Genomic DNA, 57,671 nt, shown 5'->3' on the forward strand with positions numbered 1-57,671 from the left:
AAGCCCCAATACATCGCCGCTGAAAATCTCACCGTTGTCTTTCAGTGAGAAAAATGCCAGCCAGATGAGAGGATAAATCTGTATGATCGCTACAATAATTAAAAAGGCTTGCAACAGTATTTTACCAATGAAATTAGGTCTTTTTTGAATAGTTGCTTCTGCTGTACTCATTTTTCTCACCTCCTATTCGGTTTTAACAAATTTGTTGATAACGACTGTAAATACTAAACATTCCAATATAATAAAGACGGATAATGCACTACCATAACCATATCTGTAGGTATCAAAAATAGTCGTGTACATCAGCGTACTCGGTACTTCAGTGGAAAAGAATGGGCCGCCGCCTGTCAACACATACACCAGATCGAATACCTTAAGCGCACCGATCATGGAAAAGACGAGACACACTTTGAGAATCGGCTTCATTAGCGGAATAGTAATCGAGATGGCCGTCCGCACGGGAGAAGCTCCATCGATTTTTGCAGCTTCAAAAATATCCTGCGAAATCGACTTCGCTCCTGCATACATTAACAGCATATGATAACCGACATACTGCCACAGGGTCGGAATAAAGGAAGAAATCAGCGCTGTACTTTTCTGTCCAAGCCAATCTTGCGCCAAGCTTGAAAGACCGATGTCTTTGAGCAGCGTGTTCAAAAGGCCATAGTCCGCGTTGTAGATTTTAGACCAAAGCTGTGCGATCACGACGGTAGAAATCAAAACTGGGATAAAATATACGGTACGATAAAACCCTTCTCCCTTGATAGTGGATGCCAAAATGAGGGCAAGAATAAGAGAAACGGGCAACTGAATGAAAATGGACGCTGCTGCGAACAGCAAAGAATTTTTCATAGAACTTAAAGCTCGGTGACTGGTAAACATTTCAACATAATTCTGCAGACCGATAAAAGTGCCTTTTCCAACGCCATTCCAATCGAGCAAACTATAATAACTTGAGACGAAAATCGGAACCAAAACAATTGCGAAAAATATGATGAGTGTCGGAAGAACAAATATACATATGGCCGTCTTATTCGAAAATACGGAATTCATAATCGTCTCCTATCAAAGATGTGGCCAGGGGTTTCCCTAACCACATCTTTATTTCTGTTTATTTTTCTATCACAAGCTGAGTTCCGTAGCTTTAAGCTGTGCCATCTGTTTACAGAAATCCTGAGGAGTCATGTCGCCGGCTAAAAGCTGCGCGATCAAGTTTTTGTGCGTTTCTGCCGAATCTGCCGGGAGAATATTGTCCCACCAAGTAATAAACGAGGTCGCTGTGTTCATCAGATCTGCCGAAGATTTGTCAAGTTCTGACAGTTTCGAAGTATCAAGCCCCTCTGTTTTCCAGCAAGGAAGTCCTGCACCGGCGAGAAAACCCTGCGTACCGAGCTGCTCGCTTAAATACGTAAGAAATTCAACAGCTTCTTTCGGATGCTTGGTGGTGTTGCTGACATAGAAACCGTCCTGACCTCCACCGAAAAATTCGGTGTTCGTGCCTTTACCGTCTTCAAAAATTGGGAAAGGAATGACCTTAACCTTACCTTTGGTTTTCGATGACGGATCGTCGATGCCGGCATTTACCCAGTTCGCCTGGAACATCATGGCTGCATTTCCCGCATTGAATGCACCAAGCATTTCATCATAGCTCATACTGAACATACTGGAGTTGAAAGCGCCCGCTTTTGCCATTTCTTGCATTTTAGTGGCTGCAGCGACGAAGTCAGGCGAATCCCATTTGGATGGATCTTTAAATGCTGCCATTACCGCTTCATTACCAGCCTGACGCATCGCAACGATGTCATACCAGTACATACCAGGCCAGCGGTCCTTCTCTCCGATAACAGCTGGAGTAATGTTCGCTGCCTTCAACTTCGTTACTGCGTCAAGCAGTTCTGTATAGTTCGTCGGTAATTTGGCTCCCGCCTTATCGAACAGTTCCGTATTCACATAAAGGCTCGCAATATGTGTATAGACGGGCAATGTGTAAATTTTCCCATTTGTAGTGATGCCTTTCTCCATACCCGGGGCCATCTTCGCCTTGAGGTCGTCTGTTACATAGCTGGTGATATCAAGGACATTACCGGAATCGATATACGGTTGCATAAAGCTGCCGCCGCCCATGCCGTAAAATAAATCAGGTGCTTCATTTGCTGCAAGCGCTGTCTTAATTTTGGTTTTAAACTGCTCACCGGTCGTCCCTGTCCGTTCGACTTGGATGTTCGGATGATCGCTGTTCCATTTCTTGATGATTTCCGGCAATATTTTTGCCGATGGGTCCGTGTTGCCAACGGACTGATCCCAAAGCGTCAATTTAACCGTTCCGCCATCTCCTGATTTTTTTTCCCCAGATGAGGATGAATTGGAAGAGCATGCGGCCATGCTACCAACAAGGCCCAAGGCTAAAACTATACTAGCTGTCTTTTTTAGCAACGCTTTCATTTTCTAACCTCCCAATTGAATTGTTATTTTATTTCTACTCACATTGTAGGGTGAAAGCCCTTTCGGTTCCATTCAAAATACGTACATGCAATTTCAAAATTCGAACATCTCACTTCGATCATTTACTGCTTCTGTACTCGTTCACGGATCTGCCGATCGTTTTTTTGAAAAGAATGCTGAAATAGTGCGGATCGGCTATTCCTACTTTTTCACCGACCTGATACCCTTTTAAATCCGTCGTTTTCAGCAGAGTTTCCGCTCTTTTCATGCGTAAATTCGTAACATACTCCACAAAGGTCTGCCCGATTTCTTTCTTCATAAGCCTTCCTAAATGGCCCGGACTGACAAAGAACGCCGCTGCGGTGCTCGCGAGTCCCAACTCCGGATCACTCATATTATTTTCAAGATATTCTTTCACCTGACTGATCAGGTTGCCTTCTTTCGCCTGGTTTTTCGAACAGATCGCTCCCGAAAGAGATAGAACATAATTTTCCAATGTTTTCTTTAATTCCGGTAGATTATCTGCGGTAAGAATGGAAACCAGCGTTTCTTTATCAAAAATGAACTCATTTTCGATTTGCTGTTCGATCGCCGCATGCTGGCATTCGGTAATCACATCCATTGCCGCGATACGGAACTGTGACACACTGGAAAACGAAACGTCAAAGATACTGCTCACAATCTGAGACGCGCCCTCGGACGAACCGACACTGATATAGAATTGTAATTTCTGAAGAAGGTCTGAGCTTGAATGATATTGTTCCCCCTTGTTGTCAATAACATCTTCAAAGAACACGACCTGATTTTTTCCAACGAAGGCTTTGTATTGAAGTGCACGAGATGCTTCCTGATATCCCAGGTGTACCTCTTGTATATGTTCATGCTTCCGCCCGATACCGATGTTAATAAAGCAAGGGTAGGCGTTAATCAGATTTGCTTTCAGCAGCTCGCAATCGCTTACAAAATCTGAATCCTGGTTAAAGGAAATGATCACAATTTGGTTTCTGGTATCCAGCAAAACAATAACCTTCGAATCGGCTTGATAAAATGCTTCTATTTTATTCTTGCATTTCATTTTCAGTAAAATCATCTGCTCCTCTGTCTGCTCCGCGGAGGCCGAGGAAATCTCCATCACGGCGATTTGAAACAGGCCCACACCGAAGCACACCGGGATTTTGAAGTAATTCGCCTTTTCATGAATTTCTTCCATCGAAAGGGCACCCATTAACCATTGATTTAAAAATTTTTCCTTAAGAAATGGAAAGTTTCGCTCCAGCTCTTCCTTCAGCTTCTCCATTTCCTGATCGCGCGAACGTTCCTCGTAAATTTTACTCTTCACTTTGTCAGTCACACTGAGCAGCTCAGAGGCACGAATCGGTTTTAAAATAAAATCAATAACCCCCAGCTTTAAACTTCTACGTGCATACTCAAACTCATCATGACCGGTCACGACCACGATTTTGATATCCGGATGCTTTTCCAGAACCATACCGCTAAACTCAATGCCGTCCATAAACGGCATGCATATATCCGTAAAAATGATGTCCGGCTTTTCTTTATCGACCAATTCAAGCGCTTCCCCTGCATTGGAAGCTTCGCCTATAATCGTCATGCCTTGCTGTTCCCAGTCAATACGCAATCTGAGCAGATTCCGTATCAAATATTCATCATCAACAATTAAAACCTTAAGTTTTTCCATGATGCATCTTCTCCATTTGGTATAGTCAAGGTGATCGTCGTTCCCTTGCCCGGTTCGCTATCTATTTTGAAACGGTTTTTATCTTCATAAAAAATACGCATACGTTCCATAGTTCCCCATAAACCAACACTCTTGTTTTGACCTTTTTCTTCGGTAGACAGAATTTGCTGAATTTCTTCTTCCGACATACCGACACCGTCATCCGAAATGGATATTTGGACCCCGCCTTCTGTATGGTGCACACCGATCCATATCGTTCCACTAGTTCCTTTTTTGCGTATCCCATGGTAAAGCGAGTTCTCAACTAGCGGCTGCAATACTAACTTCATTATTGGGTAGTGACAACAGCTCTCGTCCACATCATACTGAACCTCGAACAGATCCTGGTAGCGCACTTTCTGGATTTTCAAATAATTTCTTACCATCTCTATTTCTTCACCGACGGTGATTACGTCTCGGCCTTTACTCACGCTCATGCGATAATAACTTCCCAATGCCTCGACCAGGTCGCATACCTGATCGTTTAAGCCGGACAAGGCTAACGATGTAATGGAGTCCAGCGTGTTATATAAAAAATGCGGTTTGATTTGTGCCTGCAGCGTACTCAGTTCCGCTTTGCGAATCGTATTCTGCTCTTCAATAATTCGCTTCAGCAGCTGATCGATTTGTTCGATCATATTGTTGTATCCAATAAACAGCTGTTCAAATTCAAAACTATTCGGTTCAACGCGAACCTTTTGCAAACTACCACTTTGCGTTTTTTTCATAGAGCGCAAGAGTTGAAGAATGGGATTAATAATACTGCGTGAAATAATAAATGAACTCACAAAGAAAACGGTTCCGATAATAATGAGCAGAATAAGTGCTAAAAGCATAAGCGACTTATTTTCGGAGTGGATGATATTGTACGGCGTTATACTCACAAATTTCCAATTCGATTTTCCGCCTGAAAGATAGGTTGCCGTATATTTCTGGGAGCCGGATTTCATGGTCAGGAAGCCTGAGCTGCTCTGCTGGAATTGTTGCTTCACCATATCTTTGTTATTTGTCAGCATCTGTTTAAACAACGCAACGCTTTTATCTTGTGTTGAACTGGCGGATATGATTTGATTATTTTCATCCAAAATAACAATTTGCAGCGAGTTTTGATTGGGCAGATTGGAATACGCTTGCGAGAGAGCGCTTTCCTTTATGTTAACGGCCATTACCCCCAGTGGGGATGTGTCGTCAATGTCCCGAATCATTCGGATCAACGATACGAAATTTTCTTTGGAGCCGTCTGAAAACGCGCCGCTTCCATTCAGCTTCAGAATGTACTTTCCTTTGTTGGATACCACTTGTTCATACCATGGAGCTTCCTCAACGTCCGCCTTCGTAAAGATGGGCGATTGCTGCGTTCCAACGGAAAAGCTATGACCGGAATTGTCGAAAATATAAACGGAATCGATCACCGGAACCGTCTGTATGAGGTTGTACAAATATTTGCTGACCTTCGACTGGGTTTGCAGGTTGGAATACACATTTCCTTGTCTTAGCAAGCTTTGCAGATTGTTATCCGAAAAAATCATTTTAGAATAGTTGTTTACGTTTTCCACCATTAAATCGACGTTTGTCTGTATGGAAGTAACCGTTTGAAGCGATACCTCATTGATTTTTTTCTGCGCCGAGTTCGTGGATATTTTATTCAACACCAAATAGCTGAAGCCCACCGTAAGCAAGATGACCAAAAAATAGGCAAACGGTATTTTTATAGACAATTTTTTCGGTTTGCTGTGAAAAAAGGATTTCATGCTTCTCATCGTTCGTACGATCATCGTCGCCCCTCCATTATTTGCCGAATCCATGATATAGTGTTACGACCGATAGCAAATTTGATTATACCATCTACTCAGGTTAGGTATCGTTGCATTCATCATAACCCAAATCATACCGTATAGCTTGGCCACTTGTGCTTGCGAGAACATAAAGTCGCCGAGCCTAACGAAAATGAAAAAGCCGCAAAAGATCGGGTGATCTTCTACGGCCTACCATATCATAAAAACATTAGTGTTATCGTGCCACACCCCGTTATATTAAGTCATCGAAATTGAATCGCTATTCGCTTTTGTACTCTTTGCTAGAAGCTTCTTCGTAAAATTCACATCAAAAAAATGAATGATGGGTCCCAGACCGAATGCGGACACGAGAGTTCCTAAACCGATAATGCCTCCTGACAGGAAGCAGATCAGCGCACAAAGAGCATCTGTAAACATTCGATGCCAAAAATAAGAGATTTTCGGGAAGTTATTTTTCATAATCAAAGACAGACTGTCATAGGGAGCTATTCCCACATTAGATGTCTGATACAAGGATACTCCAAAACTGCATACCACCACGCCGATCACCACGATGACCACCCGCTGCCAAAACAGCTGAGGTTCACCTAACAGATTTAGCCAGGTATTATGGAAGAAAGTAGCAATGTAGCCCAGAAGAATCGCATTGACGAAAGTCCCGGCTCCGATATACTTCCGTCCCATGAAAAATTCGATCACAAACAATACCAGGTTCAGCAAGATTAGAAAATTTGCATATGCGATGCCAGTGACCTCTGCAAGTGCCATCACCATGCCGCTGAAGGGATCATTCCCCATGCCAGACAGCTTAAAAATACTGATCCCCATACCCAGAAATACATTGCCGAAAACCATAATGATCAATCTTTTTGCATCTACTCTATGAATATATTTCTTCATATGGTCCATCCTATTTTCATATTTAGTTCTGCTTTTCATAAACAATTGACGTCATTATATCATAATTTCAATGGGTGGGGCGGTGCCTTCCTGGTCGGTTTCCGTGCCGAGGACATCAATCATCGTAATCTCGTTGACTTCCTTATCTGTTCCTATTGGGACGTGCAAATACACGTCCTTGCTGGTTTTCTTAAGCGAACGAAGGTGCATGAGAATTTCATTTTCAATACAACGAGCCGCAAATGTCACCAGCTTCGTGCCTTTGTTCGGCCGTTAGCTCTCGATAGCTTTGATTAATCCGATCGTCCCGATGGAGATCAAATCCTCTAAGTCCCACGCCGATGTTATCGAATCTTTTGACAATATGAACACGAAGCGATGTTAGACAGACAAAGAAAAAAGCCTCGAAAGCGAGACCTCGGGGGAATATTCCCAAAACTATCGTTCCCACGAAATATATGTTTACTGGAAATCATCTAATGTAATAGTCTAGCATAACCAGCTCGTATTGGCACGCACCCTCCCGAAAGGAAGTGATGCGTATGGATACATTCCATACGATCTGTTGTTTATTGCTTTCGAACTTTTACCATTTTGTTCCTTTCATTTCAACACTTCACCTTATAAAAACTCATGATACAACTTCATGAGCGTCCGCTCATTCCCCGCAAGTGTCGAGGCCGAATCTTCCGCGGATGACCTCCTGCTCCCGTTTCCTCGTGTGGTACCGTGAAAGCTACTACATCATGACGCATCGACTGAATACCCAACCGTTGAAGGAGATCCACATGTGTTTTTAACCGCTCGACTTCAGCCTTAAATTCGCTTAGGCCCGGTTGGTAGAAGTTGGCCGGCAATGAATAGTTGGACAGCACGAGACCGAGCTCAGTCGTCTTGTCTCTGACCTGGTCGGCCAACGCCGGATCGTCAACTAAAGAATATCCATAGGGAACAAGCTCCACATGCTCGCATTCATTCTCTTTAGCCCATTGCAGCACGTCGAGCACATTCATTCGGCCATCCCGCAGTTCGTTCACCATGCAATAGGTACTGATGCCAAGCTTCATGGCATTCACCTTCCATTCGTAGATTTGTGATCAGCCTTTTACAGCGCCGCCTACGATGCCCTTAATAATGAACCGCTGAACGAACACGTACAACAACGTAATCGGGAAGGCGATCATTACGGAGGCGGCAAACAACTGCTGCCAATCGGTTTGATATTGCATCCGGAAAGCCATCAGTCCTGTCGGCAAGGTGCGCATATCAGGTGATGGCAAATAGACAAGCGGATTGAAAAAGTCATTCCAGGAGTTGAGCGCAATGATTATGAAACAGGTCGACGTCACCGGAAGCGTAATCGGAAATACTACTGTCCAGAACAATCTAAATGATGAGCATCCATCTATGACTGCTGCCTCTTCTATCTCAAGCGGCACCGTTCGGAAAAATTGCAAATACAAAAAAATCGGCAGCGCCAAGCCGCCCGAAATTTGAATGATAGCCAGCCCGGCGTGTGTATTGAGCAAGGATAGCTCCCTAAGGACTAGAAAGGATTGGATGGTGCCGGCGAAACCGGGCAATATCAAACCCAGAAGAAAAAAGAGAAAAATCCAATCCGCTTTCCACGCCTTGCCATGGCGTAGCGCGTATCCAGCCAACATGCTTGCCAATAGCGTGACGGACGTCGTCATGACGAGCACCGTCAAGCTGTTTCCAAAATAATGGACGAGATTTCCCGTTTTGATCGCATCGACATAATTGTGCCAATGGTAGGTGTCGGGGAGCGCCAGCGGATTCAACGAGCCCGATGGATCCTGCAAGGATACGGTCGCAAGGACGAACAAGGGAGTCAGAACGAATACCAGCGCGCCAATGCCCACGAGGTAGGAGGCGGACAGCTTGATTATTTTCTTAGACGTCGCGTTCATCACTTAACCTCCAACCGGCTGAGCAGCCTGATCTGTACAAAGGTAACCATTAATATGAATATGGAAAGGACCATCGCCATCGCTGTCCCGTAGCCGGGCTGGGAGGTTTTGAACGCGAATTGGAAAATCAGCGTACCGAACACTTGTGTAGAGTTCGCCGGCCCCCCCTGCGTCATGACCCAAATATGTTCGAACTGTTTCAAATTGCCAATGACGGACAACACGGTATTAACCGTGATGGACGGAATCAGCAGTGGAAGCGTGATACGGAAGAAGCGCTGTCTTGCACCGGCACCGTCAATGCTGGCCGACTCGTAGATTTCCTGTGGGATGCTCTGCAGACCGGCCATATAGATCATCATGGAGTAACCGATGTATTGCCAAACGATGACGAATGCAATGGAGTAGATAGCCAGGTCGGTATGGCCAAGCCAATCCACGGCAGCCAACTGATCCAACCCAAGAAGATCGAAGAGCTTTGGTAGGAACCCGACGAAAGGAGAATACATGTAGCTCCAGATATAGCCGATAACGACTGTATTCAAAATGGCCGGGTAGAAGATAACCGCCCGCATCCAGTTGACGCCCTTCAGTTTCTGATCAAGCACGACGGCTAGCAGAATCGCCACAACGTGCTGGATGACCAAGACGAACACGGATAGAATGAGAATATTCCGCAATGCCGTCAGGAACAAAGGGTCTTTGAATACGTGAATAAAGTTATCCAGTCCGATCCAATTGGCGGAGAAGGAAAGTCCGCGCCAATCGGTGAAACCGTAATAGAATCCACTGAAAATAGGTGCTGCATAGAACAACAAAAACAACAGGAAGGCCGGTGCCAAAAACAGCAAATAAATTCGGACCGTAATGATTTTCATGTCTACCCCCACTCTCATTTGGGAATGGGCCGTGGAGCAGGGAAAGTCCCACTTGTCCGGACTTTCCCACCCATGGCTATTGCTTACTTTTTAAGATCTTTCTCTTGCGCTTGCTGCATTTCGGTCATCAGTGCGGCCGGAGAGCCGTTGCTCTTTAGCAGTATCTTCTGCAGAATCGGGAAGTAAGTCGGCTCTACAGAAGGCGTTAAGCTCGGGAAAATCGACGTCAAATTCGAATCGATCGTCTGGGTCAGTTCGCCGGAAATCGGATGATAGTTCGTGGAAGTCCCACCTTTAACTGTGACGGCGGATTTCGTCTCTTCCGACCACAGCTTCGCGTTTGTAGGATCGGATACAAACTCCATGAACAGCTTGACCTCTTCCGGATGCTTGCTCCAGGAAATACCCGTAAAGATATTATCGGAGACGAGGTTGACGATCAGCGGATCCGAGCCTTTATTCAGCGGGATCGGGAAAGCGCCAACTTGGAAATTCTTGAAATCCTCAGGGAATTGATCCAACGACCAGGTGCCCATCGGATACATAGCAGCCTTACCTTCCTTGAACACCTGAACGACCTGATCGTTGCCGAGACCGACGGAATTCTCCAGGAAGTAACCCTTGTTCACAAGCTCGATCAAAGGATCGAAGAAGTTGGCAAACTCCGGATCCGTCCACTTCTTCTCTCCGCTCGCCAGCTTATCGAAAATTTGCGGTTCCTTCCTCTGGTAATAGCCATAGTTGCTGCTGGAAAGGAACTGCGTAGCCCAGGCGTCTTTGCCGCCAGTGATGAACGGCGCCATACCGCTGGCTTTGATCTTCTCGCTCACACTCATCAGTTCTTCCCAGTTTTTAGGAACAGTTAAGTTCAGCTTCTTGAAGACATCTTTGTTGTAGAAGAACACGACCGCATAATAGTTGTAAGAGGCTCCATACGTTTTTCCGTCAACTGTACCGAGTTGAACAGCCGAATCCAGATAGTTTTTCAGCCACGGCTGACCCGTCATATCCATCAGCACGTTCTTTTGACTCGCGTATTCCCGAAGTTGGTTCGGAAACATCCATACGATGTCCATGTCGGCTTTGGAGACGATTCGGGTACGAATAATCTCCCGGTACTGGTCCGCAATGTAATCGTGTTCTATGGTAATGTATGGATACTTCTCTTGGAACTTCTTAATCACTTGTTTGCTGACCGGGTTCCATGTCGAAAGCTTCAGTGTTACCGGTTTCTTGCCACTTGCAGCAGTCTGGCTAGGATTTTCATTGGAGCTGGATGACGGCGATTCCGTGCTGTCCTTCGAGTTGTTGCCTCCGCAGGCCGAGACAACCATAGCGACGAGCAAAATGACGAGCAGAAATTTTAAGTTACCCCATGTCTTCATTCCAATAACCCTCCTATTTGCAAGTACATTCTTCACTTCAAAGCAAGTATATAAGTTCGTCGCCTATCTTCCTACGCACCAAAATTGTTATTACCCTATCATTTCTGTCATCTTTTCCGTCCGCAGATAAAAAAAGAGCACGAATTTGCTCATTCGTGCTCTTTTTTGTAATGGCATCGCTCCAATCTATTCTCGTATGCGGTTTTCCAGGCTTATAATCCCCGGAACTCCCTAGGCGTCATACCGGTATATTCCTTAAACAGCTTGCTGAAATAATGGGGGTTCAAGAATCCGACATCCTCCGAAATTTGATGCACCTTTCGATTCGTTTCCCTTAGCAGCCCCTTCGCATGATCCAGTCTTTTGGCATTCAAATAATCGTTGAAATTCATTCCGATTTCCTTGGCGAAAAGTCGGCTTAAATAGCTGGTGCTGACATGCACATGCCGTGCGCATTCCGACAGCGACAAATCCCGTTGAAAATTCTGATCGACGTATTCCTTGGCGAGCCGAACCGATTGATGACTGCTTACGTTCTGCTCAGCCAAGCCCATGACGGCTTCGTCGTATGCTTGCGTGATCGATTCCGGCCCGTGGTATATGCCGCTAGAGGAGCAAGTCAATGGGACGTGCAGCAAATTCATGACATTGCGCCGAACGTCCCCGAGCCAAGCATCCAAATCCATCAGGTCCCCTCCTGACCATGCAGGAGTCAGCCAGATCAGTTCCTCTCCGTTTCTGGCAGCCAGCACGCTGCCTTCCATATGAACCGCATAACCTGCAATCAAGGATTCGACGGAAGGAAATCGTGACGGTCCGGTTTTGCCCGCCACACCTGAAGACGGTTCCGAAGGTTCCGTGCGAAAGATCGCGATTCGAAATCCTCTATGCAAGCCTAATCTTTCCAAGGACCGTTGGACGTCCTTGCCTGCCTCTTCGCCGCCTGATACCGCGGCAAGCAATGAACTCCGCAGTTGTCTGGATGCTTGCCATTCATCCTGATCCGATGGTCGTTCCTTCGCTTTGAATCTCTCCAGAAGACGTTGCAAAGATGCCTCAATCTCCTCCCTGTCCATCGTCGGCTTATGTAAATAATCAACGACACCAAGGCGCAGTGCCTCCTGCACCTTGGGGAAATCGTTATAGCTGCTGATCACGATGATCTGGATATCGGCATAATGCTCTTTGATTCTTCGCACCAATTCAATCCCATCCATGACGGGCATCCGAATGTCAGTCATGACGATATCGAACGACTGGGTTTGCAGAAGCCTCCAAGCTTCTTCTCCGTTGGAAGCTTCCGCTTTCCAGAACACATCGTATGCTTCCCAATCGAGCATGTAGTGAAGCCCCATTCGAACGATCGATTCGTCCTCCACAACCATCATGTTCCGCATTCTTCCTACTCTCCTTCCTTAATAAGCGGTATGATCAGCTTGGCGGTCGTGCCTTTCCCGGGGACACTGTCCAATTCGAGCCCATACTGGAACCCGAATCGCAATCGAACCCGATCCCGAACATTGCGAATGCCGATATTCCTGGTCTTCTCATATTCCGTATCTGAGTTGATTTTTTGGAGCAGCTCTGGATCGATTCCTTGGCCGTCGTCTTGAATGACGATTTCTAGATGGCTTCCGTCCTTGACTTGCTTGCATCCGATTACGATTCTCATCTTATCGTCAATGTTCCCGCATCCGTGAAAAATCGCATTTTCTACCAATGGTTGGAGAATCATTGCCGGGATATGCGCCCCCATAACGCCGTCTTCCATCTCCCAATCAATCGTAAATTTGCCGGTATATCGCAAATCCATCAGCTGTAAATAATCTTTTAGAAATTCGATCTCCTCTTGAAGCGTGACCAGTTCCCGATCGAGCTGCATATTGGAGTTGATCAACCGACTCAGTGACCTTAGTAATGCAGCGATTTGATCCGATCGCTGCAGCATGGCCAACATCCGGATGGAATTGATCGTATTGTGCAGAAAATGCGGAGTGATTCTGGCCCGCATCGCGTTCAGCTCGGCCTCCCGCTTCTGCCGCTCCGATTCCCCAATGGAATGGACCAGCTCGTCAAGATACTTTACCATTCGATTGTAACTGAGCAACAATTGACCGAATTCGTCCTTGCGGCCATTGACGGGAGTATCGGGCAGGAGGAATTGGCCCCTCTCTATGCCACGCATGGAGCGGATCAGACTCTTTATCGGTTTCGCCAACCCCCTCGCGAGCAGCCAAGACAGCAAAACTGATGCGATGCAGATGAAGAAGACAACCAAGGTCGAAAATTTCTTAATGACTTCGCTTTCCTGCAAAAACTCCTTTCGATCAACCATCAGATAGGTTGTCCAGCCCGTATACTCATTATATTTCTTGACGCCTCTCCATGATTCTTGCATTCCGTTGATGGTCGCATCGACCGCAATCGGCACAATCTCGGAGTCAGCAGAGTCCGTTACTTTCGCCACTCCTAGAAGCTTGCCGGATTTCGACGGCTGGTTGGAATACACAAACCCGTAAGTCCCTGTTACCGTCACATGGACATTCTTATAACCAAGCGAGCGAACGGTTTTGTCGATAAATTCAGGCTTAACGTCAACGGCAATAACAGCTACAGGTTCATAATCACGGTTTACCAACATACGTGCAACGGTCAGCGTTTCGAATGGCTCGCCGTTGAATTGATTTTCCTTTCTCAAGCCGGAGATAACCAGGCCACCCTTCCGTTCGATTGCATTCTTAAACCAATGTTCTTCTCGTGGGTTGCTCGATTTGTCGATTGATTTCACCCCGTTAATCCGGTACCCGTAAACACTTCCATCTGTACCGTAGAACAGGATGGCTTCGATCATCGTATTAATGGATGGGTAAGACGTGATCAGTTCAATGAGCCGCTGCTGTTTGCCAAGCTCAGTCAGATCCCATTGCTCAGTTGGTGCGCTGGACGACCCGATGATATCAATCATTTCCTCCGTGGAGTAGGGAAGCGTGCTGAAATGATCAAACCCTTCGACTTGTGTCGCAATCGTATTATTGAGTTGACCAACGATAACCTGCAGGTCGTCGACGACTTTCCGTTCCAGCGACTCTACCGACTTCTGATAGGAGAGCCATCCTATCAACACGGTGGGTAGAATGCACAGCGTACAAAGTACGACAAGGAGCTTGGATTGATACGTCATGTTGTTCCAGACCCGTCGAATGCTTATACCCTCCTTCTGTTCCACTTCCTGACATGCCTGAAAAGATATATATTCGTCTATAACAAGTTGATACCCGTGATATTTATTTTTTGCTCTTTTTTTACCGTTAGCGAAAAGAACCCGCCTGGGCTAAAAGCCATGAAGCGGGTTCTTACATTCTCAGTTTCATCCTTTAACGGAAATCGGGTGGTATTCTTCTTTCGACGTCTGTTGCCATTGCCGTCTCTATAACGGCTCTGCGGACACCCCGACTACTTGATCATTGAACAGACTGGGACTTTTCTCCATTTTAAGCTGGACCCGGTCCACCGCATCGTCGGCTTCTGTGCCAAGGATATCGATCAACGTGATCTCGTTTTCGATACAACGAGCCGCAAAAGTAGCCAGCTTCGTCCCTTTGTTGGGACGGAAGCTTTCGATCGCCTTGATCAATCCGATCGTACCGGTCGAGATCAGGTCCTCCTGGTCTTCGCCAGTGTTATCGAATTTTTTGAGGTAATGGACACAAAACGATGTTACTTGCCCGCTTTGGACGACATGGGAAAGTAACTCATCTCAATTGGTGAGACTGGTTTTGGTTTCGGTTCTCCCATCCTTTTCTCTAATGAACCCTCCAGACCTTCATCCGAGCAGTCCCGTCGATATCTCCCCTCCTCCAGCTTCATGTCGATAAAATCAACGACCTGTTGCAGCGAGGCGATTTGGCTGACAATATTTTTCCGGTGGCTCCTTAAGAGTTCCACCAGTTCGGGATATTCCGCCGGATCGGTATCGGCGGAGACCACCAAAAAAGGCCGCATTTCCTCCAGCGGCATCCCCGTTTTTTTCAGGCATGCGATCAGCCGGATCGTATCGATGTCTTCCTGTCGATAGATGCGGTGCCCGTTGTCCTTCCGCTCTGCACGGGGCAAGAGCGCGATCTTCTCATAATAACGGATCGTATCCTCGGTAATTCCGGTTTGTTCGGCAGTTTGTTTTATCGTAAAGGTCTGTTCTTCCTTCATCCTGTTCCCTCCGTAGTTTGCTTTTTGTGCATTATACATCTTGGAGCTGGCTCCAAGTCAAGTCTCTTATTCTTAGGAATAGCGTTGTTTTCGCGCCTTGACTTGGAGTCGACTTCAAGTTATAGAATTTGCGCTATCAAGGCAAATATTCCGATATCAGGAGGAGATGCACAATGAAGAAGAACCCACGTGAGCATATCGCATTGATAACAGGCGCAAGCGCCGGAATCGGGTTGGAATTAACCCGGAAATTGCTGTCGGAAGACTGGCAAGTGGTTGCTTTGAACCGTTCCGACTTTCCAAAGGAGGATATGAGTATCCAAAATGCGGTCAAGGATGGATTACTTCGAATTTATAAAACATCTGATCTTTCCGATTATGTCAGCTTGAGACAAACTTTGGAAGAGATCAAAGACAAGGAGCAGCGGATCGATATTTTGTTCAATAACGCCGGAGGGTCGTTTCCCAAGCTGAGCTATTCGAAACAAGGACGCGAGAAGCATTATGAACTGTTGACGGTCGTTCCGTATATTATACTGATGGAGTTGAAGGAGCTCCTAAAAATCGGCAGCTTAAAAACAGTGATCAATACCTCATCCTCCGCGCAAAAATTCACGAAAGAGTTTACGATCGATATCCTGGAACGTCCCAAAACCTTCCGCAAACTAATTGGCCCTTACGCCATCTCAAAGCTAGCTCTTTCACTGTGGACTCAAGCCATCGCGCCGCAGCTTTCTGAGGACGACATCATGATCCGCAGCGTCGACCCAGATGGCAACAATACGCTAAAAAAAGGGAAAGCATCCGGATTACCCTTCTTGGTTGGAGTGTTAATGAAGCTATTTTTCCCGCCGCCTACTCACGGCGCCGACAAGCTGTATGAGGGGGCAATCGGGGAACACCGGAATAAGACCGGCGTGTTTTTGGTGAAAGGTCGGGTTGCGGAAATAAAATTTTTAGACCAGGCGCGAAACGTATTGGAAAGGATTCAAGCGATTTATGAACACGAATTTTTGCAACGGAATTCATAACTTACGGTGGGTTAAACCTATCCTTTGGCTCATCTGAAAGTCGGGCAACGACGTCAACAAAGAAAAATAGTCGACCAGGGATAACCCCCCTAGCGACTACTTTTCAAAATACTTTTGTCAACGGGAAATGTCTCTCAAGCAGTTTTTCAAACCAACATCAGTACACCTTGACTATCTAATTTTCGCCTAATCGCTAACCTTAATTCTTCCTAATAAGATAAGCCGATATTTTATATAATTCATATCTCATTATTTTTTCTTATAAAACTCATGATACAGCTTCATGAGCGCTCTCTTCTCAATCCGGGACACATAACTCCGGCTGATGCCGAGTTCCTTGGCGATCTCCCGCTGCGTCCGCTCTTCTCCCCCTTGCTCTAGTCCGAACCTTCCCTTTATTACTTCCTGCTCCCGTTCATCCAAAATATCCAGGTTACGATAAATTTTACTTTTCTCCATTTTAAGCTGGACCCGGTCCACGACATCGTCGGCTTCCGTTCCCAAAATATCAATCAACGTGATCTCGTTTCCTTCCTTATCCGTTCCAATCGGGTCATGTAATGATACATCTTTGCGGGTTTTCTTGAGCGATCTCAAATGCATGAGTATTTCGTTTTCAATACAACGAGCCGCAAAAGTCGCCAACTTCGTCCCTTTATTCGGGCGGAAGCTTTCGATGGCTTTGATCAATCCGATCGTACCGATCGAGATTAGGTCCTCCAGGTCCTCGCCGGTGTTGTCAAATTTTTTGACAATATGAGCCACCAGCCGCAGGTTATGCTCAACGAGCAGATTGCGGGAAACCGCGTCACCTTCAGCCATCCGCTGCAGATGCATCGTTTCCTCTTCCTCCGTTAGGGGCTGGGGAAACGCGTTATTTTTTACGTAGGAGACCAGCAGTGTCAGTTGCTTAATGAACAGCGCAATCGTGGAAAACAGTTCCATGAACATTACCCCCAAGTCCGAGGCCAAAGGGGGCGCACCCCGCTCCAGCGCACAATGAAGTTCAGTTCTACATTGTATGTGGGCGAAGACCCAGATGTGCCTGTACGGAAAAAAAGGAACCGTCTCCGAAATTTACGGCCTGACTCGGATTCAATTCCTAACAATAGCTACTCCTGCAATTTATAGATGAATTATTTTCCTCCCTTTACAAATACTACACTGCAACTGATTAAAGGAGGCAAATCTTCTATGTGTCAACGTTTCTCCGTGGCTGCCGAGTTGCAGGAGGTTCAGGAGTATTTTCAAATTGAACGGGTGTTGTACTATTATAAAAACCGTTTTAATATCAGCCCCACACAGCCGACGCCTGTCGTTCTTCAAGAAAACGGGGAGCGGATTCTCGATGAGTTTAGATGGGGGTTCGTTCCTTATTGGGGAAAAGATGCAATCAACGCAGATCTCCGAAATGTGCACCGGAATCCGACCTACCGCAGAATCGTGAATACGCAGCGGTGCATCATCCCGTGCAATGGATTTTATTATTGGAAAAGAGAAGGAAAAAAGGAGTACCCCGTCCGGGTGGTGCTGAAAAACCGGGGTATGTTCGGTGTAGCCGGTCTGTACGAAATTTGGCGGGATACTCGCGGCGAGCCGTTCCGCACCTGCACCCTCGTCATGACGGAGGCTAATCCGCTGATCGGCGAGTTCGAGAGCCGGATGCCGGCGATGTTATCCCCGGAGGACATGACCCGGTGGCTTGACGAGGAGACGAATGAGCTGGATGCGCTGGATCTGATTCTCCGGCCGCATGCGGCAGAAGAAATGCGAGCCTACGCGGTGACGCCGCTGATTGATAACAACCGGTATGACACGGACGAGTGTATTCGGGAAATGAATCTGGAGCTGGCCTGGGTGAAACGTTAAACGTACTGGCACTAGGGGCATGGTCGATGTTCCAGTGATAATAAACCAAGAAGCCTCCGTCCCGTTTACCAACCAGTCTTCTCATTTTCCATGCCTTCACCACACAAATAGCCCCCATCATATGCGATAGGGGCTTGGCTTCGTTCCATTTACTTAATTTCTTCCATAATACAGCTTCAAATTCGGAATATCCACTAGATACAAAATGTCGACGCCTTTAGGACTGCGGTCCACCGCGATTCTCTCAATCGGCTTGCCTGGGGCGAGCGAAGTTTCGGTCCAGCCTGCTCCGCCGTTATTCACAGCCATAAAAGCCCGGTCTGTGCCGCTTGATTTCACATAATAGATTCTTGCTTCCGTACCGGTCCATGTAACGTCAATGGCAGCTTTCGTTTCCGCCGCGTTATAAATGGTCTGAAGCTCCCAGCCTCCGGTACCATAGGTAGCCTGCTTCACGGTGAAGCTGGTACCACCTGCCTCGCGGTAGCGGTATGCGATGATGGGACGATTGGCGGAGTCAACAGTGAGTTTGGCGCTTTGAACGCCGGGGCCGCCGGGATCGGCGCCGCTTTGTACGTACGCTTCGCTTGGAGCCAAGGGCTGAACGATATCGGCGGTAGAGAGCGAGACAGGAGCAGAAACGGGTGTTCCATCCGCCTTGTAAAACTCCCCGGTAGACGGGCTGTATTTCAAATACGACAGCTCGTGACGCAGGGCACTTGCTGCAAATTGCGACCATTCGAACAAAATGTGCAAATCGCCGTTGGCATCAAAGACCAAATCGTCAGGGTAAACGGATCGGTTCAGTGTGGAAGCTATGGTTGCAATCTTGCTCCAGCTGGAGTCGGCGTTATTCCAACGATACAGGACGCCCTCTCTTTTGCCGGCGGTATCCTTGCTGATGCGGACCAGCAAATAGAGGTCCCCGTTAGGGGCGGTTGTCAGAATCGGGTAGGTTACCTTTGCCGCAGTATCGGGCATATCCGCAGAATGATTTTGCGGGGCTCCACCCACCGTATCCGAACGAAAATACTGCCAATTGCTGTCGTGCATAGAAGCAAACACATGAAATCTTCCGCTTCCGTCTCTGGCAATCGATGGCTGGCTGTGACCGTTATCGTCCGTATATTCAGCAACCGCCGAACCATCCATGACCGGGATATTGCTCCAGGCCCCCATGCCGTCTCTTCTGGCGATATACACCTTATGTTTGCCCGCGATGCTTCCAGGCGCATTGTAGGCCATATAGGCATACTCATATCCTGTGCCATACGTATCGAGCGGTGACCACCATCCGGCCTGGTTGCTGGAGTCCATCGGGTAAGGAACTTCTTCAAGTGCAGCTGCGGCACTTCCCGTACCGGCTGGTAGCAGTGTCATCAATGCTAGAACAATGAGGCAGATCCTCCATCCTTTCATCCTTTTCAGATTGATCATCGTTACCGCGCCCCCCCAACTATAAAATTGAAAATCCAAATCAAGCGTATCACTTGCTTCTTGACCGAAGGTAGGATCAAAACACCGTATCTCATTGAACGGAAATGGGCATTTTTCTAGGCGATAGAACAATTCTTTTCATAGCACGCCGAAAACTACACCCCGAACCGAAGACAAGAAAATTTTCAATTTGGCCGTTCATACCAGTAGCCTGGGAATCCTTTTGTTAGACGCACGAGAGCCTCGAGGAAAAAATAGTCGCCCCAAATGACAAAATCATCCGCGGCAATCCCGCCCCTTACAAAATACGAACCGTGCCGCAGAAAGCCTTCCTCGGCTTTCTCGCCACCGCCGCCTGCAAAACAGCCGTCAACTAAAGCCGTCATAGATCGCTCGACGAATGAGTAGAAAAAGGTCCGATCGGGATCATCAGCCGATAAATGATCGATGATTTCCAAAATACCGCAAGCCGCGATGGAGGAGGCTGAGCTGTCCCGGGGTTCGCCGGCCGTTTGCGGCGCGTCAAAGTCCCAGTAGGCAACCTGGTCTGCGGGAAGATGGGCGATGAAGTACTTGGCCATTCTTTTTGCCGTATCCAAAAATGCCGGGTCCCTATAGTAGCGGTAAGCCAGCGCGAATCCATAAATTCCCCATGCCTGCCCCCGTGTCCAGGTGGAGCCGTCCCGGAAGCCTTGGTGCGTTCCGCCGCGGACGGAATCTCCCGTTTCAGGATCAAAATAAAAGGTGTGATACGAGGAGCCGTCGCCGCGGACCAGGAAACGTCTGCTTTTTTCGGCGTGAATCCGGGCGGCATCAGCATACTTGGAATCCCCGGTTTGCTCGGCAGCCCAGTACAGCAAGGGCAAGTTCATCAGGCAGTCGATAATGATGCGGCCGCCGTTCTCTGGATCGCCTTCGGGACCCCAGGCCTGAAGGATTTGAGCGGACGGCCGCCACCGTTTCATCAGCAGATCTGCGGCTTGCAGCGTTGCTTTCCTCGCGGCTTCATCCTGTTCCACGATCCACTGCGCCCCGGTAGACAACATGTACAGAAACCCGATATCGTGATGCTCCAGATGACTTTCTTTTTCCAGGCGGTCTATAAAGGAGTGAACGCTTGCGATAGCGGCTTGCCGGAACAAATCGTCGCGGCTGTATTCATAACTGAGCCATAAAATACCCGACCAAAAGCCTTCCGTCCAATCGGTATGATTCATAAGCTGATATTTCCCGTCGCCATGGCTTACATGCGGAAATTGCTGCTGAAAACGAGCTATATTAGCTTTGGTTGTGTTCAGCGTTTGTTCGATAATCTCGTTCCAATACATAAGGCCCTCCTAAATAAAATAGATGGATCGGCAGTTTACATGATGACGTCGACCTTGACGGATGAACGTTCGGAATAGGGCGGAATAACCGTACCCTGAATCGGCTCTCCGTCTACAATGATGCTTTTTACGCCTGTACTGACCTTGCTCTCGTTAGTGACAGTGATGTCATAGATGCAGCCCCGGAACCGCCGTTTCACCGTATACCCTTCCCAGCTTGCAGGAATGCAAGGGTTAACGGACAGGCCATTCAGCACCGGCTTAATGCCCAGCATGTATTGGGTGGCCGCTATATACATCCATGCAGCGGTTCCTGTCAGCCAGGAGACATTGGCAAGGCCAAACTTGTCGGATTCCGGACCGAACAAATTGGAGGCATACACATAGGGCTCTGCTTTGTAGCGCCATAGGCCCGCTTTGTCCATAGCTACATTCGGCAGCAACTGGCGGTAATATTTGTAGGCAAGATCCCCCCGTCCCAGCAAGCATTCGGCGATAATCGCCCAGGTGTTGGCATGACAAAATACCGCTCCGTTCTCTCCCGTCCCCTTGTTGTAATTGGTCAAGGGATCGGCGGGATCGGGAAATGTGGTGATCGAAGGGTGAATCTTTTTAATGCCGAGCTCCGTGTCGAGCATGTCGCGAACGCTGTTCATCGCCTGCAGGCCTTTATCCGGCTCCGCCATACCGGAAATAATCGCCCAGGTCTGGGCATTGAGCCAGATTTTGGCCTCATCATGCTCGTCGCTTCCCAGGAATCGGCCATCATCCATAATGGCGCGGCGGAACCAGCGTCCGTCCCAACCGATGCTGTTTACCAGCTTACGCTGTTCTTCGTACATCGCTTCATACTTTGCGACATCCTCCGGATGGCCTGACGCCATCGCAAGATCGACCATGCGCAGCAGCACCGTGCCAAGCTGCATCGCGGTCCAGATGCTTTCCCCACGCCCCTCGCGGCATACCCGGAACAGCTGGTCGTTCCAGTCCGAGCGCAGCATTAGCGGAAAGCCGTTTGGCCCGAGCTTTGACGCAGTAAAATCGATTGCAGCCTTCAAATGCTCATACACCGTGCCTTGGCCGCCATCATAATATGGCACCTGATCCCCTAAGAAGGCCGCATCGCCGGTTTCCGCAAGCAAATCCCAGGCCGCCAGCGCGGTCCATAAATGATCGTCGGAATGAACGGTCGTCACCGGCTCCCAGCCTTCGTTCGGGAAAAAATAATGGTTTACGTGTCCATCCCTGTACTGCTGGCCGAGCAGAAGCTGCAGCTTGCTTAAGGCCAGCCCGGCGTCAAACGGAACGACGGCCAAAATGTCCTGCGAGGTATCCCGGTAGCCTACGCCGCGGAATGTTCCGGTGGCATAGAAGGAAATGTTTCGTGAGAACAGGAAATTGCGGTGCGCCTGGTACGGGTTCCAGATGTTGATCATCCGCTCGGCGTCCGGGTCTGGCAACCTGCTTTCCCATACCCCCAGGTAGGCGTTCCAGTTTTCCTTCAGCGCCTGCAAGGAACGATCCACAAACCCGGCTTCCCGGGAGCGGGCTATCGCTTTCTCAACGCCAGCCTCATCTGCAGACGTACCGAGGAAAACATTAATTGTGCGACGTTCGTCCGGCTGCAGCGTAATGCTGAATTGCAATGCACCGCAAGGATCACCGCCCATCAGCGTCGATCCGGTGCAGCCACCGTTCTCAATCGCCGCCGGATTGGTCTCGCTGCGGTAGCTGCCGATGAATTCCTCGCGATCCCCATCGTAACCGCTGAGCGGTGCATCGGAAGCGAAATATACCAGCGGCGTTTCCTCCGGCTTTGGCTGGTTTTCGACGCCATATCGGTAAACGAGCGCCCCCGCCTTATGGTACCGGACCGATACCTGATGCTTGTTGTAGCACTGCCACTGCAGCTCGCGCATGAACTCCATCATCCCGAACTCGACATAGGCGTAAATGTTTAACTGTTTTGCCGTATTCCCCTCGTTTGACAAGGTCAAGTTCCAGATCAGCGAATTTTCATAAGGGCCAACAAAATACACCACTTTAGCGGCTATCTCGTCCCGCTTCGCCTCAAATCTCGTATACCCCATGCCGTGAGCGCTTTTCCACTCCTCCGGTTTGTTCATCGCCGGTTCGTTGGTGGGGCACCAATATGCCCCCGACTCCTTATTCTGCACGTAGAAATAGGGGCCCGAGCGGTCCATCGGCAGGTGAAAAAAACGGTATCGCGTGATGCGCCAAATTTGCGGTGACTTATAAAAAGCGACCCCGCCCCCGGCATGCGAAAGCATGGTATGGAAGGTGCCGTTGGACAGGTAGTTCATCCACGGTGTCGGCATGTCATGCCGTTTGAACTCCACTTCCCTCTCCGCGTCTCGGAAGGTGTAGTAGTTTTGCGGGTTATGATCGACCGTTTGGGCCTGGCTGCCGTTAGGCGTAGTGGACGGGGCATCAAACGTCTCACCGGACGGAACGTTGTTGCCGATGACGAGTGTCCCTGGCGGGTCGGCGTGTTTTGAATCGGCAGATGTCAATTCGATTCAGCTCCTTTTTCAAGCGTTTGAAAAAATAGACAACCTAAATCTGAGCAATCAGGCCAAGGCGTGAATCCGAATGGGCTCCAAGTAGAAAACTCATTTCGGTTCCACTTCATCCAGCGTTAAGCGGTACTCCAAGTCCTTCATATAAGCGCCGTCCGGATGGAGGAAGACTAATCCTAAGTTCAGGTTTTCACCCGTTCCACGTACAATCGCGATCAGCCGATTAATTCCGGCCGCAAGGGTAAGTTCCTTCTCGGGCTCTGGCACAAGCTTCCCGTTCAGATAAACTTCATATGTTGCGTCCGCGTGGATGCGCAGGCGTCCTCGGCGGATGTGTCCCTCCGCCCCAGTTCCTTCAGGCACCCCGACAAAGCAGCTGAAAAACCAGGGGTCATGCCCAGCGTTTGCGATGTGCAGCTTGCCGTCACCGGGGCGACGCTCTTTTTTCTGCATCCAGCCGTAGAGGCCCTCTCCCAAATTGTTTAGCGAAAATTCGGGATCAATGTAGTACGCCTTCATGGCATCGAAATCTACATGAGGTGGACAGGGCAATGCCATCATCGCCGGGGCGGCCCATTCTCCGTCGCCTTTCTCGCTTTCCAGCAAGCCGTCGTCAAAATCCGCACCAAGATTGGCGAGCAGGCGAGTGTATAAGCGGAGCGCCTTATCGCTGGCAGGTTCCGGCAGAAGCTGAGAGCAAAGAATGCTTCCAGCACCTGCCTTGAGCTGGACGAGAAATGCTCCAGCGGGCCGAGCTTTCCTGCGGTTTAGCTCCACCAGAGCCAAGCGGCTGTATTCCGCCGTATACCCATGTACGAAGTAGTCCTTCCACGCCGTTCCTTCTACGCTGGTGCACAAGGCATATGCGCCCGGCACCTCCAGCCGATGAGTGGCTAGGACCCGGTTTACCGCGTCCCGCGGCGACAGGAAGACCTTGTCGAAGCCGAACAGGTCGACCGGGCTTACGCCGCGGACGGCGGCGTGGGCGTAGTCCGCCGCCAAGTGATACGTCTCGTGCGGCAATACGCGCACGGGACGGTCCAGCAGGCGGGCGAGCGCCGCCTGCTGCGGGGCTTCCGCCGGCAGGACGAGCACGCGGCCGCCGGCTTCGGCATAGCGCCGGACGGCCTCGGCCGCCCCCGGCGCTTCGAGCATGGAGGCTTCGGCCACAAGGAGGCCGAAGTCCTCCAGAGCTGCGGCGCCATCCAGCGCGACATGCCGCAGAAGCAGGCGGCCGAGGAAGGACGCGGCCGCTCCGCCAGACTGCACCAGTGCCGCCGTCCCCAACGCTTTTGCCCTCGCTGCTACTAACCCCTCGGCACCCGCGGCCCGCCTAGCCTCATCGTCGACAACAAAGACCTCTCCGGCTCCAATCGGCAGCTCCTCCGTCCGGCCCGCGTAGGCAAGCAGGTTGCGCAGCAGCAAACACGCCTGCGGCACGTGGTCTATGTGGGCCATCATATCGAGCTGATTGGCCAAGAACATCCCGCCGCCGCTCCGGTATTCCAGCAGCGGCGACCATAGATCGCCGCCATCGCCGAAATCCCCGGCGCTGCATTCCAGCAGCAGCGTAAAATCGCCGAGGGCCGGCTTCTCAAAGGCTGCATGGATAATCGGCACCGGCCCATCTTCCCGCAGTTCCTCATGCCAGAACATCAAGTCATCCTCGCCAAGTCCGTTCAGCACCGGATGACTGTAATCGCCGACATGGGCGCGGAGAAATGGCCGGCGCGACAGCGTCAGCTTCCCTAGCGATAGCTGGTTCTGCTCCAGCAACAGCAACCAGCCCCCTCTGGCAACAAAGGCTTTCAGCTCCGCCTCCAGACTACCGTCCGTATCCTCCGTGTAACTGCCGATTACGAGCAAATGGTCGGTAGACAAATCGGCAAGTCTCTCCCGGTCCACCCATCCACAGTCAGGGACAAGCCGACGGATCACCTCATAATCCGTTTCCGTCCCCCAGTAGACGGTAGGACGCCCAATTTTTACAGGTTCACGCAGCAGGCTTGCGGCCATAAGCCTGTAAGTAAGCCGCAGCTCATGCATCCTCTTACTTCCGTGATACAGCGTCGCCGTCAGTTCCGCTGATCCTTCTGCTATAACAGGCTGCGGAATCCACGCGAGCCAAACGGTTTTACGTTCGGCGGGACCTTGACGAAAGGTAAAGGTTTGCTTTTGGATGACGCCTTCCTCTTGGCGTATCACGCATTCGACTGTGACCTCCTGGGCTGAAAGCGTATCGTTGTAAATATCAAAGCTGCGGGTGATAGGAGCATCGTCATAGAAACAGCGGTTATACTCAGCAGCAATGATCGTGGCTGGCTTAAACGCCTCCGCCATCACGGAAAAGGCAGGATTAGGCCTATACGGCGGATAGCCTTCTGGCAGCAGGCCATTGTTGATCGTCAGCGAATAGGCCGGGATCACCTTTGGCTTAACGCCCGGCACCCCAGGCTCCATAAGCGGAAGGATCACATCCCGATCAGGCATCGCCCGCATGAAGTAGTGAGCAAAATTAAATGTCGAAATGCCGGATACGCCATGACGCCGCGCATATTCCACAAACAGTCTCTCCTTCTGTGCCAGCCCCGCTGTGCTTTCGTCCGTGTCCCTGTAAGCCCGAAGTCCAACATACATGCTGCTGTTTTGCGGGCAGATGTACCACCAACCGCCGTGTTCTCCAAAGGTCAAGGGAACACTTCTATCCCACTGATCGATCGTTCCGTCGATATTGTAATGGCGGCTTTCCACCTCCGTACGCGCTTTAGACACCAGCCGATTGTCTCCTTCAGCAATAATCGGCCGTGAAGCGTCGAGCTCCCGGATGGCTGTCATCAGCTCGGGAATATGTTCTTTGTAGCCATTTCGCCCGTCCACCCAGCGCATCTCGTTTTGCAAGCTCCACATGATGACCGATGGGTGGTTTTTGTCGCGCTGGACGAGCCGCCGCACATGCATTCGGCAGTTCTCCAGAAAAGCGGGATGATCGGCCAGCATCGACTTGCTCGACCCGTAAATAGCCGTTTCATCCACGATCAGCATGCCTTCCTCGTCGGCAATACGCACATAGTCCGCCGGATAAGGCTCGGCGTGCAGCCGGATGCTGTTCACCCCAACCGAACGGCACATTCTGTACCAGTTACGGACATAGGCCTCAGTTTGCTGTATCCCGCCCTGAAAATGCCATGAATCACCGTGCAGCTTGACTGGAATGCCGTTTAACCGAAATTCAGAGCCTTCGCACCAAAATTCCCGAAAGCCGAATACCTCCTCCCGCCGGTCAATGAACTGTTCTCCGGCAAGCAATTCCAACTCCGCCCGGTACAAAAAAGGAAAATCGGGGCTCCACAGCTTGGCATCTTTCCAATCCAGCGTAATAAAAGACTGGTAAACCTCACCACCCCGTTCGTTCTCACAAAGTCTTAACCACTCCACCTCCCCGGGAGGAATTGACTCAACTGGCTGCTCAAAAGCCAGCACAGGCATAACCTCCGGACGAAGCTTGGAGGATTCCGTAGCTTCCATGGGTAGGTCCCCCGCGGCCTTCGGGTCTGTCGTCCCCGAATTCTTGGCGAAGCACCCCACCTCCGTCTTTAGAACCCCACGCTCATTTACATCCCGCCTGCGCACCCCTTCTTCCCGCACCTTTAACCTTACGCGAAGCGGGCCATCCGCCCTCACATTAGCCCATTCCGCCGCACCGACAATGACCCGGGCCTCAAGCCGCCCTTCCCGGACTGACGTACGAAAAGCAACATCCTCCAGCGCCAGCAGCGGATAGCTCTCCAAGTAAACATCCTGCCATATTCCCCGGCATACGCCGCCGAACCAGGAGCCGACAAGCCCGGTTGTTTTTTGCGTGCCGGAAGGAAGCTTCACTTTATCAAAACTGCCGCAAACGACATGCAGCTCATGCTCTCGCCCGGCCAGTACTGAAGAGGTAATGTCGAGTCTCAGCGGCAGGTAGCCATCTTCCCATACCGCGATTTCTTTTCGGTCCAAATAAATGACGGCCTTCTGCATGATTCCGTCCAGCCGCAGCACGATTCGCTGTCCGGCCATTTTTTCGGGAACTCGAAAGTTGCGGTGCAGCACACCCGCCTCAGCTGTGTCCCATTCCTTCGGATAACCGAAAATATCCATCGGCATGAAGCCATACTCCGGGATTTCTCCGAAGCGTTTGCCATTCGCTTGCTCATACGTTCGCCTCCAACTGGAGGGAACCTGTATTTTCTGCGCTTCAAACACAATTTTCTCCGGTAGCGTTCGGCATTGCGGCTGGTCATTTAGGGGCATAAAATCCCATTCCCCGTTCAGACATAACGAATGACGCATCTTTTCCCCTCCTTCTCAAGGCGAAAGGACGCTCCAAGCACAAGCTCCAGCTTTCGCCAAATCTCCTGTCCTGCAGGGGCGTCCTTCCACTTGATAAAATGCGGCTCCATCACCTCTGCCCAGCGCTCCGGCCGAAGCGACGTGCTGAGCTTTCCCTCATAAGGTGCGGGCTCCAGTGTGGTCGGTTGCTCCGCATAAAAAAACAGCACATTCTCATGCAATCCGATGATGCCGTATTTATCGCCGTCGCCGGGCTTTTCTTCCTGATACTGATAGTGATAATACACGTAACTTGCTACCATCTCCGGCTTCAACAGCGCGATTCTTCCGTATGGCTCGCCGCTGTCGTTCTTACGCTGCCAATGCCGCAGCGAAACAGGATGCTGATAATGAAAAATATCCATCATCGGCGCCCATCGCCGCCCCCGTTCCACTCCGGGCCACATGGACAGCCGCTCGCCTCCCGTGGTCAACAGGCTTCCCGGCAAAACCGGCTCCCCCAAACATTCGTAATAGATATACAACTGCGGGCCACAGGCAAATAAGCTCAGATGATCAACCTGCAACCGTTCCATGGCTTCGGCAACCGACTGTGAAACCGTGGGCTCACGGAAAAAGTCAGAAAACTCAACCTCTTCCATCCATTCAGCCCTATATAAACAGCGCTCCACTCGCGCACCTCCACATCTAGGTCTTTCCTACTCAAGCTCCCGCATACGTGCCTGCCATCCTGTTAACGATCCAAATCTGCTTGGCAGGTGGCGCAAACCAGGCTAAACTCTGTAGTTCAAATGAACCGCAGCAGTTATGATTAAGCTCTATCAAGGGGCGAAAGCACCCGTCCACCCCTTAAATAGAGCCCCGTTTATCACTTAAGACCGTACCGTAAATCGAATATTATCAAACAGCATGTAGTCAAATCCGCTGACATAAAATCCGACTTTGCCGGACGGTCGGTGGCCAGGATCGCTACCGGAAAGCTTAAGCGAACCGTCCACATAAACCGCAACATCCCCCCCTTTAACAACCACCTTCACCGCATACTCCGTATTCGGTTTCAGATGATGCTCCGGAAGGACGGACTCCTTGATTTTCTGCCACTTTGTATCGTACAGAATCCAGTCGGATGTCCCGTCGGACCGGGTTCGGTAGCCGATGCGGGTCGAGCCAGTGGCATCCTGTCGATCAAAAATATATAGAATACCGTCGTTTGGCATGCTAGGCGGAGTTTTCAACGTAAACTCCATCTCATAGGACTCGAAGGTACGGTCCAATAATCCGGTGGCTCCGTTTACAATTTTGTAGCGGTGATTGCCGTCCGGGTCGGCCACAATGCTGCGGTTCGGATCCACCGGCCAGCCGTTGCCGCCTTTTTCAAAGTCCGTCTCATGAACGACGTTCGAAACGGTGACTGAGATGTCCGCTTTAATAAGCGGATTTACCGTCGACAAGGCTGTTATGACGGTTTCCCCTTCGTAAACCGCTCGTATGACGCCCATTTCATCGACGGATGCAACCGCCGGATTTGCCGATTTCCAGGTGACGCCCGTTTCAGACGTATCGGTAGGATCGAAAGTAAGCTGCATCTGCCGCTGATCTCCGGGAGCCAGCCTTACCGCACTTTCTGCTGGAATAATACCGGCCAACTTCGTGGTTAGTTCCTTGAACTGAATGTCGTCAAACAGCATATGGGGGACACCAGCCACATAGAAGCCAACCTTACCGGACGCATTGTGCCCCGGGTCGTTCCCTTTCAGCCTGAACTCCCCGTTCAGATAGACGCTGATGTCCCCGCCTTTGACGAGCATTTTGACCGTGTATTCCGTATTTGGCTGCATATCGCGGCCCGGCAGTTTCACCTCTTTCAGCACCGTCCAAGCGGGATTGTATAGCAGCCAGGCGGAGGTGCCATCTGTTCGGCTTTTATAGCCGATTCGGGTGGAGGTGCTCCCGGCTTGGCGGTCAAAAATGTACAGAGTCGCCCCATCCATCGATTCCGGCGTCTTCAATTTGAAGCTGAGCTCATAGTCCGAGAACGTCTTGGGGCTAAGCGTTGAGGCCCCGTTCAACAGCTTATACCAGCGGTTAACGCCCTCTTTCACGATGCTGCGGTTCGCGTCCTGCGGCCAGCCGTTCGCCCCCGATTCAAAATCAGTGAAATCCATGACACCGTCCCCGGTCTCAACCATGACGTTGACCGAAGCCTTCAGCTGCGGATTTTCGGCCGAAGCCACCGTAATGACCGTTTGGCCTACGGTCCGCCCGGTGACGACACCGGCGTTATCAACTGTGGCAACGTCCGGATTACCGGAGGTAAAAATCAGACCCGGATTATCCGCATTCCACGGCAGCACCGCCGTCTGCAGCTTCACTGTCTTGAACCGATCTACCGTGATATTGTCGTTGTAAACCGCTACGCCCTGTACGGGAATACTGTCAGGACCGTAGGTCGTACCTGCCTTGCCTGCGATACCTATATCGTGAAACGGAATATTTGGAAAGCCGGGAATCTCCTCGAATACTCTAGCATCCAGACGCAGCGACAGGTCGCCTCCCGCCAGATCCGTAAAGCCGGGATCCTCGTTCGTCACCCAGTTGCCGCCATACTGCACCAACCCGAATTTGTCGTATGCTCCATACACATTGGTCGTCACACTACGGGGAACCGTCGGGTTGTATACAACATTGCCCTTAAACGTGTTGGTATCGGGATAATAGCGATTTTCCGTAAAAAAGTTCGCAAGCTCCGGATACTTCTCCAGATAAGGGGTTCCGACGAAGTTGTTGTTCGCCGCAAACAACGCCTGCCATTTCGGCATGTAGTTTTTCGGTATTTGATTGTCCGGACCGTCGCCGAGAAACATATCCGCATAATCATAAGGGACCTTGCTGTCCACAAAGATATTGTTGCGGGTCAAAATATGGGCGCCGCCGTTATTTTTAATCGCGGAATTGCCCATTTTGTAAAAAATATTCTCATCGATCTTAAGCCCCATCGTGAAATTGTCGGGGTATACCCCTTCTACTCCGGCTTTGCTTTCGCCAATGTTATGGAAGTAATTCCGCCGAATGACGGTCCCCCGCTGCTGCGGTGTTTCGCCTGCGTTCATGTAGATCGCGCCGAGATCGGAGAATGTTTTGCACACATCATAAATTTCGTTATATTCCAGGACATGATCGTTTCCGAAGACCAGCACGCCGGGATGAGGCGCATCATGCAGCTCGTTGTTCAGCATTTGGTTGCCAACGCCTGACAGCAGGACACCAGGATTATAGGCCTTATGATAATAGGCAAAATCGTGGATATGCGAATTTTTCATCACGTTTCTCCCCGGTGCGAGCGTCTCTTTGTCCCCCCCTGTCAGCGTAACGGCAGTGCCTCCAATATGATGGATGTGCGTATTCATGATGGCATGGTCCGTTCCCGGCACGCCTTGAAAGTCGTTGTAATAAAATCGGCTTTGGGTATTGATCAGCACGCCGCTGTTTGTGAAGTTGCGAATCTCGCTCTTCAGTACGCGCATATGACTGCCGCCCATAAACACCACTGCTGAATCGCGGCCGTTCTCCAAAGTCAGCTCGGAGAAGTCAATGTACGAAGCGTTCAGCGCATTAATCATCGGCATTTTCAGCATCGTCACTTCGATGTCAGCGTCGGTCCTCGTAAATTCGGCGTTAGGCAAAAAATAGAGCTTGCCGGCCTTGCGGTCGATATAATACTCGCCGGGCATATCGATTTCCTCGAGCAAATTTTGCGCGAAGTGGAAATCCGGATACCAGTTTTTGAATATGCCGCTCATTTCCCCGTAGCGAAGGGTGATGCTCCTGGAGGTCGTGTCAATCGAGGCAATTTTGTTGTACGACCATTCCCAGCTGTAGCCGAAAATACCGTCCAGCCAAATGTCATCCGCCTGTGTCCAATACTTTGGACGATCATAAGTATACGTAAAGGTGCCGCCTCGCTTATGCACTTCCCCGTTCGGATCTTTCCGGGTCGGACCGGGGTCAAGAATTTCATCCATCTGCACGGTGCCTGCATTCGGCCAACGAGCCAGCGTCATGCCCTGTCCGTTGACATAAAGCTCCATTGGCGGAACCTCGCTCAAGTCATTGGCCAGATAATAGCCGTGGCGGCTTAATACCCCGTAGTCGGTAATACCCAGCGCCGCGAGGTCAGCCACCAGCACTTTCTTTCTGGCCTCGGGGCTGATGATACGACTTAACACCGCTTCGTCCGTAATCGGAACGAAGGCGGATTTCTTAAGCTGCTTGGAGCCGGACAAAACAACCTTTTCGCCCGGATAAGCCGTATAGGTGATCGGTTTGCCAGCTTCGCCCGAATCCTCCTCCCGCAGATCAAAGCTTGCTGTACGCTCGTAGCGGCCTCCCCGCAAATACACCGTTACACCACCTCGAGGAAGACCTTTCTTTGCTTTCAGCTTGCGAACAGCATCGCGGGCTTTTTCCAGCGTTTGAAACGGAGACTTCAACGTGCCTTTGTTAGTATCGCTTCCATTGGTTGCTACATAAAAGGTCGCCCCTGAAGCTTTGAGGAGATGGCTATCCTCCTCGGACCCTGAAGCCAGAGCTGGCGGAGCAGGATTCAACGTGAACAGCAGACTTGCAATGAGCAGCGCAAGCAAACTTCTTTTCACTAATTCTCCACTTCCTTTCAGCATGAAATAATGAAGGCCCCGCCAAAGTCATATGTTCAGCGAGGCCGTCCAAGCAGCAGGTTACTTCCAACTAACTAAGCCTATCCGTTTCAAACATCGCCACCCTACTTCTTCAATCCTTTATCCTTTAAAAATTGTTCAAACTGTTTCGTTACCTCCGCCACGTATTTATCCTCGCCCGCTTCCTTCAGCTTGCCGTAAAGAACAGGCCATGTCTCTTCAAAATCAAGCGTGCCACTGACGAGCCCACGTTTGTATTCGCCCCACACGGCATTCAGGTTGGCGATTTCCGTGCTGACCGGTTCGGAATTGAACTTGAAGGCCCCAATCGGATTGATTTCCGCACTGGTATTAATTTTTTTCGTTTCCTCCCATACATTTTCCGGCTGTCCTTCCTTGAGGTAGGAGTTAAATACGCTGCCAAAAACCCAGTCCACGTTCGGGCGGTAACGCGTATCCGCCATCGGTTTGATGTAATCTCCGGATAGCTTCTCGTAGTGAACGCCTGCCAGACCGTTGCAGAGCAGGTTATACAGCTGCTTGTCGGTGTTGACCAGATTCAGCAGCAGCATCGCCCGTTCCGGATTCGGAGAGGTGCGGCTTATGGATTGATTGGTTGTGGCCGAATAACCGTTAGTGAACCAATCGCTAAGCGGGATGATGATGACATCGTTGTTGCCGTTTTTAGCTTTAACCTCCGCCTCAACTCCCGGCTTCAGCGTCACGTCAAAGGTTACGGCAATTTGCCCTTTGGATTCATAGTCGGTAGCTTTCTCCGTAGCTGCGTCTTTGTGAATATATCCTTCCTTGTACCATTTGGAGGCCAGGCGGAAGTTGTTCAATTCCTCGTCAGGGTAGCGGTAAAGCTTATAGGTCGGATCATTCGTCTTGATATAGAAATGGTCGTCAAGTCCAGGAACAACCCAGTACTGGTCGTCATGCGCCTGCGGATTGAGGAAATTATTTCCAAAAATGCCGATTGGAATAATGTCAGGCTCGTTTTGCTTGATTTGTGCCAGGAACGGTTCGATATCCTCGAGTTTTTTTACAGCCTTAGGGTCCAGCTTGTATTTGTCGGCAAATCGTTTCTGTACGATAAATCCGTATCTCGAGCCATTGATTTGCTGATTCGGGATGCCGTAGATTTTCCCATCGACGGAAAGTCCATCCCACATCACCTGTGGTACCTCTTTCTTCAGCTCCGGTGCGTATTTATCGAGCAATTCGTCCATCGGTTGGATCGCTCCTTTGCGCACCAGCTCCTCCGGCTTCAGCATATAACCGGTCCAGAGAATGTCGAATTTTTCGCCCGCCGCCAGCACCGTATTCATCTTCTGCACATAATCGCCAATGACGAGCGGCTTCAGTTTCACGGTAGCATTGATCTTCTCCTTGACGATTTTGTTCACTTCATCCTGCACCTTCTGCTGATCGGGCTGCTGCTGCAGCATCGGGTAGTACCAGGTCAGCTCGACCGGTTCAAGTCCCCCGGAATTCCCCGATTTTGGTGCCTCGCTCTTTGTACCGTTTGCCGTGTTCTTTTCGTTTCCGCTACCGCCGCAGCCGGCTAATGCGGATGCAGTTAATAAAATGAGCGTCAAAATGACTAACAGCCTTTTTTTCATGAGCATGACCTCCTGTACTTTTTTAAATATTGTATGTTAACCCTTGAGGGAGCCAACCGTAAGCCCTTTCACGAAAAACCGTTGAAAAAACGGGAAGATGATCAGCATCGGTCCACCGGCCAGCACAGCGATCGCCATCCGCGCCGAATTGTTTGGAAAACTTGCCAAATCGATGCCAAGCTGCTGCGCAAACTCTGAATTGGACGTTAGGAACTCAATACTGTTCAGCGTTCGTACGAGCAGGAGTTGCAATGGTACTTTGTTCGGATCGTCGATATACAGCATCGCGTTGAACCATTCGTTCCAATAAGCGAATGAGATCAGGAGGCCTAGCGTAGCCAGGGCCGGCGTCGAAAGCGGTAAAATGATCCGGAAGAAAATTCGGAATTCCCGCGCACCATCTATTTTGGCAGACTCGATAATTTCGAGCGGAATTTTTGACATAAAGCCCTTCATGACCATAATGTTGAACGGCGACAGCAGGATCGGTAAAATGAGCGCTAGCAGATTGTCCTTGAGATGCAGGTATTGCGTCATCAGGATATAGGAAGGAACGAGTCCTCCGCTGAACAGCATCGTAAAGAACACGTAAAACGTCGTGATCCGGTTGTAGCGGTAATCCGGTCTGGATATGACGTAAGCGGTCATCGCAGTCAGCAGCAATCCCAGCAGAGCTCCGGCAACCGTTACCATCACAGTAACTCCATAGGCGCGGACCAGCATTTCGGGGGCGTCCAACAAGTACCTGTATGCATCAAGGCTGAACGTTTTTGGGAAAAAGCGATACCCATCTTGCGCCAGCGCTTTTTCATTCGTCAGCGACACCGAGACCACGAGTAGAAACGGTAAGATCACGACGACCGAAAGAACAATGAAAAATAGGTTGAGAAATAGATTCGAAAACTCGAACTTCTTAGGCATCGATAGATCCTCCTTACCACAGGGAATGGTCGGGGTTGATTTTGCGTACGATGCGATTCGCCAGCAGCACCAGCACGAAGCCGACTACCGACTGATAGAAGCCCGTGGCCGCAGACATGCTTACATTGCCGATCTCGCGCAGCGCGCGGTATACGTACGTGTCGATAATATCGGTGGCGCCGTACAGAAAACCGGAATTGTTCGGTATGAAATAATGAAGGCCGAAATCGCCGCGGAACATGTTGCCGATGGACAGGATAAGCAGAATGATCACGAGCGGTGACAGCAGCGGGACAGTGATTTTTACAGCCATTTGCCATTTTGTCGCTCCGTCAATCCGCGCTGCCTCGTAATAATCGCCGTTAATGCCCATAATGCCTGCAAAATAAATGAGCGTATTGAACCCGACCGCCTTCCATAAGTGGACAAGGATAAGGATTACCGGCCAAGGCTCCGGATTCTGATACCAGCTGACTGGTTCCATGCCAAATGCTTGCAGAGTGCGATTGATCAACCCATCTGAGTGGTTTAAGAAAGCATACGCGACGTATCCCACCAGTACCCAGGATAAAAAATGAGGCAGAAACAAAGCGGTTTGATAAAACTTGCTCCATTTCGCTTTGATTTCACTCAGCAGAACGGCTAAGAGCAGCGCCGCCGCAGTGGTAACCACAATATAAGCCGTATTGTACAGCACAGTGTTACGCGTAATTCGCCAGGCCGTATCCGTCGAAAACAGGTAGCGGAAATTTTCCAGCCCAACCCACTTGCTGCCGAAAATACCAAGATCGTACCGATAATTTTTGAAAGCGATAACAAGACCAATCATAGGAATATAAGCAAAAATCAACGTGTAAAAGATCCCTGGCAAAGATAGCAGAAACAACTCGCGATTGTTGCGAAAATGATGCAGCTTTTCTCGAATGATCGGTTTCTTTTTACGCATTTCCGGCGGTCCATCCGGAGTTGCCCCCTGACCCGACAGTCCCGGCTTTCGAACCGTTTCCGCAACGCTCACGGGTGAAGTACTTTTCAACATAGCGAAAGCCCCTTTCCTTCCTTAGCGCTTGGCCTGAGCGACCAGGCTTTGCATGGCTAAAACATAACGCAGATCAGGGCTTTACCGTAACTGTACAATTTCAGGATTGCTGTACGGAGGGACTGTAAGGATTGCAGATAGCTGTACCGAATGCGTTCTCTTGGGGGCGTACACAGAAAAGTGCCTGACGGCATCTGGAGTTGGCTAAGACTTCTACATTGGGGTGATGGGAGGGATGGGTATGGGATTTCACCCGCTGTTAAAGTCGTGTTTTTATGGAATGGATCATACCCATTCCCTCTTCTGTTCTACTTTGAGAACGTCTTCTACCTTTTTCTACAATCCCATTCCCTCTTAGATTATGAACCTCAAGTCCAGTGCCCTCCGCTAATTGAACGGATCGCCGAATTAAGAGAAATTTAGAGGGAATTTATCCTGCTAATTGACCACGGATAGCTAATTAGAAGAAATTAGAGGGAAATTCTCCCGCTAATATGATGTATTTCCTTCAATACAGCCGACATTAGTAAAATTAACGGGAGGTTTTCCTGTTAATTAAGTCCAATCTCCCTTTTTCACCAAATATAACGGGAGGTTTTCCCGCTAAATTTATGAAGTGTTAATTCAACACCCCGAAAACCTGCATTTAGGCCAAACCATGTAGAAGAGGCGGCCCCCCCTTCTAGCTGCACTATTTACAACCAGTTTTCTAAGAATGCCATTAAGCATTATTCATAGAAAAACCCGCAAACGGTTAGCCTCCGCTGCGGGTCCAGGGTAAGAAAGGGGAAGACGGGCTCTATGTGCTACGGTCGATGGCCGCTTTCAGGCGGTATTCTTTTGGCGTTGTCCCAAAGCGGCGCTTGAACAACCGATAGAAATAACTTTCATTGCCGAAACCGACCTTCTCCATAATTTCCACCACAGTAAATTGCTGTTCCTCCAGGTACAGCCGAGCTTGTTCAAGGCGGGCTTCATTGATCTGATCGACCACCGAAATCCCTTCCTGCTCTTTATACACTTTTCCCAAATAAACCGAGCTCATTTTCAGCATGTCGGCAATCCGCTGCACATTGAGGTCGGGATCGGCATAATGCTTGTCGATAATTTCCTTTACAGTGTCCGCCAGTAGCCGATTCTTGTTTTCGCGCCCGCTTTGGCGCTGCTCAAACACCTCATGGACTACCTCCATGAGGACGGCCTCGATTTCCTCCAATGTTTCCTTCTCCAGGATACGCCGATTAATCGCCTGCAGGTTGATGGATACCGGATTCAAATTGTGATGGTTCATTTCACCAAGCGTGTTGCTCAGCGTGACCGCCAAATGCAGCAATGCGGAGAACATGTTCTCGAAGCTGAACTTTCTAAGCAGAGCTATCCAGTTTGAGATCGCTTGCTCCGTCTCTTCTGGGCCCCCGCTTTTCAGTCCTTCTGTCAGTCGGCGTTCCAGCTCTTGAGGTATGCGGAATGACTGGTTCTCCTCGTTCATGCGAATTCTCTCTGGAACAAGCAACGCCCCCTTGCCGAAAATCATGCGATAATTCGCGTGACGGATCGCAAGGTTATAATGCTGCGTCAACCGAAGGTAATCTGGAATTATCTCGCTTAGCGTTACGGTAAAGGTGATCCGGTAGTAGCTTTGAATCATCTTCTGTAGCTCCCGACAGCTCTCCTCCAGTGTTTCCAGTGCGTTTTCCGAGCCGCTCACGATAAAGACAAGATGGCCGCTTTTCATATCTGCGGCTTCGCAGGCGCAGCTGCGGCCCAGAAGCTCCTGACCGATGTTGGCGATGGCAAAATAAAGCAGCGACTCTGTTTGTGAGCCCGGCTCCGCGTTTAACCTATGTACATCGTCCATCTGAACGAGTGCGAGCCTGATCGGCGATGGGTAAGCGATATCTATTCCGTACTGCTCCCTGATTCGCAGAAACGTTGACTCATCTATGCTTTCGCTAAGTCCGATCAAGCTTCGCAAATGATACGTCTTAGCGATGTTAAGCTGCGATGCCCGTTCCTGCTCCAGCCCTTTCAGCTTTCCAAGCATTTCCGTCAGATTCGCGGCAATAAGCGACAGCTCATCCTTGGCCTGCGGACCCACTCGCCCACCAGGCGGAACCAAGGTTAGCAAGTGCCCGATCGGTTTATAAAGCCGCATCGAGAAGAAAACAGACAACAGCACGGCAAGCAGAGCCACAGATACCGTCACCGCGATTTCCGTCCATCTCATTTGGCGGACGCTTCCCTGCACATCGTCATAATCCTGCAGGCTGATGATTTGCCAGTTGTTCAAGGCTTTGCTTAAATAAGTGACTTTGTATTTCCTGTCATCATTCGTATAGATAAATGAATCCAGTGTTTTGCCCTTTAGGCCGATGCGCTTAAGCAAATCCCCCTTAATATCAAGCCCTGGAGGCAGCATGCGGTCGTTAGAAATGAGCACTCTTCCTTCGCTATCCGTGACGAACAGCACGTCGTTTTCTCGTTCGGCCACACGATTAAGCGCTTTCAGATTGTCCAACATCCATCCCGTCTTCACCGTAAGAATGAGGACATTGTTGTTGACGGAACCGAGCGAAGGGCCGTCATAAATCAAAAAAGCGAAAACATCGATGCCGTCATTCCTTCCATCAAGGTCGAGCGGAATCAGCTGCAGCTTCGGCAGTTCGGGGCGGGAGGTCATGTATGCTTCCAAAGCTTCGTAAAGACGGCGGCTGTCCATATCGTGATTCAGCGACGAGAAGAAACGATGCTGCTTGCCATTGTAGAAGACGGCGGCGTGCAAATAGGGTGAGGCGGCAACCGTGTGATTGAGTCGTTCGATTTTGAGGATGCTCTGCCTGTAATCATCACCGGACTTCAGCGCTATTAGCTCTTCATCGTTGTATAAGGATACCGCCAGATCTTTGACGATGCCGTTCATGTTTTCAATGTTGTAATTGATTTGGGTAAGCAGCTTGCGGTCGGCTTCATTGTGGAGGCTGAGCACCTGGTCGCGGGCGACAGCGTTCAAAAAAAGGGAGGCGGCGGCCAATATGGCAACAACAGGCATAAAGCTGAGCAATATCCGCTGCAAATATTTACGCGAACGGAGCGTTTGCAGCAAATTCATCGATTCTCCCTCCCAGCTTATAGGGCGATTTTGGGTGACCTTACTATATCCTCCACGATTTTCGTTGTCAATCCTACTTCCGGGCGAATTATTATTGCTTAACTATCATCACACTAATCAGTAATGGTGGTGTCTTCGTCACCTTTGTATTCTAATATATCTCCAGGCTGACATTCCAAAGCTTTACAAATCGCCTCTAAAGTTGAAAATCGAATCGCTTTTGCCTTTCCATTTTTCAATATAGAAAGGTTCGCCATCGTTATTCCAACTCTCTCCGAAAGTTCTGTCACACTCATTTTTCTTTTAGCCAGCATCACATCAATATTGATAATAATCGCCATTGTTTTCACCTCAGACCGTCAAATCATTTTCTGCTTTTATATCAATAGCCTCTTTTAAGAGCTTTTGGAGGACAGCAGCAAAAACGGCAATCACCATGGAGGCAAAAATCATAACCATTCCAATGACTATGATCCCCGGGGCATCGTCCTTCTCCGCCATGAGATAAAAGAGTGGCATGCCTACCACAAACAAGCTACTGAATGTAATTGCACAGTACTTAATATTTTTTAAAGCACGCACAGATAGTTCCGAGAAAGCTTTGTTCTTGTCAATATAGCTTAACAGTTTAAAGGCTTGATAGAGAGCCAAGTAAAAAGGTAACGCTGCTGCATACAGATCAATGAATACGAGATATTTCAAAAAAGCATAATCCGGATACAACTCTGCTGCAAAATTCGCTATCCCAGGCACCAAAAATATACATATAGCAAGAACTGGGATTCCTATAAAAATAACAGCTATCTTCAAAAAAAGTGTTGTTCCTCGTTCCATAAAAGCCCCTCACTTATCCTCAAATTTAATCTGACACTAACATATAATTTATCGTTTTACAATAAATAATTACTGGTATTAGATATATTATTGTTGTTATGCAGACAGAACTAGTCAAGGGCTTTATTAGCGGGTTAGATGGAAGATGTAATCATATCAAAAGCTTGATCAGGATCATCAGTGTCGTATAGCTCCAGCCAAGCCCCATAATCCCCCTCGTAACGGATTTTGCCGTTATGCAGGAAGATAATATGACAGTCCAGATGCTTAAGATCATTTAGTTGATGGGTAGATAACACGACTGTTTTATTCCGCTCGATTAAGCCTTCGATCATTCGAAAAATCTGATTTCTCGATGTCGGATCAACACCACTTGTCGGCTCATCGAATAAATACAGCTCCCGATCGGCTTGCTCCGCAAGCATTGTCGTGAACAGCCATCTTCGTTCTCCGACAGACATCTTTCCGATCTTGATGTCCCACAATCTCTGAAGCAAAAGTCTCTCCCGTTCCCGGTCGATCGGTATGTAATCTGAGCATGACGAGCTTGCTGGCTGGCTGCTGATTCTGCGAATAAATTTGCAAAAGTCTTTTCCTTTGATTTCGGGGGAGAAGAATACAGACTGGGTGATATATAAAATTTGCTCCAGACTGGGAAAATGGGCCACTCCCGATTGTGGACGTAATATGCCGGCCATCAGATCAAACAGCGTCGTTTTGCCCGCGCCGTTCGGGCCGACCAAAACGTTAATTTTATTCGGATGCAGCTCGAAATTGACGCCGTTTAGTACAGGATACTTTGCTTTTTTATAGGTAAATACGATATTCTCGGCTTTCACCCGGTTTGCTCCCTTCTCACATTACCTTTGAATATAAGAGATCAGATTCATTTTTTTATAGGAGAATAAACCTGCGGCTACATAAACGATACAAGAGGCCACAAGCAAATATGGAAATGCCCCATTTTTCAGGAAAACAATCATATGATTGATGAAACCGAACGGGTTCATAAAAGTCCAAAAGGAATTATAGTGGTCGGTGTTCGCGGCCAACAGGAAAAGAGGATTAAGAACAATGTTGATCACGGTGCCAAGATCGCTGATTTTCAGCGGAAGGACCGTCAGCACCAGTGTCAAAAGTCCGAACGGCAAACTGCAGAACATAAGCATGAGAGAGTCCCACAAAAGATTCAACGAGAAAACATCGAAATACAGTCCGACAATCACATTAAAGATCGTTAGGCTGAGATAGCAAAAAACGAGTTGGGTGACAAAAGTGGCTAAGACAAATGGAGATTTGCCTCCGGCGATTAATACATATGTCTTGAGCAGCCCGTATTCTCGCATGCGGGCCAGCAATAAGCCGATTCCATTCACAAATGACGCAACGATGATATAGGTCCAAATCCACCCCATATATAGAAGCTTCTGATCCTCAAGGGTCAAGCTGCTTGTGACACTGTCCTGAAAAAAAAGCGCCATCACCACAGGAAGCACAACCGTCCAAAAGAAGGTGATTTTCTCCAAGACCAATATTTTTAAATTCAAAATCGTAAATCCGTATACTTTGATGAGCATGCCGTCCCCTCTTCACTTTTGACTTAAAATGGCTAATTATTTGTAATACGTAAAATACTAAACAACTAATCATGTCGAAGTAAGGGGAAAGTGGTCGAATTTTCTGAATGATTATTATTTTTTGTTAGAATTTAGGAGGTAAGGCGGCGTAATAGTACAATTGCGGTGGTGTATCGCGGGTAGTCTATGGTTAATCCTTTGGCTGGATAAAATAAGGGAAAATTAGGGCCTTATTTGGCCTATTTCCCCTCTCTATACGAAAATAGGAGAAAATCATGTACCTATTTCTCCTTTTTCCCTGTGAAACCCACTGCATAAGCGGCTTTAACGGAAAATAAGGCCATAAAATTCCCCTATTATTTCAAAATGCGCTCATTTTGCTTGAATAAGGCCATTTTTTACCCTTATACTCAGCGGCACGCTTTGGCAGCGCGCTAATCCACCAGTGCTGCGACGGCCGCGTTGTGGAATTTGGAGCGCAGCCCGGCGATGGAGCGTTCACGGCCGTAGTGAACGCGGTTGGTCAGCAGTACGCAGACCAGTTCGCGGAGCGGGTCGACGTACACGCTCGTCCCCGTGAACCCGGTGTGTCCGTAGGACACCGGGGAGAACTGGTCGCCCGCGGCGTCAAACGGATCGCCGCGGAGCACCCACCCGAGGCCGCGCTTCCCGCCGGGAACGCCGGCCGTGCAAGTGCGGGTCGCCACCTCCACAGCGGCGGCCGACAACACCCGGCGCCCGGCGGCGCTGCGCCCGCCGCCCAGCCACATCTCCGCGTACGACGCCAGGTCGTCCGCGGTGGAGAACAGGCCGGCGTGACCGCTCACGCCGCCCATGGCCCTGGCGTTCTCGTCGTGTACGACGCCGAGAACGCAGCCGCCGCCGAGCCCCGGGTCGGGCTCGGTCCCGGCCATGCGCCGGCGCAGCGAAGCCGCCGGCAGGTAGCCGCTGGCCGCCATGCCCAGCGGCGCAAACAGCGCCGTCGCCGCAAGCGTAGCGAGCGGCGTCCCCGCCACCTCGGCGACGATCTCGCCGAGCAGGATATAGCCGAGGTCGCTGTATTCCACCGCCGACCCCGGCTCTGATTTAAGCGGGGCTCCGCAAACCCGAGCGATGATCTCCTCCCGGCTCCAGCCATGGGAATACAGATTCATGTACGGAGCCAGCCCCGCCGTATGTGTAAGCAGATGGCGGATCGTGACGATGTCCGCATGCTGTCCTTGCGCTGCCGTAAATGCCGGAAGATATGTCGTCACAGGGTCGTCAAGCTGCAGCTTGCCTTGATCAGCCAGCATCAAAACCAGCGGCAGCGTGACGACCACCTTTGTCAGTGATGCGCAGTCGTAAACTGTATCAAACGACACCGGCACTTTTCCGCTTTCGTCATCCACGGCGTTGCCGCAGGCAAAGCGAACCCGCTGACCATACCGGGCAATGACCGCCACCCCGCCCGGTATGTCTCCTTGTACAACCGCCTCGCGGAGAGTATCCCCGATTTGACTGGCCTTTTCCAGGCTCATTCCAAGCGCTTCAGCCGCCGAAGTATCACGAAGATCCGTTATTAGGCACATGCTTCATTCTCCTCATCTCACATTTACTATTATCCTACCGTTCTGGTTAGCTATCGTTAGTGCTATTATATAATGTAGATTTTTTATTTCAATAACAGTTTTAACACATGAAAAATAATTTCATATAAACTTCTAAAACTCATTCTCACAAAACAAGGCTGCCCGCTAGGTCCAAAAAAACCTAAGGCAGCCTTGTCGTTAACTCGCCGAGCCTATTTTATTTTTTTCGATAATGAGATCAGTGCACCGTATTACTTAACACCTTTATCATACTGGAGATAAACAACCTGGGTTTGCAAATATTCGTTCAGGCCGTGCTTGCCGTCGGCGCCGCCGATCCCGGATTTTCTCCAGCCGGCATGGAAGCCCTGCATAGCTTCGAAATTTTCACGGTTAATGTACGTTTCCCCAAATTTCAGCCGCTTGATTGCCTTCATCGCAACATTCAGGTTTTGCGTATACAAAGAAGACGTCAGGCCGTATTCGCAATCATTGGCGAGCGCAATCGCTTCGTCCAAATTGCTGAAGAAAACGATCGGAACAACCGGACCGAAAATTTCCTCCCGAACAATCTCCATCTCATTGGTCGCATCCACGATGACGGTTGGTTCAAAAAAGGCACCTTTTCCATCCACCTTTTTGCCGCCGCATAAAACCTTCGCCCCTTCTTCTACCGCAAGGTTTACCTTTTGCTGAACGGAATCCTGTGCGGCCTTGTTGATGAGCGGCCCCATTTGAATGCCCGTCTCTTGAAGCGGATCGCCGTATTTGACCGATTTCATCGCTTCGACAAGGCGGTTCGTGAATTCATCCTTAATCTTCTCATGCACGTATACACGTTCCGCGCAGTTGCACACCTGTCCGGTGTTAATAACGCGGGAGTCCACAATCGCTTTGACCGCAAGATCAAGGTCGGCGTCATCCATGACGATCGCTGGCGCTTTCCCGCCAAGCTCCAAGCTGACTTTGATGATGTTCTCGGCAGCGGCTTCCATTACTTTTTGTCCGGCAGGAACGCTGCCTGTCAGACTAACCATCCCCACCCTCGGGTTGCTGGCCAGCTCTTGGCCAACCTCGCCGCCGCGGCCGGTAACTAGGTTAAAGACGCCCTTAGGCAGTCCGACTCGATCTACGATTTTTGTAAATGCAATCGCATTGTTCGGAGATTCGGCACTTGGTTTTACGACGATCGTATTCCCTGTAATAAGCGCCGGTGCCATTTTTCTCGCAATCAGGAAGAAAGGGAAGTTCCAGGGCAGGATGCCCGTGGTTACGCCGATCGCTCTTTTGAATACGAAAATATTTTCATTATCGCGGTCGCTCTGAACGATTTCGCCTTCATAACGCCGCGCCCATTCCGCCATATAGTCCATATAGTCCGCCGTAAAATTAACCTCTACGGTGGAAAGCTCCAGCGTCTTGCCCACCTCTTCCGAGATCAGCCGCGCGATATGGTCCGATTCCGCCCGAATGCCGTCCGCAATCGCATGCAAATATCTTCCCCGCTCCACGGCAGGCGTCTCTTCCCATGCTACCTGTGCAGCCTCAGCTGCATCGATTGCGCGTATGACATCCGCCTTCGCAGCTTTCGGAACCTGTGAAATCACTTCATCTGTTGATGGGTTCGTTACGTCCATCCACTCTCCGTTTTCCGACTCCGTAAACTGGCCATCGATGTACATCAGATGTTTCTCCATTGGTACTTTCCCCCTTAGATTAAAATTACGGCTTTACTCACGACGAATTGTAAGCGTTGTCAGTGACTTTTGTCAACTACAATCATAGCATGCCTATGATAAAATATATGTTTTTATGTTGATTTTGTATGTTGTTTTTCCCCTTTTTGCGTTACACTTATCTCCGTAAAATACTTTATTCAAAATTAAAAACAACAGAATCAAAATAAAATGCCGCCCTATACCCAAATAGGTCCGACAGAATAGATGGAGGGATTGTATGAAAGTCAGCATTTTTTCAACCTGTCTAGTTGATCTGATGTTTCCAAATGTGGGAAAAGCGATGGTCGAGGTGCTTGAGAGGTTGGGTTGTGAAACCGACTTTCCGGCTTCCCAGGTTTGCTGCGGACAGCCGACTTACAATAGCGGTTACCTTGAAGACTCCAAAAATGCCATGAAAAACATGATGCTCGCCTTTGAGCATTCCGACTATGTCGTTGGGCCTTCAGGTTCGTGCGTCGCGATGTTTCATGAATACCCTGCAATTTTTAAGGGAGATCCCGAGTGGGAATTGAAAGCGATTGCACTCAAAGAGAAAAGCTTTGAATTCACCCAGTTTATCGTACGTTTGCTGGGAATCACAGATGTCGGAGCCCGGTTGGACGGAATCGCCACCTATCATAGATCCTGCCATATGACCAGACTGCTTGGCGAAAAAGAAACACCTTTCCTGCTTCTGGAGAATGTGTCCGGCCTTCAGCTCAAGCCGCTGAAAAACCTGGACAATTGCTGCGGCTTCGGGGGCACCTTTTCGGTCAAAATGCCGGAAATCTCCGAGCAGATGGTCGATGAGAAGTCTGCCTGCGTCATCGATACCGGGGCTGACATTTTGATCAGCGCCGATATGGGCTGCCTGATGAATATCGGCGGGCGCTTGTCGCGTGAAGGTAAAACAATTCGAGTCATGCACATCGCCGAGGTGCTGAATAGTGTGCCGGAATCCGTGAAAGGAGGCGCTTTGGTATGAGCCTGCAAATCGACAAGCGAAAGTTTGGCGAGCGAACCTCGGATGGGATCGACAACGAGTTCATGCGCAGCGCCGTCAGTTCGGCGCAGGACAGCTTGAAGGCCAGACGTCTCTCCGCCGCTGAGGCTTTGGGAGAATGGGAGCAGTGGCGGGAGCTCGGCCAGCAAATTCGCCAGCACACGCTGGCGAATTTGGATTACTATCTGGAGGAGCTGGCCCTGAATATTGAGAAAAAGGGCGGACATATCTATTTTGCCAAAACGAAAGAAGAAGCGAGCAGCTACATCCGGGATGTCGTCGTGAAGAAGAAGGCGAAAAAAATCGTCAAATCCAAATCGATGGTCACGGAGGAAATCGAAATGAACCGCGTGCTGCTCGATGCTGGCTGCCAGCTGGTCGAGACCGATCTCGGCGAATATATCCTTCAGGTGGACGATTGGGATCCGCCGTCCCATATTGTAGCTCCGGCGCTGCATAAGGACCGGACCCAAGTCAAAAGAGTCTTCGCCGAGCACCTCGGCTACGAGGGGGATGAAACGCCAGAGCACTTGGCTCGGTTCGCGCGGAAGGTACTGCGGGAGAAGTTTCTTGAAGCCGATGTCGGCATCACGGGCTGCAACTTCGCCATCGCGAATTTGGGAGCGATCAACCTCGTCACGAATGAGGGTAACGGAGACCTGACCGCCGCCATCCCGAAAACGCATATTGCAGTGATGGGCATGGAGCGCATCGTACCCAGCTTAGAGGAAATGGAAGTCCTCGACAACCTGCTCTGCCGCAGCGCCGTCGGCCAGAAGCTGACCAGCTACATTACAGTGATGGGCCCTTCGCGGCCCGGAGATTCAGACGGCCCTGAAGATTTCCACCTCGTTGTCGTGGACAACGGCCGCTCTGATATTTTAGCAAGCGAATTCAGCGAAGCGCTTCAATGCATCCGGTGCGGAGCCTGCCTCAACGTTTGCCCGGTCTACCGGCATATCGGCGGCCACGCCTACGGCTCCATCTATCCCGGCCCAATCGGGGCGGTAATTACGCCGCTCTTAGGCGGCTATGATGACTTCAAAGAGCTTCCATTCGCCTCAAGCCTGTGCGCCGCCTGCACCGATGTCTGCCCGGTGAAAATCCCGCTGCACGAACAACTGATCCGGCATCGTCAGAACATCGTCAGCGAGAACCGAACAAGCTCCGGCGAACGTATGCAGATGAAGGCGATTAGTAAGGTGACGTCTTCGCACTCCTTGTTCGGAAAAGCTTTAAGGTTGGCGAATTCGGGCAGCAAGCTGCTGAGCAAGCATGGTAAAATCGTACGCGGACCTTCGATGATCCGCGGCTGGATCGACGTCAGGGACATGCCGCAGCCTGTGAAGCAAAGAGATAGCTTCCGAACCTGGTACGAAACACGCAAAGGAGGCGACAGAAAGTGACAATTTCGAATCGCGAAGCTTTTCTGGACAACATCGCCGCTAAGCTTGGGCGGGAACGAAAGCGTGACGTCAAACGTCCGGCATGGATCCATCATGTCCACCAGGAGACGCTGCAGGGGAAAACAACGGAAGAACTCATCGATATTTTTAAAAAGCAATGTGCCCTTATCCATACCGAAGTGATCGAATCCACTCCCGAGGCTTTGCAGAAAACGCTGGATGGCCTTATCGACGCTTACGGCGGAGGTCCCATCATTCGTTCGGGTGATCAACGCTTTACTGAGTACGATCTTACATTCACGGGAGACTCCTATATCTGGCAGGAAACCGCGGGACGCGAGGAAAATATTCGCCGGGCCGCATCGGCCAATACGGCGATTGTTTTTGCGGACTATGCGCTGGCCGAATCGGGTACGATTGTCGTGGAGAGCCGCCCCGATCAAGGCCGGTCGCTGCATTTTCTCCCTACGCATTACATTGCAATTATTGAGAAAAAGCGGATCGTCCCCCGCTCCACGCAGGCGGCAGCCGACCTCAATCGGCGCATCGAAGCCGGTGAGCCGATCGGATCCTGCATTAACCTGATCTCCGGTCCATCCAACTCGGCCGACATCGAAATGCAGCTTGTCGTCGGCGTTCATGGCCCGCTTCAAGCGACCTATGTACTGATCTGAAAACTGATCTGAGGTCAGTCGCTTACACCTTTAACACGCTGGCCATGGCACCTTCAGTCAGATATAGATGTAAAATGTGCATCTAAAATGATTATTTTTTCCACTTTATATATTTTAATTGTATAAAGTACATTTAAAAGCCCTCTTAATCCTGGCCATCGGCCTTGTTAGGCTAAATAAATGTACTTTTTGCATTTATTTTCCTTAATTTCGGAGGAAGCCGTAAATTAAGTGTATAAAGTACATCTAACCGATGAAGGGACAATAGCCAAGCATTAAACTGTCCTAGACAGGAATCGCCCCACCATTTATGGCTATCTGACATAAGTTATATGAAGCGCCCCCCTCAATTCATATAACACGAACAACGGTAAAATGACTAAGATATCCGACACGATATCCGGCGGCGTAATCGTAATCGCTGTTATAATCAGCGCCTTGTCCGAATTTCCCCCCGCTTTGTTAATGACATCATCAAAGGCAGCAACGTCGTCATAGCGGTAACCTTTCCTTGCAGCAGGCCTAAAAAAGCAAACTTTAATAGCTCTATAAATTTATCCTTGATGATCCTCCAGCAATATGATTCATGTCTGTCAAAACCAAGCAGCTTACATAAACCAAAGCGTCACTGTGAAAGCGAAAATTGACTGTTATAAAGCTGCGCGTAGTGTCCTCCGGAGCGCAGAAGCTGCTCATGCGTACCGCTTTCCACGATGTTTCCGTTCATCATGTACAAAATAAGGTCCGCCTCCCGCACCGTTGAAAGCCGATGGGCAATCACGAAGCTCGTTCTTCCTTGAATCATGCGCTGAAATGCCTTCTGAATGCGTATTTCCGTCCGGGTATCAATGCTGCTGGTCGCTTCGTCCAAAATCAGCATCGGCGGGTCTACCAGCATCACGCGGGCGATCGTCAAAAGCTGCTTTTGTCCTTGGGAAAGGTTATCTCCGGATGCAGAAATGAGCGTATCGTACCCGTTTGGCAGACGTTTGATGAAGCTGTGCGCATCGGCGGCTTTTGCAGCTGCGATGATTTCATCCTCCGTTGCTTCCGGCTTGCCGTAAGCGATATTGTCCCGGATCGTACCTGCAAACAACCAAGTATCCTGGAGCACCATACCGAAGCAGCGGCGTAAGCTATCCCGGGAAATGTCGTTGATATCCGTCCCGTCGATCTTGATCGAACCGCTGTCTACATCATAAAAACGCATCAGCAGGTTCACCAGCGTTGTTTTGCCCGCTCCGGTATGGCCGACGATGGCGACCCGCATACCGGAATTCACCTGAAGGCTGAAATTCGAAATTAACGGCTTTCCAGGATTGTAAGAGAAGCTCACCTGATCAAAAACGATACTCCCCTTGCACTGCTGCCGCTCTATTGATTTCACCGCATCCGGGCTTTCCGGAGACAAATCCAGTATGTCAAAAATACGCTGGGCTGACACAACAGCTGCTTGCAACTGTGTAAGTACCCCGGTGATCTCGTTAAATGGTTTCGCAAACTGATTTGTGTAAATCACAAATGCCGACAACCCGCCTATGGTGACGTGACCGCGAATGATCGCAACGCACCCGATAATGGCGATGATCGAGAAGATCAGATTGTTCACCAAACGCGTGCTTGGGTTTGCGAGCGAGCCAAAAAACTGCGCTTTTACCCCTGCATGGTAAAGTCGATCGTTTTCCTCTGTAAACTTTTCATAAGAGCGGTCCTCAAATTGCAGCGCCTGGACTACCTTCTGGCCGCCGATCATTTCCTCTACATATCCGTTTAGGTTGCCCAGCACCTTTGCCTGTTCCCTGAACAGCTTCTGGCTTTTCACGGTGATGAACCGGGCCGTCATATAAGCGGCGGGAGTCAGCAAAAGGACGACCAGCGTAAGCAACGGACTCGTATAGGTCATTAACGCAATCGCCCCGATCAAGGTAAGAATCCCGGTGAGCAGCGTGGAGAAGCCCTGCAGAAGCCCGTCCGATACCGCATCCATATCGTTCACGAAGCGGCTGATGCTGTCTCCGTGCGGATGATTGTCATGGAAGCTCAGAGGAAGCTTGTTTAGTTTTTCAAAAAGATCCTGCCTCATATCGTTAACCGATTGATACGCCATCTTGTTCGTCAATATGATCAGTAGCCAGTTGAACAAGCTTCCCGCTGCATAGATGATGATCATAATCCCAAGCAATCCCAAAATGCTCTTAAAATCCACTTTTACGGGACCAACCATCAGATCGATCGCCTTGCCGATCAGCAGCGGTCCGATAAGGCTCGCTCCTACGCTAAGAGCAGCGCTCAGCAGCGCTCCCCAAGATACCAGCCGATACTGTCCGGTATAGCGCAATAGACGATTCCATGTATTTTTGCGGCTCATGAGCTCTTCACCTCGGATGTCGTTTGTGAGATATAAATTTCCTGGTAAACCTCGCAGCTGCCCAATAAATCATCATGCTTGCCGACACCGGCGATTTTTCCGTTTTCCAGCACGATAATCTGATCTGCCTGGCGAATCGTACTGACCCGCTGGGAAATGAGCAAAACCGTCATATCTCTGCTATGCTCCGCAATTGACCGGCGCAGCGCCGCATCCGTTATAAAATCAAGCGCGCTTGCCGAGTCATCGAGGATCAGAATATCCGGATTTGTGATGAGCGCACGAGCGATCGTTAACCGCTGCTTCTGACCGCCTGACAGATTAGCCCCTCCTCTGGCTACCGAAGTGTTATAACCATCCGGCAGCCCGGCTATGAACTCATCGGCTTGTGCGATTTTGGCTGCCAGCCGTACCTCTTCATCCGAAGCTTCCTCGTTGCCGAAACGGATGTTTTCGGTAATCGTCCCGCTAAACAGGATCGCCTTCTGCGGAACAATACCGATCTTGCGCCGCAGCTTGCGTAATGTGTAATTTTTTACATTGATGCCGTTAATGAGCACTTCTCCGGTCGTAACATCGTAAAACCGCGGAAGCAACTGGACGAACGTCGATTTTCCCGACCCTGTACTGCCAATGATGCCTACCGTTTCGCCTCGCTTGATTTCGACATTGATGTCTTCAAGCACCGTGTCCCCTGTCGTATTGTAGCCAAAGGACACATGACTAAAGCGAATCACCGGAACAGTTTGCTCTGCTGCCTGATCCTTTTCCTCGTTTGCGTCCCTGATGGCTGCCGGAACCGGGTCAACAATGGATGACGTAGCTTCCAGAACTTCATTAACCCGACCAGCGCAGGAGGAGGCTTTTGTAAACAAAATGATGAGGTTCGAAACGACGATCAACGCCAGCAAAATTTGCGTGATGTAGTTAATGAAGGCGATGAGTTCGCCCTGCGAGAGCCTGCCTTCATCGATATGTATGCCGCCGAACCAAAGGATGGCGATAATCGCTCCGTTGAGCACCAAGAATGTAAGCGGGCTGAGCAGCGACGAGATTCGGCCAACGCGAATCGCCGTAGTGGCTAAATCCTCGGAAGCCTTGGCAAACCGTTCTTTTTCTCCCTTACGTTTGGCAAAGGCGCGGATGACCCGCACACCGGTCAGATTTTCACTGACGAGCTGAGCTATCCGGTCCAGCTTTTGCTGATAGGCACGGTACATCGGCGCGGATCTTGAAATAATGAAGTACAGGATCAAACCAAGGATCGGAGTCGCAGCCATCAACACTAAAGACAGCCTAAAATCCAGAATCATCGACATAATTAAAGCACCGATACAAATAAATGGAGCGCGAATGACTAGCCGAATCAGCATCGCTACGGCGAGCTGAAGCTGATTGACATCGCTCGTAATTCGGTTGATTAATGAGGAGGTGCCGAAGTGGTCCAGCTCAGCATAGGAAAAGCCGGATATATGCTTATACAGCTTGTTGCGCAGGAGCGTCCCAAAGCCTTGAGAGGCTAAGGCAGCATAATACTGGCAGATCAGCGAGCTTCCATATCCCAGAATGGACATGAGAACCATAAGCAGCCCGATCCAAATGACATAAGAGGTGTCATGCTTCGCGACCCCGTGATTGATCATGAGCGCCAGCATCGTAGGCAGCAGAAGCTCCAAAATCGCCTCAAGCAGCTTGAAGATGGGGCCTAAAATACATTCCTTGCGAAAAGGCTTTAAATATGCTGTGAGTTTGTACAATCCAACCATCCCTATCATTCTCGTGTCATTGACAATATTCTACTAACGATTATGATTATGACATACGCAAAACCATATAAATAATATATTTTTTATATGTTATTTATATTTTTTACATATATCTAAAAGGTGGTAATGACTTATGGATATCCGGCAGCTTAAATACTTTTTAATGATCGCTGAAGAGGGGCAAATCACTTCGGCTGCGAAAAAGCTGCAAATGGCTCAGCCCCCACTGAGTCAGCAGCTAAAACAGCTGGAGGAGGAACTAGGGGTGAAGCTTGTGGAGCGCGGTCCGCGAAGCGTACACCTCACCTCGGCCGGTGAAATCCTCAAAAACCGTGCGGAACAAATCGTGGAGCTGACGGAGTCTACCGTGAAGGAGATCGCCGATTTCGTCAAGGGCTGGCAAGGAACACTTTCGATTGGAACGGTATCCTCGTCTGGGGCAACGCTGATGAAAGAGCGGCTGATCGAATTTTTCCGAGACCATCCGGGCGTGAGGTGCGAAATCCATGAAGGAAACACCTTTCATATTATCGACCTGCTTACTGCAGGAATTGTAGAGGTTGGAGTCGTTCGCACACCGTTCCATGCCGGAGCAAACATTGGCTGCCGATATGCGGATTGGGAGTCGATGGTGGCGGTGATGACTCATGAAAATGACTGGGCCGCAGCAAGTAGTCGCATTGAGCTCTCTGAACTCCGGGATAAGCCGCTGATCATTTACCGGCGGTTCGAGCAGCTGATTCAAGAAACTTGTATGAATCAAGGGTTTGAGCCGATTGTTTTTTGCAAAAATGATGATGCTCGCACAACCCTGCTATGGGCCGGCACTGGCCTCGGCATCGGTATCGTTCCAAGGTCCGCCGTAGCCTTGGCTGATTGCTCCAATCTCGTTGTCAAAGAGATAAACTGCGACGACTTGCGGACCCGGATTGCAGCTATATGGAAGAAGGACAAATATATGTCCTCTCTAGCCGCTCGGTTTATTGAAAGTTTCAGCTAACAGTTAGGTTGCGGATGGTAGTTGCCGCTCTTCAGCTTATTTTGGATTACGACTCGGTGCGATGGAAGCTGAGGATGCCCGAATAAAACCCCCAGCTCCAGCAACTATAATGTACTGGGGTCGGGTACAGGGAAAGCGACTAACTGTTTTGATAAATACAGTACCCGTTGTACCCGCTTTTTCCTTCACCTTTTACTTTGTACAGAGCCAGGTCCGCACGTTTGATGAGCATGGATAACGACTCGCTGTGGTCAGGATACATCGAAGCACCGATGCTGGCTGTCACTTGGTGCGCCCCTTTTGCCAGCTCAAACGGGAGCTCAAGCGCTGCCATAATATGTTCGATCAACTGAATGATGTCGGCCTCGCTCTCCACCTGATTCATGAGAATCGCAAATTCATCCCCGCTCAGTCTGCCGATGAAATCATGGTCTCTTTTGCATTGCAGGAGCCGTTTGGAAAACTCCTGAAGCACTACATCCCCCATATCATGGCCCAAATGATCATTGATCCATTTAAACTGGTTCAAATCCAAAATAAGAATCGCCAGCCTAATGTTCCTTCCAGACGCAAGCTCCAAGGCACTTTCACAAAGCTGCATAAACTTTCGACGATTGTACAGTCCGGTCAAATAATCGTGGAACGCCATATATTGCAGCTTCTTCTCATATTCTTTCCTCTCACTGATATCCCGGCTGATAAGAACGATGCCTTGGATCGATGCATTCTCATCCATGATCGGAGAACAGGAAGCCTCCACCCAAATCCAATGTCCGCGTTGATGCTGTTTTCTGAGTTGTACCGTCACGGGCTTATTCCTTTGCATGACCACTTCAAGAGCATACACAAGCTTGGATAAATCCTCGGGGAACACGGAATCAAAAGCGCTTTCTCCCATGTATTCTCTGGCTTCACGACCATAAACCCCGCGATGCGACGGGGAAGCATATCTGATCTTTCCCTGCAAATCCAGTACTTTGATCGTATCCAGCGAATTCTCGACGATTTGCCTGAATGGCTCATCGCATCCAATCCTATCTACATTTTCTAACATAGGGCTCATCATCTGACTCTCCTTGCTGCCTGCTCGTATATTTTTTATCAAGTTGCTGCGGCTTTCCCGATCACTTTTTTAACAGAATGAAGCACCCGTTCAGCTTGATACGGTTTATCGACAAAGTCCATAGCGCCAGCCTGAATCGCCTCAATGACCATACCCTGCTGTCCTAACACAGAACACATCACGATCTTAGCTTTGGGGTCCCGATTTTTGATCCGTTTCAACGCTTCAATGCCGTCCATTTCAGGCATGGTTATATCCATTGTAACGAGGTCAGGTACTAAACGGTCATATTGCTCGATGGCTTGTTTCCCGTTCACAGCTTCTCCGATCACTTCATGACCGCCTTTGGTAAGAATATCTTTTAACACCGTACGCATAAAAGCCGCATCGTCTACAATTAATATCTTCGCCACGTTCTAACCGCCTTTCCCTATCGCTAAATAATCACGGTTGCTTCCTTGAGTTTTCTCATCTTACTATGTCTAGAATATGATTCAGCTTCAAAATTCCTACAATCGTATCATCGAGGAGGCCAAGCGCATATAGATTGACGCCATATCCGCCTCTTGCATGATTCGGGAAGGGTTGAATATCGGAAAAGGTTGTCACCTTATCTACCCGGTCCACGATCACACCTATGTTTTCCTCTTTATAGGGAACGATGACAATTCTCGTAAGCTTGGTATATGAGCTCTCTTCCATCCCGAGAACTCTGCTTAAGCTAATGACCGGAACAACGGCCTCTCTCAAGCTGATGACCCCTTTGACAAAGACCCCCGCATTCGGTATGCTGCTGATCTCTGGCATCTTGATAATTTCAAGGACTTCCGAAATATGAATGGCATACTTCTCCTGCCCCAAATCAAATTGAATATACTGTTCTCGACCGGAAACCAAGTAAATCACCTTCCTTCAACAGCCTCATGGGTATCCTTCAGTACTAGTTCAATTTAAAGAAAGAAACGGATTCATGCAGATCTTCGGCGATTTTGGCCAAAGATTGTGTCGTAGAAGCCGTTTGCTCCGACGCCGCAGCCGCTTCTTCGCTGGCAGCCGAAATCGACTCAATGCTGAGCAATACCTCTTTGGATTGAGCGGACTGTTCTTCACTGGCGGCAGCAATCTCATTGACCTTTTGCGCCGAAAGATTGACCATTTGAACGATATTATCAAACGCTTCCCGGATTCTGGACGTTTTCTCTACCGCTTCGGACACCGATTTTACGCTAAGTCCCGTATTGTTCTGCATCCCTTTGATAATCGCCGTAATTTGTTTGGTAGCTTCGCCGCTACGCTCGGCCAGTTTTCTAACCTCATCGGCTACAACCGCAAAACCGCGTCCCTGATCGCCCGCTCTGGCAGCTTCGATCGCTGCGTTCAACGCCAGCAAATTCGTTTGCTCTGCGATATCGTCAATCACCTCGATAATGTCTCCAATTTGATTGGAGTCCATTTCAAGCTGTGCCATTTGATCATTTACGGTAGTCATCCCTTCAATCGAGTCGGACACTACTTTTCCGCCGTCCTGAGCAATTTGCTCTGTCCGGTTGCTCAACTCCGAGGCTTCTTCCGCATCTTCCGCAACCGACTCAATAGCAAGCGAGAGTTCTTTGACCAGATGATTTATCGTTTGTGCAGAATGAGCCTGATCCGTGCTGCCGCTGGCAATTTCCTCAGTACTCGCTGAAATTTGCTGTGCGGCCGCCGCTACTTGCTGGGAGGCTGCGAAAATTTTATGCATCAGTTCCCGCAAATCGCTCGTCATTTTTTGCAGATTAAACCAGAGAGCACCAATCTCATCTTTTCTCTTGATCTTCACATCGAATTCGGACAAATCCCCTTTAGCCACTCGCTTCAGTTCCTCAGTCACTCCCATAATCGGCTTGGAAATCGTCCCGCTTATGTACAGGGAGAGAAACAAAATGAGAATCGCTGCAATCCCCATCACGATGATCGAACCCGTTTGGACCGATTTTGCGCTTTCCAGGACAGCAGTCATCGGGACACTGAAATATAGGCCGTAACCCGTTTTCGGAATCGGCGAGTAGGCCAGCAGATACTCTTTACCTTTTTGCGAGTAAGTACCTGTGCCGGACTCCTTACTTCCTTTTTGAAGCAGCTCTGTCAACGTGGTATCAAAATTTGCTTCATTCACCGATTTTCCGATAAGTGATTGATCCGGCACGGCCTGCAGCAAATGGTTCTCGTCCACGAGGACTACTTCCGTATCTGTCGATTGATTTTGGTCCGCTTGTTTATTTGTCAAAAATGCGTCCACCAGCGCTTCAAAATTCACCGAGGCATAGAGTAGACCAATGACTTTGCCATTCCCCGCTTTTACGGGAGAGGCCATAACGATAATCCGCTTCCCGGTGGTTAAGGAGGTCAGCACTTCGGAGACGGAAGCCTCCCCTTTCATCCCTTTCTGAAAATATAAGCGCTCGCCAAGATTAATTCCTGTAGAACCTTCATCCGAAGATGCCGTAACGATTCCACTTGGCTTTGCGAAGCCGATATCTTCATAAACACTGGATTGCTTCTGAATCTGTATCAAGTAAGGGGTAATACGAGCAGGGCTTGCAGATTGCAAAATTTCAGTGACGGACGCAAGCTGAATCTCGGCCATCCGACGATCCAACCACTCATTCATGCCCTGTGCCTTACTGCTGACCAAGCTTTGCATTGACTCTTTTTCATTTTCGATCAATTTTTGGGAGCTCAAACTATAACTGAAAACTGAAGAAGCGATGAGCGGAACAAGAGAAACGACTAAAAACCAAATTGTAATTTTTGTACGAATGCTCTTGAATAATTTCCCCATAACAAATACCTCCATTTATGTATGAAATAAATTAGCAAAGAAAAAATCGCAATTATATTTGCGATTATCTCGTCTCACTTATTTATTATCAATCGGGGAAATCCTTTACTCGGCTTATTAGAAGGTTTGTATTTAGGGGAATATCCCTAGGAAAATAGTCTTATCATTCTACGAAAAAGCATGATTATTGCAGGACGTTTTAACGAGAGGGCAGGTCTCGGGGTCATTCTTCAGAAATAGGGATGATTATGTCGATTTTTGTCCCCAAACCGAGCTCTGAGTCAATATTAAAAGTGCCATTCAGGAGAATTACCCGCTCCTTCATGCCGTACAAGCCGAAGCCTAATCCGTTCACGCCCAATGATTTCTCAGAAATATTGAATCCGACTCCAAAGTCCTGAATGATTATTTCCAGCGCCTGCTCGCGCTCGCGCAACACAATAATGATTTCATCGCTCTTAGAGTATTTCCCGGCATTAAGCAGTGCCTCCTGAAAAACCCGATAGACGGCGGTTTCAATCTCCGGAGGATAACGTCTGCGGTTTGTATTTTCATCAAAATGTACAGCCATGCGCCATTTGGTTTCAAAGGTGGATATGTAAGTTTTGATGGCGGGAATCAAGCCATACTTTTCCAAAGCGGTCGGTCTCAATTCATTTATAATCGTCTTCAGTTCATAAATGG

Annotated in this window: 43 protein-coding genes and 2 pseudogenes (2 of these 45 cut by a window edge); 6 read left to right on the top strand and 39 right to left on the bottom strand. The window is 49.4% G+C overall.

Annotated features, from left to right (window positions below; all coding sequences use genetic code 11):
* The 15 genes and pseudogenes from ACFQ3W_RS11565 to ACFQ3W_RS11635 all read right to left on the bottom strand — a co-directional run.
* Positions 1–171 carry the beginning of a carbohydrate ABC transporter permease gene (locus ACFQ3W_RS11565; RefSeq protein WP_379319388.1) on the bottom strand. Its footprint begins 687 nt before the window's first position, so the window shows 171 of its 858 coding nt (coding positions 1–171); the start codon lies at positions 169–171; its stop codon lies off the left edge, out of view.
* A gap of 12 nt (positions 172–183) precedes the next feature.
* Positions 184–1,053: a carbohydrate ABC transporter permease gene (locus ACFQ3W_RS11570; RefSeq protein WP_379319389.1), complete on the bottom strand. Its 870-nt coding sequence runs from the start codon at positions 1,051–1,053 to the stop codon at positions 184–186.
* A gap of 69 nt (positions 1,054–1,122) precedes the next feature.
* Entirely contained in the window at positions 1,123–2,442 is a 1,320-nt protein-coding gene (locus tag ACFQ3W_RS11575) for an extracellular solute-binding protein (RefSeq protein WP_379319390.1), read from the bottom strand.
* A 118-nt stretch (positions 2,443–2,560) separates the two neighbouring features.
* A complete protein-coding gene (locus ACFQ3W_RS11580) occupies positions 2,561–4,141 on the bottom strand; it encodes a response regulator (RefSeq protein ID WP_379319391.1) in 1,581 nt (526 codons plus the stop codon).
* Positions 4,120–5,955: a sensor histidine kinase gene (locus tag ACFQ3W_RS11585; RefSeq protein WP_379319392.1), complete on the bottom strand. Its 1,836-nt coding sequence runs from the start codon at positions 5,953–5,955 to the stop codon at positions 4,120–4,122. Before ACFQ3W_RS11585 ends, ACFQ3W_RS11580 begins: the two co-directional genes overlap by 22 nt.
* 258 nt (positions 5,956–6,213) lie before the next feature.
* Positions 6,214–6,885 carry a YczE/YyaS/YitT family protein gene (locus tag ACFQ3W_RS11590; protein ID WP_379319393.1) on the bottom strand — a complete coding sequence of 224 codons (672 nt, stop codon included), beginning with the start codon at positions 6,883–6,885 and terminating at the stop codon, positions 6,214–6,216.
* An 84-nt stretch (positions 6,886–6,969) separates the two neighbouring features.
* Positions 6,970–7,252, bottom strand: a pseudogene (locus ACFQ3W_RS11595) (sigma factor); the annotation flags it as partial.
* A 268-nt stretch (positions 7,253–7,520) separates the two neighbouring features.
* A complete protein-coding gene (locus tag ACFQ3W_RS11600) occupies positions 7,521–7,952 on the bottom strand; it encodes a sugar phosphate isomerase/epimerase family protein (protein ID WP_379319394.1) in 432 nt (143 codons plus the stop codon).
* A gap of 21 nt (positions 7,953–7,973) precedes the next feature.
* A complete protein-coding gene (locus tag ACFQ3W_RS11605) occupies positions 7,974–8,807 on the bottom strand; it encodes a carbohydrate ABC transporter permease (protein WP_379319395.1) in 834 nt (277 codons plus the stop codon).
* Positions 8,807–9,685, bottom strand: a complete 879-nt coding sequence (locus ACFQ3W_RS11610; protein ID WP_379319396.1) for a carbohydrate ABC transporter permease — start codon at positions 9,683–9,685, stop codon at positions 8,807–8,809. Before ACFQ3W_RS11610 ends, ACFQ3W_RS11605 begins: the two co-directional genes overlap by 1 nt.
* Before the next feature lie 83 nt (positions 9,686–9,768).
* Positions 9,769–11,070 (bottom strand): ABC transporter substrate-binding protein, encoded by a 1,302-nt coding sequence (locus ACFQ3W_RS11615; RefSeq protein ID WP_379319397.1) that lies wholly within the window; start codon positions 11,068–11,070, stop codon positions 9,769–9,771.
* Positions 11,071–11,282: 212 nt separating this feature from the next.
* The gene (locus tag ACFQ3W_RS11620) at positions 11,283–12,458 is read right to left on the bottom strand and encodes a response regulator (protein WP_379319398.1); all 1,176 of its coding nucleotides are present in this window, start codon (positions 12,456–12,458) and stop codon (positions 11,283–11,285) included.
* Positions 12,459–12,472: 14 nt separating this feature from the next.
* Complete coding sequence (locus tag ACFQ3W_RS11625) at positions 12,473–14,251, bottom strand: cache domain-containing sensor histidine kinase (RefSeq protein ID WP_379319399.1); 1,779 nt, start codon at positions 14,249–14,251, stop codon at positions 12,473–12,475.
* 297 nt (positions 14,252–14,548) lie between these two features.
* Positions 14,549–14,773: pseudogene (locus tag ACFQ3W_RS11630) on the bottom strand (sigma factor); the annotation flags it as partial.
* 14 nt (positions 14,774–14,787) lie between these two features.
* On the bottom strand, positions 14,788–15,276 hold the full coding sequence (locus ACFQ3W_RS11635) for a MerR family transcriptional regulator (RefSeq protein ID WP_379319400.1): 489 nt from the start codon (positions 15,274–15,276) through the stop codon (positions 14,788–14,790).
* A gap of 173 nt (positions 15,277–15,449) precedes the next feature.
* Between ACFQ3W_RS11635 and ACFQ3W_RS11640 the strand changes: the two genes are divergently transcribed.
* Complete coding sequence (locus ACFQ3W_RS11640) at positions 15,450–16,307, top strand: SDR family NAD(P)-dependent oxidoreductase (protein WP_379319401.1); 858 nt, start codon at positions 15,450–15,452, stop codon at positions 16,305–16,307.
* Between the two features lie 249 nt (positions 16,308–16,556).
* Here the strand turns inward: ACFQ3W_RS11640 and sigK are convergent, their stop codons facing one another.
* On the bottom strand, positions 16,557–17,252 hold the full coding sequence (gene sigK, locus ACFQ3W_RS11645) for an RNA polymerase sporulation sigma factor SigK (RefSeq protein WP_379319402.1): 696 nt from the start codon (positions 17,250–17,252) through the stop codon (positions 16,557–16,559).
* Positions 17,253–17,501: 249 nt separating this feature from the next.
* On the opposite strand from sigK, the gene ACFQ3W_RS11650 reads away from it, so the two are divergent.
* Positions 17,502–18,176: an SOS response-associated peptidase gene (locus ACFQ3W_RS11650; RefSeq protein ID WP_379319403.1), complete on the top strand. Its 675-nt coding sequence runs from the start codon at positions 17,502–17,504 to the stop codon at positions 18,174–18,176.
* 153 nt (positions 18,177–18,329) lie between these two features.
* Here the strand turns inward: ACFQ3W_RS11650 and ACFQ3W_RS11655 are convergent, their stop codons facing one another.
* The 16 genes from ACFQ3W_RS11655 to aldA form a co-directional block, all read right to left on the bottom strand.
* Entirely contained in the window at positions 18,330–19,556 is a 1,227-nt protein-coding gene (locus ACFQ3W_RS11655) for a BNR-4 repeat-containing protein (RefSeq protein ID WP_379319404.1), read from the bottom strand.
* Positions 19,557–19,798: 242 nt separating this feature from the next.
* The gene (locus tag ACFQ3W_RS11660) at positions 19,799–20,941 is read right to left on the bottom strand and encodes a glycoside hydrolase family 88 protein (protein ID WP_379319405.1); all 1,143 of its coding nucleotides are present in this window, start codon (positions 20,939–20,941) and stop codon (positions 19,799–19,801) included.
* A gap of 35 nt (positions 20,942–20,976) precedes the next feature.
* Positions 20,977–23,475 (bottom strand): GH36-type glycosyl hydrolase domain-containing protein, encoded by a 2,499-nt coding sequence (locus ACFQ3W_RS11665; RefSeq protein WP_379319406.1) that lies wholly within the window; start codon positions 23,473–23,475, stop codon positions 20,977–20,979.
* A gap of 99 nt (positions 23,476–23,574) precedes the next feature.
* Entirely contained in the window at positions 23,575–27,816 is a 4,242-nt protein-coding gene (locus ACFQ3W_RS11670; protein WP_379319407.1) for a glycoside hydrolase family 2 TIM barrel-domain containing protein, read from the bottom strand.
* Complete coding sequence (locus ACFQ3W_RS11675; RefSeq protein WP_379319408.1) at positions 27,795–28,487, bottom strand: hypothetical protein; 693 nt, start codon at positions 28,485–28,487, stop codon at positions 27,795–27,797. The genes ACFQ3W_RS11670 and ACFQ3W_RS11675 overlap by 22 nt, the downstream gene beginning before the upstream one ends.
* A gap of 201 nt (positions 28,488–28,688) precedes the next feature.
* Complete coding sequence (locus ACFQ3W_RS11680) at positions 28,689–32,471, bottom strand: Ig-like domain-containing protein (protein WP_379319409.1); 3,783 nt, start codon at positions 32,469–32,471, stop codon at positions 28,689–28,691.
* Between the two features lie 125 nt (positions 32,472–32,596).
* Positions 32,597–34,117, bottom strand: coding sequence for an ABC transporter substrate-binding protein (locus ACFQ3W_RS11685; protein WP_379319410.1), 1,521 nt, complete (start codon positions 34,115–34,117; stop codon positions 32,597–32,599).
* A 36-nt stretch (positions 34,118–34,153) separates the two neighbouring features.
* Positions 34,154–35,038, bottom strand: coding sequence for a carbohydrate ABC transporter permease (locus ACFQ3W_RS11690; protein ID WP_379319411.1), 885 nt, complete (start codon positions 35,036–35,038; stop codon positions 34,154–34,156).
* Positions 35,039–35,051: 13 nt separating this feature from the next.
* Positions 35,052–35,984, bottom strand: coding sequence for an ABC transporter permease (locus ACFQ3W_RS11695; RefSeq protein WP_379319526.1), 933 nt, complete (start codon positions 35,982–35,984; stop codon positions 35,052–35,054).
* A gap of 892 nt (positions 35,985–36,876) precedes the next feature.
* Positions 36,877–39,186 carry a helix-turn-helix domain-containing protein gene (locus tag ACFQ3W_RS11700; RefSeq protein ID WP_379319412.1) on the bottom strand — a complete coding sequence of 770 codons (2,310 nt, stop codon included), beginning with the start codon at positions 39,184–39,186 and terminating at the stop codon, positions 36,877–36,879.
* A 113-nt stretch (positions 39,187–39,299) separates the two neighbouring features.
* Positions 39,300–39,527, bottom strand: a complete 228-nt coding sequence (locus tag ACFQ3W_RS11705; RefSeq protein ID WP_379319413.1) for a helix-turn-helix domain-containing protein — start codon at positions 39,525–39,527, stop codon at positions 39,300–39,302.
* 10 nt (positions 39,528–39,537) lie between these two features.
* Positions 39,538–40,020 carry a DUF2975 domain-containing protein gene (locus ACFQ3W_RS11710; RefSeq protein ID WP_379319414.1) on the bottom strand — a complete coding sequence of 161 codons (483 nt, stop codon included), beginning with the start codon at positions 40,018–40,020 and terminating at the stop codon, positions 39,538–39,540.
* 134 nt (positions 40,021–40,154) lie between these two features.
* Complete coding sequence (locus tag ACFQ3W_RS11715; protein WP_379319415.1) at positions 40,155–40,859, bottom strand: AAA family ATPase; 705 nt, start codon at positions 40,857–40,859, stop codon at positions 40,155–40,157.
* A 21-nt stretch (positions 40,860–40,880) separates the two neighbouring features.
* Positions 40,881–41,597, bottom strand: a complete 717-nt coding sequence (locus ACFQ3W_RS11720; RefSeq protein ID WP_379319416.1) for a hypothetical protein — start codon at positions 41,595–41,597, stop codon at positions 40,881–40,883.
* A gap of 434 nt (positions 41,598–42,031) precedes the next feature.
* Positions 42,032–43,117 carry a serine hydrolase domain-containing protein gene (locus ACFQ3W_RS11725; protein WP_379319417.1) on the bottom strand — a complete coding sequence of 362 codons (1,086 nt, stop codon included), beginning with the start codon at positions 43,115–43,117 and terminating at the stop codon, positions 42,032–42,034.
* A 302-nt stretch (positions 43,118–43,419) separates the two neighbouring features.
* Complete coding sequence (gene aldA / locus ACFQ3W_RS11730; RefSeq protein WP_379319418.1) at positions 43,420–44,865, bottom strand: aldehyde dehydrogenase; 1,446 nt, start codon at positions 44,863–44,865, stop codon at positions 43,420–43,422.
* A gap of 259 nt (positions 44,866–45,124) precedes the next feature.
* On the opposite strand from aldA, the gene ACFQ3W_RS11735 reads away from it, so the two are divergent.
* The 3 genes from ACFQ3W_RS11735 to ACFQ3W_RS11745 are packed head-to-tail and all read left to right on the top strand — an operon-like array spanning position 45,125 to position 47,969.
* Positions 45,125–45,871, top strand: coding sequence for a (Fe-S)-binding protein (locus tag ACFQ3W_RS11735; protein ID WP_379319419.1), 747 nt, complete (start codon positions 45,125–45,127; stop codon positions 45,869–45,871).
* Positions 45,868–47,295 (top strand): LutB/LldF family L-lactate oxidation iron-sulfur protein, encoded by a 1,428-nt coding sequence (locus ACFQ3W_RS11740; RefSeq protein ID WP_379319420.1) that lies wholly within the window; start codon positions 45,868–45,870, stop codon positions 47,293–47,295. Before ACFQ3W_RS11735 ends, ACFQ3W_RS11740 begins: the two co-directional genes overlap by 4 nt.
* Positions 47,292–47,969 (top strand): LutC/YkgG family protein, encoded by a 678-nt coding sequence (locus ACFQ3W_RS11745; RefSeq protein WP_379319421.1) that lies wholly within the window; start codon positions 47,292–47,294, stop codon positions 47,967–47,969. Before ACFQ3W_RS11740 ends, ACFQ3W_RS11745 begins: the two co-directional genes overlap by 4 nt.
* Before the next feature lie 625 nt (positions 47,970–48,594).
* Here the strand turns inward: ACFQ3W_RS11745 and ACFQ3W_RS11750 are convergent.
* Together ACFQ3W_RS11750 and ACFQ3W_RS11755 are read right to left on the bottom strand one after the other, a co-directional pair.
* A complete protein-coding gene (locus ACFQ3W_RS11750; protein ID WP_379319422.1) occupies positions 48,595–50,337 on the bottom strand; it encodes an ABC transporter ATP-binding protein in 1,743 nt (580 codons plus the stop codon).
* Complete coding sequence (locus ACFQ3W_RS11755; protein WP_379319423.1) at positions 50,334–52,094, bottom strand: ABC transporter ATP-binding protein; 1,761 nt, start codon at positions 52,092–52,094, stop codon at positions 50,334–50,336. Before ACFQ3W_RS11755 ends, ACFQ3W_RS11750 begins: the two co-directional genes overlap by 4 nt.
* Positions 52,095–52,236: 142 nt before the next feature.
* Here ACFQ3W_RS11755 and ACFQ3W_RS11760 point away from each other — a divergent pair, with 142 nt between their 5' ends.
* Positions 52,237–53,103, top strand: coding sequence for a LysR family transcriptional regulator (locus ACFQ3W_RS11760; protein WP_379319424.1), 867 nt, complete (start codon positions 52,237–52,239; stop codon positions 53,101–53,103).
* Between the two features lie 139 nt (positions 53,104–53,242).
* On the opposite strand, the gene ACFQ3W_RS11765 is transcribed toward ACFQ3W_RS11760, so the two are convergent.
* From ACFQ3W_RS11765 to ACFQ3W_RS11785, 5 genes are all read right to left on the bottom strand, one after another.
* Positions 53,243–54,157 carry a sensor domain-containing protein gene (locus ACFQ3W_RS11765; RefSeq protein WP_379319425.1) on the bottom strand — a complete coding sequence of 305 codons (915 nt, stop codon included), beginning with the start codon at positions 54,155–54,157 and terminating at the stop codon, positions 53,243–53,245.
* Between the two features lie 47 nt (positions 54,158–54,204).
* Positions 54,205–54,579: a response regulator gene (locus ACFQ3W_RS11770; protein WP_379319426.1), complete on the bottom strand. Its 375-nt coding sequence runs from the start codon at positions 54,577–54,579 to the stop codon at positions 54,205–54,207.
* 55 nt (positions 54,580–54,634) lie between these two features.
* Entirely contained in the window at positions 54,635–55,063 is a 429-nt protein-coding gene (locus tag ACFQ3W_RS11775; RefSeq protein ID WP_379319427.1) for a chemotaxis protein CheW, read from the bottom strand.
* Between the two features lie 43 nt (positions 55,064–55,106).
* Positions 55,107–56,987, bottom strand: a complete 1,881-nt coding sequence (locus ACFQ3W_RS11780; RefSeq protein WP_379319428.1) for a methyl-accepting chemotaxis protein — start codon at positions 56,985–56,987, stop codon at positions 55,107–55,109.
* Positions 56,988–57,210: 223 nt separating this feature from the next.
* A protein-coding gene (locus tag ACFQ3W_RS11785) for a cache domain-containing protein (protein WP_379319429.1) crosses the window boundary here: on the bottom strand, positions 57,211–57,671 show its 3' end. Its footprint extends 1,117 nt past the window's final position; 461 of the gene's 1,578 nt are visible here — the last part of the coding sequence; its start codon lies off the right edge, out of view; the stop codon is at positions 57,211–57,213.

The sequence above is a fragment of the Paenibacillus puldeungensis genome, from assembly GCF_042678945.1.
Taxonomy (GTDB): domain Bacteria; phylum Bacillota; class Bacilli; order Paenibacillales; family Paenibacillaceae; genus Fontibacillus; species Fontibacillus puldeungensis.

Coding starts and splice junctions, on each gene's coding strand:
- ACFQ3W_RS11570 (WP_379319389.1), bottom strand. CDS start 1,053: ATGAATTCCGTATTTTCGAATAAGACGGCCATATGTATATTTGTTCTT.
- ACFQ3W_RS11575 (WP_379319390.1), bottom strand. CDS start 2,442: ATGAAAGCGTTGCTAAAAAAGACAGCTAGTATAGTTTTAGCCTTGGGC.
- ACFQ3W_RS11580 (WP_379319391.1), bottom strand. CDS start 4,141: ATGGAAAAACTTAAGGTTTTAATTGTTGATGATGAATATTTGATACGG.
- ACFQ3W_RS11585 (WP_379319392.1), bottom strand. CDS start 5,955: ATGATCGTACGAACGATGAGAAGCATGAAATCCTTTTTTCACAGCAAA.
- ACFQ3W_RS11590 (WP_379319393.1), bottom strand. CDS start 6,885: ATGGACCATATGAAGAAATATATTCATAGAGTAGATGCAAAAAGATTG.
- ACFQ3W_RS11605 (WP_379319395.1), bottom strand. CDS start 8,807: ATGAACGCGACGTCTAAGAAAATAATCAAGCTGTCCGCCTCCTACCTC.
- ACFQ3W_RS11610 (WP_379319396.1), bottom strand. CDS start 9,685: ATGAAAATCATTACGGTCCGAATTTATTTGCTGTTTTTGGCACCGGCC.
- ACFQ3W_RS11615 (WP_379319397.1), bottom strand. CDS start 11,070: ATGAAGACATGGGGTAACTTAAAATTTCTGCTCGTCATTTTGCTCGTC.
- ACFQ3W_RS11620 (WP_379319398.1), bottom strand. CDS start 12,458: ATGATGGTTGTGGAGGACGAATCGATCGTTCGAATGGGGCTTCACTAC.
- ACFQ3W_RS11625 (WP_379319399.1), bottom strand. CDS start 14,251: ATGACGTATCAATCCAAGCTCCTTGTCGTACTTTGTACGCTGTGCATT.
- ACFQ3W_RS11635 (WP_379319400.1), bottom strand. CDS start 15,276: ATGAAGGAAGAACAGACCTTTACGATAAAACAAACTGCCGAACAAACC.
- ACFQ3W_RS11640 (WP_379319401.1), top strand. CDS start 15,450: ATGAAGAAGAACCCACGTGAGCATATCGCATTGATAACAGGCGCAAGC.
- sigK (WP_379319402.1), bottom strand. CDS start 17,252: ATGGAACTGTTTTCCACGATTGCGCTGTTCATTAAGCAACTGACACTG.
- ACFQ3W_RS11650 (WP_379319403.1), top strand. CDS start 17,502: ATGTGTCAACGTTTCTCCGTGGCTGCCGAGTTGCAGGAGGTTCAGGAG.
- ACFQ3W_RS11655 (WP_379319404.1), bottom strand. CDS start 19,556: ATGACACTGCTACCAGCCGGTACGGGAAGTGCCGCAGCTGCACTTGAA.
- ACFQ3W_RS11660 (WP_379319405.1), bottom strand. CDS start 20,941: ATGTATTGGAACGAGATTATCGAACAAACGCTGAACACAACCAAAGCT.
- ACFQ3W_RS11670 (WP_379319407.1), bottom strand. CDS start 27,816: ATGCGTCATTCGTTATGTCTGAACGGGGAATGGGATTTTATGCCCCTA.
- ACFQ3W_RS11685 (WP_379319410.1), bottom strand. CDS start 34,117: ATGAAAAAAAGGCTGTTAGTCATTTTGACGCTCATTTTATTAACTGCA.
- ACFQ3W_RS11690 (WP_379319411.1), bottom strand. CDS start 35,038: ATGCCTAAGAAGTTCGAGTTTTCGAATCTATTTCTCAACCTATTTTTC.
- ACFQ3W_RS11695 (WP_379319526.1), bottom strand. CDS start 35,984: ATGCGTAAAAAGAAACCGATCATTCGAGAAAAGCTGCATCATTTTCGC.
- ACFQ3W_RS11700 (WP_379319412.1), bottom strand. CDS start 39,186: ATGAATTTGCTGCAAACGCTCCGTTCGCGTAAATATTTGCAGCGGATA.
- ACFQ3W_RS11705 (WP_379319413.1), bottom strand. CDS start 39,527: ATGGCGATTATTATCAATATTGATGTGATGCTGGCTAAAAGAAAAATG.
- ACFQ3W_RS11710 (WP_379319414.1), bottom strand. CDS start 40,020: ATGGAACGAGGAACAACACTTTTTTTGAAGATAGCTGTTATTTTTATA.
- ACFQ3W_RS11720 (WP_379319416.1), bottom strand. CDS start 41,597: ATGCTCATCAAAGTATACGGATTTACGATTTTGAATTTAAAAATATTG.
- ACFQ3W_RS11725 (WP_379319417.1), bottom strand. CDS start 43,117: ATGAGCCTGGAAAAGGCCAGTCAAATCGGGGATACTCTCCGCGAGGCG.
- aldA (WP_379319418.1), bottom strand. CDS start 44,865: ATGGAGAAACATCTGATGTACATCGATGGCCAGTTTACGGAGTCGGAA.
- ACFQ3W_RS11735 (WP_379319419.1), top strand. CDS start 45,125: ATGAAAGTCAGCATTTTTTCAACCTGTCTAGTTGATCTGATGTTTCCA.
- ACFQ3W_RS11740 (WP_379319420.1), top strand. CDS start 45,868: ATGAGCCTGCAAATCGACAAGCGAAAGTTTGGCGAGCGAACCTCGGAT.
- ACFQ3W_RS11750 (WP_379319422.1), bottom strand. CDS start 50,337: ATGAGCCGCAAAAATACATGGAATCGTCTATTGCGCTATACCGGACAG.
- ACFQ3W_RS11760 (WP_379319424.1), top strand. CDS start 52,237: ATGGATATCCGGCAGCTTAAATACTTTTTAATGATCGCTGAAGAGGGG.
- ACFQ3W_RS11765 (WP_379319425.1), bottom strand. CDS start 54,157: ATGTTAGAAAATGTAGATAGGATTGGATGCGATGAGCCATTCAGGCAA.
- ACFQ3W_RS11780 (WP_379319428.1), bottom strand. CDS start 56,987: ATGGGGAAATTATTCAAGAGCATTCGTACAAAAATTACAATTTGGTTT.